The organism is Ferrovibrio sp. GW821-FHT12F09 (assembly GCF_058806775.1).
This window is the reverse complement of sequence record NZ_JBXAPZ010000001.1, coordinates 2,411,462-2,465,506: the sequence shown is the minus strand read 5'-3', so window position 1 is coordinate 2,465,506 and position 54,045 is coordinate 2,411,462. Positions and strand designations below refer to the sequence as shown.

The window sequence follows — 54,045 nt, the reverse complement described above, 5'->3', positions numbered from 1 at the left end:
TTGCTGGTGGCGCCGGCCGATATCGATTCAGAAAGCCATACGCCGCCGGAGACGCGTGGCTTCCGCCCGATGCCGCTGACGCGTTTCACCTGTCCCACCATCGTGGTGGCGAGCACGAACGATCCCTATGTCGATTTTACCCGCGCCCAGCATTTCGCCGCACGCTGGCATGCGCGGCTGGTCGATGCCGGCGCGCTCGGTCATATCAACGGCGCGTCCAATCTGGGCGACTGGCCGTTCGGGCAGGCATTGCTGGAAGAGTTGATCGACGCGGGCTGAGTAAAGGCGTCGGCTGATCAGAGCTGGCGGCGCAGTTCGGTCTGCCGCGACATGCGGGCCTGGTCCATCATGAACTGCTGCAGCTTTTCGATGGCCGGACGCGGCATCGGATCCTGACCGCTGAGCATCAGCGTCAGGTTGACACGGCTGACGCCGATGCGCAGCGCCAGCTGGTCGAGCGAGATCGCCGCCATCTTGCAGGCCTGCGATACCGCAACCACAGACCCCTTCTCGACGAAGAAGCGACCCCACTGTTCCTTGACATTGAGCTTGGCCGGCAGCGGCGGCAGGGCCGTACCGCTGCCGCGCGATGCCGCGATGGCATCCGGCGACACCAGTTGCGACGTCATGACAGCGGTGGACGGCGTGGCTGAGAGACGCGGCGGCGGCGGTGCGGGCTGGAATTCCTCCAGACGCGGCGCATTCTCGATGCTCTGTTCCAGCAGCTTGCGCACGGCCTCAATGAGTTCGTGGCTCAGCGGCGCCAGATCATGCTCTTCGCCGAAGCGATCATAATACTCGGCGATCTCGCCCAGGCGATTGAGGCGGCGCGACAGGAATTCGCGCGCGCCGATCGGCAGGCGCCGTCCCGCACGCGTGATGTTGATCAGATAAATCCGGGTGGTATCCAGCTCGAGGATGGTGATCTTCCAGCGGATCTTCGACAGATGCTTCTGCAGCGGCCGGCGTTTGGTCTCTTCGAATTCCGGGATGCGTCCATCGACCAGATCAACGAAGACGTAGAAGTGCTCCATCTTCTCGACGAAGCGCTTGTAGTCACCGAAGGTGCCGTTGAGATTCTTGTCGTCCTGACAAAAAGCGAGCAGCTCGCGGCTCTGGTTTTCCACCACGCCGACCAGCTTCAGGGTTTCCTGAACAACCGGTTTGATCGCCTGACTCACTGCGGGATTGCTCCGCCTTTATCAATCTTTGTCCGGGAAGCACATGCAACGCGGGTATTGGGGCCGATTTTTGCAGAAATACTGCTACGCAGCAATACCACTGCAACTGTAAGTCTGCCTATGAATTGTGACCAAACCATGAAGTGTCCTGCGCCGCTAAACGACTGAGATCGCAGGAGGTTCACGCGGGCAGGTCGTGCGGGGCGCAATACAGGCCGGCGCCACGCAGGCTGCGGCAGTAGGCCAGGGCTCCGGGCTGGTCGGCGAATCCACCCACCAACAGGCGCATCACCTTGCCCCGCTGGCCGCCCAGATCGATCTCGACATAGCGGCGGGCTGTATCTTTTAGCATCGGAAACCGTTCGGCCAGCCGGGGCCAAGCGGCTTCAGCTTCGGCCAGGGTTTTGTAGCTGGCCACGTGGCCGGCATAGCGCAGGACCATCGGGGCCGGCGGTGGCGAGGGTTCAGCGACCCGGACCACCGGCTCGGGCTCCACCGCCGCCGGAAGTTCAACCGGACCCATCGCCGGTTCGGTGGCGCAGGCGACCAGCAGAGCAGTCAGGAACAGGGCCGCAAGGCGGCCAGACAGCGACGGCAGAACCGTCAGGGTCATTTCTCGACCAGCTTGAACAGGCTGCGATCCAGCATGGCGCTGACCGAGACGGTCTTGGTGCTGCTGGCATCGCGCTCGTTGATCAGCTGGACGTGCTGGACATCCTCGCCAGGGAACTGGATCAGGCGTGCCACCCGCCAGATAAAGCCCTGTCGCTGCTCGAAACGCTGGCCGGGAACGATATCCGCGGCGGTAAACTTGGCCATCTGAAACACCTTGAATCGGTTGACCGCACGCTAGCGCATTTCGCTGCACTGCGCCAACGTCCCGCATAGAGCGCGTGGTTACGTCGGCTGGCGAATCTGGAACACAAAAACCCCGTTATTCTGCTCCGACGACAGCAGGGCAAACCCGGCCGCCTCACAGAGCGCGGCGATATCGGTCGGCGCCTGCGGATCGGTGGCTTCCACGGTCAGGATTTCACCCTTCGGCACGGCCTTCATCGCCTTCTTGGTGCGCAGCACCGGCAGAGGACAGTTCAGCCCTTTGACATCGAGAGTCTGGGTCATGGCAAACCGACTTAAATCCCACAAAACGGACGTGGGAAAACTTAATACTTCCCATGGCTTATGTAAATCCTATAATCCCGGCATCTTGGCATAAACACTGGCAAATTTGCCCTCGGAGACCCAGCGGCCATGACCGCCCTGCCCCTGCCTGTACTCGTCAACCTGGCCGGCCTGCTGCTGGGGATGGTGTTCGGCGCCACCGTGCAGCGGAGCAACTTCTGCACCATGGGCGCGATCAGCGACGCAGTGCTGATGGGGGATGCCAGCCGGCTGCGCAGCTGGGTACTGGCAATTGCCGTAGCCATGCTGGGCAGCCAGGGACTGCATCTGGCCGGCCTGATCGACCTGGGCAGTTCGATCTATGCGACCGCGACAATCGGCTGGTTCGGTGCCCTGCTCGGCGGCCTGCTGTTCGGCTTCGGCATGGTGCAGGCCGGCGGCTGCGGCAACCGCACGCTAGCCCGTCTGGGCGCCGGCAACCTGAAATCCCTGCTGGTGGTGCTGATGATCGGGCTCTCGGGTTACATCACCCTGCGCGGCCTGCTCGGTCCCGCCCGGGCCTGGCTCGAACGCTCGACGGCCATCGACCTCAAGCCGCGCGGCTTTGCCGGCCAGTCGCTGCCCGACCTTCTCGGCGGTCTGCTCGGACAGGATGTGCAGATGCTGCGCTGGTTCCTCGCGGCGGCCATTCCCGCTCTGCTGCTGCTCTGGGTGTTCAAAGACGCACGCTTCAGGACCAGGCCGGTGCTGATCGCGGCCGGCGCGATCGTGGGGCTGGTCATCACCGCCGGCTGGGCCGCGACCGGCATCCTTGGCGCCGACGATTTCGACCCGGTGCCGCTGGCTTCGATGACCTTCGTGGCGCCAATCGGTGCGGCGCTGCAATACCTGATGACCTTCACCGGCGCCAAGCTCGATTTCGGCATCAGCAGTGTCGGCGGCGTGATCCTCGGCGCCTTTCTGATGGCCAGAGCAACCGGCAGCTTCCACCTCGAAGGCTTTAGCAGCGCAACCGACATGCTGTCGCATCTGTTTGGCGGCGTGCTGATGGGCATCGGCGGTGTGCTGGCCATGGGCTGCACCGTCGGTCAGGGCCTGACCGGCCTGAGCACGCTGGCCCTGAGCAGCTTTGTCGCAGTCGCCGGCATCGTGATTGGCGGCATCCTGGGGGTCCGCTATCTTGAGGAAGGCAGCCTCACAGGCGCCGTGCGCGCACTGTTCGCGCGCGACTGAAACAGCCGGAGCAACAACGCCATCATGGGCGGCCTCGATATTTCCTATGCCGGCGCCGCCGGCGCCGGGCTGATCAGCTTTCTCAGCCCCTGCGTGCTGCCGCTGGTGCCAGCCTATCTGTGCTTCGTTGCCGGCACCACGCTGGACCGCGTGGTGGCCGCAGACGCCGTCGATCCGGCACTGACGCGCCGCGTCGTCGTCTCGGCGCTGGCCTTTGTCATCGGCTTCTCCACCGTGTTCATCATCATGGGGGCCTCAGCCTCGGCGCTGAACCGCCTGCTGGTACAGCATATCGACATCATCGCGAAAATCGCCGGCGCGGTGATCGTGCTGTTCGGCCTGCACACGATGGGCCTGCTGAAAATCCCGCTGCTGTACCGCGAAGCGCGCATCACCACCGAGGAGCGGCCGGTCAATCTGGTGGGCGCCTATGTTATCGGCCTGGCTTTCGCCTTCGGCTGGACGCCCTGCATCGGTCCGATCCTTGCCACCATCCTCACCGTGGCCGCCAGCCGCGAAGATCTCGGCTATGGCATCTCGCTGCTGGCAACCTATGCGCTGGGTCTGGGCATTCCCTTCCTGCTGGCGGCGCTGGCGATGAAGCCGTTCATGAGCTTCATGCGGAAATTCCGGCAGCACCTGCGCAAGGTGGATATCACCGCCGGGGTACTCCTGGTGGTCACTGGCCTGCTGATCTTCACTAACAGCCTGGGGCAGTTCAGCTATTACCTGCTGGAAATTTTTCCCTGGTTCGCCCTGATCGGCTGACACCGTCGCGTAGCGCCAAAAGATCACTAGACCCGCGCCTATTTTGGTCTGCACGGTACCGGCATGAACGCAGGCATAACAGAAAAGACGCGCGTGCTGAAAGCTCAGAGCCAGTTTCTGCTGGATGAACGCGACTTCCTGCTGCATCTGTTCGATACCTCGCCGGGATTGATGGGCGTGCTGCGTGGCCCGCAGCATATTTTCGAGTTCGTCAATCACCGCTGGTTTGATCTGTTCGGTTACGACGTCGTCGGGGTGCCCATGGGCATGCTGCTGCAGGGCGAGCAGGCGCAGAATCTCACACGCCGTCTCGACGACGCCTTCATTCATGGTCTTGCCTATACCGGCCGCGGCCTTCGCTTTGCGCCACCGCGCCACAACACGCTCCAGCCTGCCACATATTATCTCGACCTGACCTGTCAGCCGTTATTCGAAAACGATGGTACCATTTCAGGCGTTTTCGTCTCGGGCATCGACGTGACCGAGAGTGTCGCGGCACAAGAGCAGCAACAGTTTCTGATGGACGAGATGAATCACAGGATCGAAAATGTCCTGGCGACCGTCTCCGCCATCGCGACGAATACACTGCGCGGCTGCGTAAACCCGGGCGATTTCGTCGAAGCGTTCCAGTCTCGCCTGATGGCCCTGTCGCGCACCCATAATGCGCTGATCCAGAGTGCGTGGGAGGGCCCGGACCTGCAGGGTCTGCTGCAGGCAGAATTCGAGCCCTATGGCATCGAGACGCAGATTACGCTGGCAGGAGAACCGGTCTGCCTGCCGCCCCGAAGCGCGCTATCCCTGGGCATGGTATTTCACGAATTGGCGATCAATGCGTCGAAATATGGCGCGCTCTCCGTTCCGGAGGGTCGCCTCGCTATCCGCTGGCAGCGCCTTGCCGATCCCACAAGCCCCCTGGTTCTCAAATGGCAGGAAAGCAACGGCCCGCCCGCCACGATACCCCAGTCCCACGGCTTCGGTTCACGACTGATCGAGCGCAGTATCACCGGCGACCTGAACGGGGCCCTCACCATCGAGTACGAACCAGCCGGTCTGACCTGCCATATGGTGTTGCCATACCAGGCGCTTTCCGGATGAGCGCCCATCCGGACGTCGCCGGTGTCAGAATCATGCTTCTCGAGGATGAGCCTCTGGTTGCCATGGCGATAGAAGACATCCTGCTGCTCGATCTCGGTTGTGTGGTGCTCGGGCCCTTTATGCATCTGGAGGATGCCTTCCATTGCGTCCGGGACCATCGGGCTGACATCGATATCGCGATCCTGGACATCAATATCCGGGGCGAACGCAGCTTTGAACTGGCCGGCTGGCTGGATGACCTTGGCATCCCCTTCTTTTTTTCAACCGGTTATACCGAAGCTGGCCTCGACGGGCGCTGGCGGAACCGGCCCAGCATCGGCAAATGGTTCAGCGAAGCCAGGCTCGCGACAATGATCCGCCAGCTGGTGCCGGAGCAGCGCCCCGTATCGACCGCAAAGCCCGATTGGCAACAAATACTTTTGTAGCCAAAATCGGATTGAAAATAACGGTTTAATCTCTTTGCCTGCCGCCGTCGGTTTGCGCTAAGTCGATAGCGTGAACACGATTTCCGACGCCTTCCTGCTGTCCCTGCAGATGATGCTGCATCTCGATGCCGAGCTGCTGCGCATTGTCGGCCTGTCGCTCGGCGTCAGCCTGACCGCCGTGCTGATCGGCAGCGCCATCGGCCTGCCGCTCGGCGCCCTGCTGGCGCTGACCCGCTTCCCCGGCCGCAACATCTGTATTGTCGTCCTCAATGCCTGCATGGGCCTGCCGCCGGTGGTGGTCGGTCTGATCGTCTATTTGCTGCTGTCGCGTTCCGGTCCGCTCGGACCGCTCGGCTGGCTGTTCAGCCCGGCCGGCATGGTGATGGCCCAGGTGGTGCTCATCACTCCCATTGTCGCCGCGCTGTCGCGCCAGATCGTCGCCGATCTGTGGAGCGAATACGAAGAGCAACTGCGTTCGCTCGGCCTGACCCCGCTGAAAGCCATCGCCACCCTGCTGTGGGACGGCCGCTTCTCGCTCAGCACCGCCGTGCTGGCCGGCTTCGGCCGCGCGATTGCCGAAGTGGGCGCCATCATCATCGTCGGCGGCAACATCGCCGGCTATACCCGCACCATGACCACGGCGATTTCACTGGAGACCAGCCGCGGCGACCTGGCGCTGGCCATGGCACTGGGCATCGTTCTGCTCAGCATCGCCATCGGCATCAACGCCTCTGCCTCCACGCTCGGCAATGCCGCGCGCCGGCGGCAGGGCGCCTGACGCGGTGACCGCGATGCATGCCCGCGCCTCGCTGCTGCCGCTGCGTCTGGACGGTGTCGGCTACAGCGTGGCGGGCCGCAGCCTGATCCGGGACATCACCCTGGATTTCGACACCGGTGCCCCGACCCTGGTGCTCGGTCCCAACGGAGCGGGCAAAAGCCTGCTGCTGCGGCTGTGCCACGGTCTGCTGACGCCGACAGCCGGCCGCGTCTCCTGGCAGGGCAGCGCCGCACAGAATCCGGAAAGCCTGCGCTTCGGCCAGGCCATGGTGTTCCAGAAGCCGGTGCTGTTGCGCCGTTCGGTGCTGGGCAATGTGGTGTTTCCACTCAAACTGCGCGGCCTCGATCATACCGCACGCACCGCCAAGGCGATGGCGGCGTTGGATCGCGTCGGTCTTGCCGCTTTTGCCGACCGGCCGGCCCGCGTGCTGTCGGGCGGCGAGCAGCAGCGCCTGGCCCTGGCCCGCGCCTGGGCGCTGGAGCCGCAGATCCTGTTCCTCGACGAACCCGCCGCGGCACTGGATCCCAATGCCGCCCGTCAGGTGGAAGGCATCATCGACAGCATCGGCCGTACCGGCACCAAGATTGTGATGACCACCCATGATCTGGGACAGGCCCGCCGCCTGGCCGGCGACGTGATTTTCCTGCATGGCGGCAACATGGCCGAACGCACACCGGCCAACCGCTTTTTCGACAATCCCCAGAGCGAGGCAGCCGCCGCGTTCCTGAAGGGCGATCTCACCTGGTAATGCTTCAACGGAGGAAACCATAATGAACCGCAGACATCTTCTTGGCCTTGTTGCCGGCGCTGCTCTCGCACTGGTCGCGCTACCCACTCTGGCGCAGGAAAAGTTCATTGTCGTCGCCAGCACCACCTCGACCGAACAGTCGGGCCTGTTCGGCCATATCCTGCCGGCCTTCACCAAGAAAACCGGCATTCAGGTGCGCGTGGTGGCCCAGGGCACCGGCCAGGCGCTGAAGACCGCGGAGAAGGGCGACGCCGATGTGGTCTTCGTGCACGATCCGGTGGCCGAGCAGAAATTCGTCGCCGATGGCTGGGGCGTCGACCGCCGTCTGGTGATGTACAACGATTTCGTCATTGTCGGCCCGAAGGCCGACCCAGCCAAGATCGCCGGCAGCAGGGATGTGATCGCAGCCTACAAGAAGATCGCCGCCGCCAAGGTGCCGTTTGCCTCGCGTGGCGACAGCTCGGGCACCCACGCGGCCGAACTGCGCATCTGGAAGGAAGCCGATATCGACGTGAAGACCGCCGGTACCGGCTGGTATCGCGAAACCGGTTCCGGCATGGGGCCGACGCTGAACACTGCCAGCGCCATGAATGCCTATGCCTTCACCGACCGCGGTACCTGGCTGAGCTTCAAGAATCGCGGCGACCTGACGATTGCCGTGCAGGGCGATGTGAAACTGTTCAACCAGTATGGCGTCATGCTGGTCAATCCGGCCAAGCATCCGCATGTGAAGGTCGCGGAAGGCAAGGCCTTTGCCGACTGGGTTGTCTCCAAGGAAGGCCAGGACGCCATCGCTGCCTATAAGATCGAGGGCGAGCAGCTGTTCTTCCCGAACTACAAGCCCGGCGCAAACAGCTGATGCGCCGCATTGCTCTTGTCCTGATCGCAATACTGGGCATGAGCAACACCGTTGCCGTGGCGCAGGAACCGGTCCGCCTCTATGCGGCTGGCTCCCTGCGCGCGGCAATGACCGAGATCGCCGCTGCGTTCAAGGCCGACACCGGCCTGAGCGTTGCCGGCACCTACGGCGCTTCGGGCCTGCTGCGCGAGCGCATCGAAAAAGGCGAGCCGGCCGAGGTTTTCGCCTCCGCCAACATGGAGCATCCCCAGATGCTGGCGCAGAGCGGCAGGCTGGGCGCCGTGGCACTGTTCACCCGCAACGAAATGTGCGCGCTGGTGCATCCGGCGCTGGCCGTAACACCCGAGACATTGCTGGCCCGGATGCTGGATGCCACGGTGCGGCTCGGCACCTCGACGCCGAAGGCCGATCCTTCGGGCGACTATGCCTGGGAGGTTTTTCGCAAGGCCGATACCGTGCAGAGGGGCAGCTACACAAAGCTTGATGCCAAGGCGATGCAACTGACCGGCGGCCCCGCTTCGCCACCCCCGCCACAGGGGCGCAATGTCTACGGCATGCTGGTGGACCAGGGGCAGGCTGACATCTTCCTGACTTATTGCACCAACGCCGTGCTGGCCCGGCAGGAAACCCCGGCCCTGCGGCAGCTTGCCCTGCCCCAGGCTTTGCGCGTCGGTGCCGATTATGGCATGGGCGTTGCCGTGAATGGACGGCCGGAAGCAAAACGCTTCGCCGATTTCGTGCTTTCGCCCAGGGGACAGGCTATCCTGACGGCGCAGGGCTTTTCGCCCATCCGCTAACCGGGAGTCCCCCCATGAAGCTGAGCGCGCGCAACATCCTCAAGGGCAAGGTCAAGCAGATCACCAAGGGCAAAACCACGGCGACGGTCAAGATCGCCGTTGGTGACGCTATGGTGACCGCCTCCATCACCATGGAAGCGCTGGACGAACTGAAGCTGAAAAAAGGCGAGACGGCCTACGCCGTCATCAAGGCTTCGGACGTCATCGTCGGCAAGTGATGCGGCTCAGCCGGCGCGCCTTTCTCGGAACGGCGCTTGCCGTCCCCTTCGCGGCCGGCGCGCAAACGGCGCGCGAGATCGTCGACGATGGCGGCCGCCGCGTCAGCCTGCCGGCGCAGGTCGGCCGTGTCTATGCAGCCGGCCCGCCGGCCTCGCTGCTGCTGTTCGCGCTGGCGCCCGAGAAACTGCTGGGCTGGACCACATCATGGCGCGATCATGAGCGGCCCTTCGTGGCACCGGCCTATGCCGACCTGCCGGTGCTCGGCCGCCTGACCGGACGTGGCAACACGGCCAATGTCGAAACCCTGCTGGCGGCAAAACCCGACCTGATCTTCGATTACGGTACGGTGAATGCCACCTTCGTCTCGCTGGCCGACCGCGTGCAGGAGCAGACCCGCCTGCCCTATATCCTGCTCGATGGCCGCTTTGATGGCATGGCGACAGGCATCGAAAAACTCGGCGTCGCCGTCAACGAGCCGCAGCGCGCCGCCGAGTTGGCCGGCTGGGTGCGTGCGCAACTCGATCTGGTGACGACGAGGCTGAGCCAGGTGCCGCAGGGCCGCCGGCCACGCGTCTATTACGGTCGCGGTCCGCGCGGTCTGGATACTGGCCTCGCCGGTTCGATCAATACCGAGATCATCGAGCGCGCCGGCGCGGTGAATGTCGCCGCCGAACTGGGCCAGGGCGGGCTGGTGCAGGTATCGCTGGAACAGGTTCTGGCCTGGAATCCGGATGTGATCGTCACCATCGACCCGACCTTCCATGCCAGCCTGCGCGACCAGCCGCTGTGGCGCGGCATCCGGGCGGTGCGCGACGGCCGCGTCTATCTGGCGCCGAACGCGCCGTTTGGCTGGATCGACTTTCCGCCGGCGCTCAACCGCCTGCTCGGTCTGCGCTGGCTCTGTGCGATCCTCTATCCGGCACAGTTCCCGGAAGACCTCCGCACCTTCGTCACCGATGCCTATACCCGTCTCTACCATCAGGCGCCCGACAAGACGCAGCTCGACGCCATGCTGCGCTCGATGAACGGCCTTAGCCTGTGAACCGCACGGCTTGGGCCTTTCTGGCGGCCACAGGCCTGCTGGCACTGCTGGCGCTGGTCGCCCTCACCGCCGGACGCTTTCCGCTGCCGGTCGGCGATGCGCTGGCGGGTATCCTGCACCGCCTTGTCAGGCAACCGAGTGGCCTGAATGCCGGCGCTGACAGCGTGCTGTTCGGCATCCGCCTGCCGCGCGTGCTCGCCGCCGTCACGGTCGGCGCGGCGCTATCGGCGGCCGGTGCCGCCTATCAGCAGCTGTTCCGCAACCCGCTGGTGTCGCCCGATATCCTCGGCGTGTCGTCCGGCGCCGCCCTGGGCGCCGTCTTCGGCATCTTCCTCGGCCTCGATGTCTTCAGCATTCAGATGCTGGCCTTCGCCATCGGACTGGGCACCGTCGCTATCGTCTATGCCATCGCCGCCGCCGTCCGTGGACACGATCCGATCCTGACGCTGGTGCTGTCCGGTGTGCTGATCGGTGCCCTGGGGGGCGCCGGCGTCGGCCTGATGAAATATCTGGCCGATCCCTACAACCAGCTGCCGGCCATCACCTTCTGGCTGCTCGGCAGCCTCGCCGCCATCGCGCCCGCCGATATTCACGGCACCATCCCGGTGGTTCTGGCCGGGTTGGTGCCGCTCTGGCTGCTGCGCTGGCAACTTGACGTGCTGTCGCTCGGCGACGAGGAAGCGCGCAGCCTGGGCGTCAATCCCACCCGCGTGCGGCTGGCGGTGGTCGCCGGCGCCACGCTGATCACCGCGGCCGTAGTGGCGATCAGCGGCGTAATCGGCTGGGTCGGCCTGCTGGTGCCGCATCTGGCGCGCCTGCTGGTCGGGCCGCGCTTCGCGCTGCTGCTGCCGGCTTCGCTGCTGCTCGGCGCCGGTTACATGCTGGCGATCGATACCCTGGCCCGCGTGGCGGCGCGCATCGAGATTCCGCTCGGCATTCTCACTGCCGTGATCGGCACGCCGGTCTTCCTGTGGATCCTGCTGCGCACGCGCCGGAGTTGGCAATAATGGGTTGGCAATGACGCTGGACGCGCGCGATCTCGCCATCGGCTTTCCCGGCCGCATGCTGGCACAGGGCCTGTCCTTCAGCCTGCAGCCGGGCGAAGTGCTCTGCTTGCTCGGCCCCAATGGCGTCGGCAAGACCACCCTGTTCCGCAGCTTGCTCGGCTTGCAGAAGCCGCTGGGCGGACAGGTGTGGCTCGATGGCGCGGATATGGCGACGCTCTCTCCAAGCGAAACAGCGCGCCGCATCGCCTATGTGCCGCAGGCGCAGACCGGTTATTTCCCCTTCACCGTCTTCGATGTCGTGCTGATGGGACGCAACGCCCATCTGAAACCGTTTGCCGCGCCCACGGCAAAGGATCGTGCGGCCGCCATGGCCGCTCTGCAGCGTCTGGACATCGCGCATCTCTCCGACAGCATCTACACACGGATTTCCGGCGGCGAGCGACAATTGACCCTGATCGCCCGGGCATTGGCCGCCGAGACACGATTGCTGGTGCTGGACGAGCCAACCGCCAGCCTGGATTTCGGCAACCAGTTGCGCGTGCTGGACCAGATCGCCGGTCTGGCGCGGGACGGCATTGGCGTGCTGCTCTCCACCCACGATCCCGATCAGGCCTTTCTCTGCGGAAACCGGGTCGCCCTGCTGCAGCGCGACGGGCATCTCGATCTGGGCCGGCCGGAGAATATCGTCACCCCCGCTGCATTGCAGCAGCTCTATGGCATCGCGGTAGAGATCGTGACGGTCACGCTCAGCGACGGACGCCGCCGTCCTGTCTGCTTGCCGCAGCAGGGATCGACGCGCTAGCATCCGGCAAAAGACCGGAGGAACCATGGACACGCAGACCCTGCTGCGCCGCTTTGCCGAAGCCGTACAGAACCGCGATGGCAAGGGCTTTGCTGCGCTGTTCACCGAAGATGCGGTCTACCACGATGTTTTCTATGGCGCCTTCCACGGCCGGCAGAAAATCGCCGAGCTGGTGGATGACTGGTTCTATCGCACAGCCGAAGACTTCCGCTGGCATCTGCATGACCCGGTTGGCAATGGCACCACGCTCTATGCCCGTTACACCTTCTCCTACAGGTCGCTGCTGCCCGAAGCCGGCGGCCGGCGCGTGATGTTCGAGGGCGTGGCGATTTTCACCCTGCGCGATGGCCTGATCGCCGATTACCGCGAGGTGGCCAATGCCGGTCCGGCCCTGGTCGATCTCGGCTTCGCGCCCGAACGGGTGGCCAAGATCCTCACCCGTGCCGGCGCCGAGCTGAAAAGCCGCGAAGAAGCCCGTCCGCATCTGGCGTAACAGGCTAGCCCGAATCGGCTGCGATCCGCTATGCAGATGGCATGTGCGGACGCTTCAGCCAGACCAAGACGCTCGACGACCTCGCGGCTTTTTTCGAGCTGTATGAGCTGTTCCAGCGCCCCAATCTGGCGCCGCGCTGGAATATCGCACCGACGCAGACGACCGCCGTGGTGCGGAACGCTGCCGGCAAACGCGATCTGGCTATGCTGCGCTGGGGCTTCGCCGGCCCGAACAATGCGCCGCTGATCAATGCCCGCAGCGAGACGGCCGCCGAGAAGCCCAGCTTTGCCGAAGCCTTCGTCCAGCGCCGCTGCCTGGTGCCGGCCGACAGCTTCTATGAATGGCAGGTGATCGAGGGCCAGAAGACAAAACAGCCCTGGCGCATCGGCCTCAAGGGCGGCAGCGTTTTCGCCTTCGCCGCCCTGTGGCAGCCCGAAGCCGCCTTTGGCAATGCCGAATGCTTCACCATCCTCACCACCGCAGCGAATGACTATCTAGTGCCGCTGCATGAACGGATGCCGGTGATCCTGCCGGTGGAGCAGTTCGGTCTCTGGCTCGATCCCGCCACGCCGCGCGGCATCCTGCAGCGCCTGATGCGCAGCTATCCCGCCGAAGCCATGGCGCGCTATCGCGTCACCCCGGTGGTCAACGGCGTGAAGGCCGACGGGCCGGAATGTTTCGCGCCGCTCAACGCGGCGCTGAAAGCCGTCGCCTAGCCAAAGCGCTGGCCGCCATCCACGGTGACGGTTTCGCCGGTGATCCAGCTGGCCGCATCCGAGCACAGGAACAGCGCCAGATTGGCCACCTCTTCCGCCGTGCCCATGCGCCCGAAGGGAATCCCGGCGAGGATGCCGTTGTAGAGTTTGGGATTGCCGGTCTTCGCCTGGTCCCACACGCCGCCGGGAAATTCGATCGAACCCGGCGCCACGCAGTTGACACGGATTTTGCTTTTCGCCAGCGCCGTCGCCTGGGTCATGGTGATCTGGATCAGCGCGGCCTTGACCGCGCCATAGGCCGGCGTGCGCACGCTGGGCATCAGGCCGGAGACCGAGGAAATATGCAGGATGCAGCCGCCGCCGGCCTTTTCCAGATGCGGGATCGCCGTCTGACTGGCGCGCACCGTGCCCATCAGATCGACATTCACCGAGGCGGCCCAGCCGGCTTCATCGTCGGTGCGGCCAAAGCCTGACGCGTTATTGACCAGAATATCGATGCCGCCGAGCGCCACGGCCGCCGCCTCGACATAACCACGCACCGCCGGACCGTCGCCCAGATCGCAGGCAGCCGCATGCACCTTGCCGCCGGCCTGTTTCAGCGCCGTTTCCGCTTCACGCAGACCACTCTCGCCCCGCGCGCAGATCGACACAGCGGCACCTTCTTTTGCAAAGCCCAGTGCAATGGCCCGGCCGATGCCGCGGCTGCCGCCAGCCACTACCACCCGTTTGCCCCTGATCCCGAGGTCCATGACATTTTCTCCCGTCTGATTGGCTTCAGCTTTGCCCAGGCAAAAGCGTCATGCAACGTCCCCAAGCCTCTGGTATGCTTCTTGCTGCCAATAACGGACAGATCGAGGTCCGGATGCCGCAATACACCGCCAGCCTGAATGGGACCCGCCATATCTTCGCCGACCTGAAGGCGCTGCTGGCCTGCGCTTCGCCGCGACGCTCGGGCGACGAACTGGCCGGCATCGCCGCCGTCAGCGACGAACAGCGCGTGGCGGCAAAGATGGCGCTGGCCGATCTGCCGTTGCGCGTCTTCCTCGACGAGGCGTTGATCTCCTACGAGCAGGATGAAGTGACGCGACTGATCGTGGACAGCCACGATGCTGCAGCCTTTGCGCCGGTCGCCTCGATGACAGTGGGCGAGTTCCGCGACTGGCTGCTGGGATATCAGGCCGATGGCGCGGCGCTGGCCCGGCTCGCCCCCGGCCTGACACCGGAAATGGTGGCCGCCGTTTCCAAGCTGATGCGCAACCAGGACCTGATCGCGGTCGCGGCGAAATGCCGGGTGATTACCGGCTTCCGCACCACGCTGGGCCTGCCCGGCCGCCTGGGCAGCCGGCTGCAGCCCAACCATCCGACCGACGATGCCGAAGGCATTGCCGCCGCGCTGCTGGATGGCCTGCTCTTCGGCATCGGCGATGCGGTGATCGGCATCAATCCCGCCACCGACAGCGTGCCCGATGGCATCCGCCTGCTGGAGATGCTGGACACCATCCGCCAGCGTTTCGAGATTCCGACACAAAGCTGCGTGCTGGCCCATGTCACGACGACATTGCAGATGATGCAGCGCGGCGCCCCGGTCGATCTGGTCTTTCAATCCATCGCTGGCACAGAGGCTGCGAACAAGGGTTTCGGTGTCGATCTCGCCATCCTGAAGGAAGCACAGGATGCAGCACTCGGCCTGAAGCGCGGCACGGTGGGCAGCAACGTGATGTATTTCGAGACCGGCCAGGGCAGCGCACTGTCGGCCGACGCGCATCACGGCGTCGACCAGCAGACGCTGGAAGTCCGCGCCTATGCGGTCGCCCGCACTTTCAGGCCATTGCTGGTCAACACCGTGGTCGGTTTTATCGGTCCGGAATACCTGTTCGATGCCAAGCAGATCATCCGCGCCGGACTGGAAGATCATTGCTGCGGCAAGCTGCTCGGCCTGCCGATGGGCGTCGATGTCTGCTACACCAACCATGCCGAAGCCGACCAGGACGACATGGACAGCCTGATGACCTTGCTGGGCACCGCCGGCGTGAACTTCCTGATCGCCGTGCCCGGCGCCGACGACGTGATGCTGAATTACCAGAGCCTGTCTTTCCACGATGTGCTGGGCCTGCGTCATCTGCTGAAGCTGCGGCCGGCACCGGAATTCGAAGCCTGGCTCGGCCGCATGGGCATGCTGAGCGATGACGGCCGCCTGCCGCCGCCAGCACCCGACAGCGCCGCCCTGCGACGCCTGACCGGCATGACGACATGAACGATGTGACCCGGGATATCTGGGCGCGCTGGCGCAGCACCACGCAGGCCCGCATCGGCTTGGGCCGCAGCGGCGACGCGATGCCCACGGCGCCGCTGCTGGAATTCCAAGCCGCCCACAGCCGTGCCCGCGATGCCGTGCACGGCACCGCCGAGTTCGTCGCGATCGCCGCGCAGCTCGCGCCCCATCCAACCCTCCACCTGCACAGCCGGGCGGCCGACCGCGCCACCTATCTGCGCCGCCCGGATCTCGGCCGTCGCCTTGATCCCGCCTGTCTCGATACGCTCGCGGCCGCAGCCGGCGACTGGGATGTGGCTTTTGTGCTGGCTGATGGCTTATCGGCGCGTGCCGTGACGGCACAGGCCGTGCCGCTGCTGCAGCGCTGCTTTGCCAGGATGGCTGGCTGGCGGATTGCACCCGTCGCCCTGGTGAACCAGGGCCGCGTTGCCATCGGCGACGAGATCGGCGCGGTGCTGAAGGCCGATGTGGTGGCGGTGCTGATCGGGGAGCGGCCGGGCCTGTCGGTCGCCGACAGTCTCGGCGTTTATCTCACCTGGGCGCCGCGGCTCGGCCGCGTCGATTCCGAGCGCAACTGCATCTCGAATATCCATGGCAACGGCCTGCAGTCCGAACCGGCGGCCGAGCTGCTGGTCTGGCTGCTGACCGAAGCGCGGCAGCGAAAGCTGAGCGGCATCGCCCTCAAGGTCGATCCCGCCGCGGTCCTGCCACCTACATGATGATGTCGCCGCCGTTGACGCGGACATGCTGGCCCTTGAGGTCACGCACCGACTTGCAGCCGCAGGCATGGGCGATGGCTTCCACGTCATGCTGCACCGCCTTGGCGTAATTGGCGACGCGCACCGCCTTGCGGGCAGGATCCAGCCCGCGCATGAAGCGCGGATCGTTCGAGGTCACACCGGTGGGGCAATGGCCGGTATTGCACTTCATCGCCTGGATGCAGCCGAGCGAGAACATGAAGCCGCGTGCCGACACCACATAGTCGGCACCCATGCAGATCGCCCAGGCCACCTTGTCCGGCGTCAGCAGCTTGCCTGAAGCGACCAGGCGGATGCGCTGCCGCAGGTTATACTCGCGCAATCTCTGAGCGACGAGAGGCAGGGATTGGACGATCGACTGGCCGACATAATCGGCCAGCGGCGCCGGGGCTGCGCCGGTGCCGCCCTCGGCGCCATCAATCTGGATGAAGTCCGGCGCATCTTCAGGGCGCGACTGCAGATAGCCGAAGAAATCGTCGATGAAGTCGAAGCTGCCGACGGCCATCTTGATGCCGACCGGCTTGTCAGTGACCTTGCGCACGCGGTTGATCAGCGCGACCAGCGTCGGGATATCGGTGATGTCGCGATGGCGGCTGGGCGAGATCGAGGACTTGCCGGCCTCGATGCCACGGATACCGGCGATCTCCGTCGTCACCTTGGAGCCCGGCAGGATGCCGCCGCGGCCCGGCTTGGCGCCCTGGCTCAGCTTGATGCAGAACATCTTCACCTGTTCGAGATCGGCGATCTTGCGCAGCTTGGCTTCATCGAGATTTCCGTCCTGGTCGCGCACGCCGTATTTCGCCGTGCCGATCTGGAACGAGATATCGCAGCCACCCTGCAGGTGATAGGGCGAAAGGCCGCCCTCGCCCGTATCCATCCAGATGCCGGCCATCGCCGCGCCTTCCGACAGTGCCGTGACCGCTGCGGACGAAAGCGCGCCGTAGGACATGCCCGAGATATTGAAAAAGCTCTTCGGCTTGTACGGGTTGCCGACAATACCCTTGCCGATCCACTTGCCGGTGAAGTCCTCGACCTCGTCGTCGTTGATCGGGAAAGCCGAGTGCAGGAAGTAGATATGCCCGGGCTGCTGCGCATCGACCTCGGAGCCGAAGGCGACATAGTTCGACACGCCCTTGGCCGAGCGATAGACCCAGGCGCGGGTCAGGCGATTGAACGGGCGTTCCTCCCAGTCGGCGGTGAACCAGTACTGGCGGAAATACTCGCCCATGTTCTCCATGACATAGCGAAAACGGCCATAGATCGGGAAATTGCGACGGATCGCATGGTCACGCTGGATCCAGCGGTCGTAGATGTAATACCAGGACATGGTTCCGAAGCCGAGCAGCGCCAGCGCGGCCAGGATATACAACGCCACCACCATGATCGTCTCCCCACCCTTCGACCGCCGTCACTGCGGACGGTCGGACGAGCTTAGCACAATCAGTAATAGCGCCCCTGGATTAACATTCGATAACAGGATGTTGACAGATCATCGTGCTGCACTGCACAGCATCAGGAGCACCTGTTCAGGAGCGGGGGCCGAGCATGCTGCGCGGATCGGCCAGCCGGTCGTACTCGGCCTCGCTTAAATATCCCAGCGCCACCGCGGCCTGCTTCGGACTGATCCCTTCCGCGAAGGCCTTGTTGACGATCTGCGCCACCTTGTCATAGCCCAGATGCGGATTGAGCGCGGTGGCCAGCATGATCGAATGCTCGACATTGCGCTTCAGCGTCGCCTCATTGGGCTCGATGCCTGCGACCAGGCCGGTGCCGAAGACCTGCGCCGCATCCGCCAGCAATTGGATCGACGTCAGGATATTGAACACGATCACCGGCTTGGCGACGTTGAGCTCGAAATGACCGGCGGCAGCAGCATGGGTGACAGTGACATTGTTGCCCATCACCTGGTAGCAGACCTGCAGCAATGCCTCGGCCAGGGTGGGATTGCGCTTGCCCGGCATGATCGACGAGGTCAACCCGTCATGCGGCAGCACCAGTTCAGCCAGGCCGGCCCGCGGCCCGGCGCCCAGAAAGCGAATGTCATTGGCGATCTTGGCCAGCGACACAGCGACGGTGTTCAGCATGCCACTGGTCTCGACCAAGGCGTCATGGGCGCCCATGCCCTCGAACTTGTTCGGATTGGTGACGAAGGGCAGTCCGGTCAGGTCCGAAAGCTCGAAGGCAAAGGCCGTATCGAAGCCCACCTTGGCATTCAGTCCGGTGCCCACCGCCGTGCCGCCCTGGGCCAGCGGATAGAGGCGCGCCAGCGCTTCGCCGGCGCGCACGATCCCCAGCTCAACCTGGCGCGCCATGGCGCCGAATTCCTGGCCCAGCGTCATCGGCGTCGCATCCTGCAGATGCGTGCGCGCAATCTTGATCACATCGGCCCAGGCCACAGCCTTGGCGGCGAGTTCCTTATGCAGGCTCTGCAGCGCCGGAATCAGGCGGGCCTTCAATTCCAGCACGGTGACGATATGCATCACGGTGGGGAAGCTGTCATTCGACGACTGGCCGCGATTGACATGATCGTTGGGATGCACCGGCTTCTTGGTGCCAAGCGGCTGGCCCAGCAATTCGTTGGCGCGGTTGGCGATCACCTCGTTGGCATTCATGTTGGTCGCCGTGCCCGAACCGATCTGCCAGACCGGCAGCGGGAAGTGATCGTCGAATTTCCCGTCCGCGACTTCACGGGCCGCCTGCTGCAGCGCATCGACGATCTCGTTCGGCAATTCGTCGAGTTTGGCATTGGCGCGCGCGGCGGCCAGCTTCTGCAGGCCGATCGCCCGCGTCAGCGCCGGCGGCAGTTTCTCGCGGCCGATCTGGAACAGCGTCAGCGCCCGCTGGGTCTGCGCCCCCCAGTAGCGGTCGGCCGGCACCTCGACGGTTCCGAAAGCATCGCGTTCCTGACGGGTAGACATGGCAGGGTCCTTTCTCCTGGCCCAGAAGGATAAGGCATCGGCGTAACGGTTATAAGTATGCCTATGTATTATCCAGCCGAGCTGTGCAAATTGCACAATATTGCAGCAAACCCTTTGTTCCATCGGCCAACTGGCGGCGACCGCAAGCGGGGCCAGTCTGAAATCCGAATACAATCTTGGCCTTCACAGCGAGTCGACGCCCGGTGGCTATACCGATGGACGAGATGTCGCAGGGCCACCGAACAGGCCGCATATCCGGCATGTATCGTGCATTGTGGGACCCGTCTCGCCATACAAACAGAGTTATAAAAACAATGACTGCACAGGCTCACCATCTGCAGGTCCATCAGCTTATCGACGGCATCGAACGCGACGTCCAGGAGTTCGGTACCAAGAACGAAGAGATCGCCTTCCAAACCACCCTGCTGTCGCTCAATGCCTCGATCGAGGCGGCGCGCGCCGGCGAAGTGGGCCGCAGCTTCGCCGTCGTCGCGCAGGAAGTCAAAGCGCTGGCCAACCAGGCCTCCGACAACTCGAAACGCTTCCGCGAAGTGGTGCTGAAGCGCGTCGCCGATTCAAAACGCGCGGCGGAAGAAATCGTCGACCAGATCGTGAAGGACCTGGAAGGGCCGCGCCTGACCGACATGGCGCAGACCATGGTGCAGCTGATCGTGCGCAACCTGTATGAACGCACCTGCGACTGCCGCTGGTGGGCCACCGACGACGCCATGTGGCAGGCGCTGGCCGAACCCTCGGATGAACTCTTCGCCCGCGCCAGCGAACGCCTGGGCATGATCAACCGCTTCTACACCGTCTATCTCAACCTGGTGCTGGCCAACGAGAAAGGCCAGATCGTCGCCTCCTCCAACCCCAAGCAGTTTCCGCGCGCCGCCAAAGCCACAGTGGCGCAGACGCGCTGGTTCCGCGAAGCCATCCAATCCTCCAGCGGCGACGACTACGTGGTCGACGATATCAGCCAGAGCGGCAGCCACGACAACAAGGCCGTCGCCATCTATGCCGCCGCCGTGCGCAGCGGTGGCCAGATCCATGGCGCGCCGCTCGGCGTGCTGGGCGTCATCTTCGACTGGGACAAGCAGGGCAAGAGCATCGTCAAGGACGAGCCGAGCCTGACCCCGGAAGAATGGCAGCGTACCCGCGTGCTGCTGCTGGATGCCAAGAACCGCATCATCGCCTCGTCCGACAACCAGAATGTCTACCAGACCTTCGCGCTGGAGACCGGCGACAAGCAGCGCGGCTACTACTACCAGCCCGACGGCACGCTGATCGCCTTCGCCAAAACCATCGGCTACGAAACCTATGACGGCCTGGGCTGGTACGGCGTCATCAGCCAGAAGCCGCGCTGACCTTCGTCCTTTTTCGTCACCCCGGGCTTGACCCGGGGTCCCATTTATTACGCCCCCAGAAATGGGATCCCGGCTCGCGCGACGCAACGGCGTCGCTTGGCCGGGATGGCAAGTTCGTTGTCACGCATTCGGCTGTCGCCACAGCCAGGTCAGCTCGTGCTTGTTGTGATGCAGATGCAGGACGTGGCTGCCCGGAATGGCCGCAAAGGCCCGTGCGGTCTCGTGATCGGTCTCGCCCTGGAATTTCAGCGTGCAGACCGCATTGCGCACATGGCCTGACGCCAGCCAGCGTTCGGCCAGTTTCAGCAGCCGGGCCGGATAGCAGATCACATCGGAACAGAGCCAGTCGACGCGGTCGAAGCGCGCCGGCTCCAGCGCAAAGGCGCTGCCCTGTTGCCACGAGACCGTGGGCATCTTCGCAACAGTCGGCGCCAGCGGCGCCTTGTCGATGGCGGTAACATTTGCGCCGAGCGATCCCAGCACCCAGGTCCAGCCGCCCGGCGACGACCCGAGATCGAGACAGATATCGCCCGCTTTCGGCAACCCGCCGCCGAAGAAGGCGGCATGCCGCGTCAGCCCTTCCCAGAGTTTCAGGTAGGCACGGCTGGGCGGGCCTTCACGGTCCTCGTTGAAATCGAACACGCCATTGGGCCGCGAACTCGAACATTGTGCCGCGAACAGCATGCGGTCGGGCGCCAGCAGGGTGAAGCTGCCCAAGGGTGCTGCGTGCAGCGGCTGGCCGAAGTTGAGCGGTTTGGCCGAGACATGCGGCAGCTTCTCGACAATCAGCTTGGCGCGGCCGTGATGCAGCGGCGCATAGGCCGCCCAGTTGCGCTGGATGCTCTTGAGTTGCGACGCCGCATCGCCGATGGAGGCAATGCCGACATCCTGCACGTCGTGCCAGATATTGGCGGCCCATGCAGCGTGAAGATTGGCGGCATGGCCTTCGCCTTCGGTCAGGAACAGCCGCTCATATTCAGCCGTGATCCGGCCGCCCAGCTCCTCGCGGAGCTGCGCCTCGAACCCTTCGGCGGCCATATATCCGGTGACGGTCATGACGATGGTGAGTGCCGGATCGGCGGCCCGAGATCAAGCGCCGTCCCTAGGTCGATCAGTGGCTTGGACAGCTCGGCCCGCAGAATCGCCCGCAATTCCTCCTCCATCGACCGGCAGTTCAGGGCCGCCCGCAGCCGCAGTCTCACCTTCAGGTCGTTATCCAGGTTCCGGATCGTCACGCTGGCCATGGCCGTCGCCTCCTGTGCAATCACTGCAATCACTGTCATCACTGCTGCAAAACCGGGGTGTTTCAGCTTCGTTTGGGTTCGTTTCGGTTCGTTGGAGCTTCGTTTGGCTTCGCTGCGGTTCATTCGGCGTTCAGTCGGGTTCATTCCGGTTCGTTGGCGTTCGCGGCCATTGCCGGATCGATTAATACTGGAAATCCGCCAAATACACCCAATGAGAACATATAGTGAATATAGCAGCGTTTTCAAGCCCGGGAACGATGTTGCCAGCCTGTGGAAAATCGCTATAGTCCGCGCCCTTACATAGCTCCTTGCTGAACCCGGGTCGGGTTCGGCTAAAGGCCTGATCCGCCGGCACATGGTGTGCCGTCGCCGGGCCGCTAACCCAGAAGGAGAGCTGCCGATGGCGTTCTACGAGAACGTTTTCATCGCGCGTCAGGACCTTTCGACCACCCAGGTCGAGGCCATGGCCGCGCAATTCACCGACATCATCAAGGCCCAGGGCGGCGAGGTCTCCAAGACCGAGCAGTGGGGCGTTCGCAACCTCTCCTATCGCATCAAGAAGAACAAGAAGGGCCACTATGTCCTTCTGAACATCTCTGCGTCGGGTGCGGCGGTTGCCGAACTGGAGCGCAACATGCGCATCCACGAAGACATCCTGCGTTATCTGACTGTGCGCGTCGAAAAGCTGGAAGAAGGCCCGTCGGCCGTCCTGCAGAACAAGGATCGCGGCGAGCGTGGCGACCGTCCGGAGCGTGGCTTCGGCGATCGTGGCTTCGGCGGCGGTGGTCGTGGCTTCGGTGGCGACCGCGAGCGCGGTGGTGACCGCGGCGAACGTCGTCCGCGTTTCGAGCGTGAAGAATCGGCTCCGGCCGCTGCTCCTGGGGAGAATGCCTAATGTCGAGCACTGGTACCTCTTCTGAGCGCGGCGGCAAGCCCGCCGCCGGTGGCCGTGGCGGCCCCGCCCGTCGTCCTTTCTTCCGTCGTCGCAAGACCTGCCCGTTCTCGGGCGCGAACGCACCGAAGATCGACTACAAGGACGTGAAGCTGCTGTCGCGCTTCATTTCCGAGCGCGGCAAGATCGTGCCGTCGCGCATCACCGCAGTGTCTGCCAAGAAGCAGCGCGAACTGGCCCAGGCCATCAAGCGCGCCCGCAACCTGGCTCTGCTGCCGTTCGTCATCAAGTAAGGACCCAGCTGGTTTTCGCATAGAAAACCGGAACGACCTGCAACCATGACCATGACACGCAGCCTGATCATCGGCAGCCTCGCCGGCGTAGCGAGCGCAGTGCTTGTTCTGACCGCCACCAGCGGTCCGTTCGGCTTCCTGCTCTCCTATCTGGTGCCGCTGCCGCTGTTCTTCGCCGGTCTGACCCATGGCCTTCCGGCCATCGGGATCGCCGGCGCGTTTGGCGCACTGATCAGTGCGATGAACGGGCTGCAGGCCGGCGCTTCCTATCTCGTCATCTTCGCGGTTCCGGCCGCGCTGCTGACACGACAGGCTCTGCTGGCCCGGCCGGCGGCGGAAGCCGCTGCCGGTGCCGAGGTCAACGACGGGCTGGAATGGTATCCGGCCGGCGGCCTGGTTGTCTGGCTGACCCTGTGGGTGCTGGGGCTGTTTGCCCTCGCGCTGCTGCTGACCGCGGGCCGCGAAGGCGGCCTGCCGGCCATGCTGCAGCCGAAGGTCGAGCAGGTCCTGCGCCTGATCACGACCGAAATGCCGCAGCGCGATGGCAAGGCCATCGACTATGTGGCTGCCGCCGGGAGCCTGGCTCGCGCCCTGCCCTCGGCTCTCGGTCTGGGCTGGCTCACCATGATGGCCGTCAATGGCACCATGGCCCAGGGCCTGGCGATGCTGGTCCGGCAGAACCGCCGGCCCACGCCGCATTACAGCGCCCTGACGCTGCCGCGTTATCTGGCAGCTGCCTTCGGTGTTGCCGTCATCGCCGGGTTCGTTCTGCCCGACGACATCGCTTACGTCGGCGCCACGGCGGCGACGGTTCTCGCCTTCCCCTTCTTCCTGCAGGGGCTGGCGGTGGTGCACGGGCTGGCGGCCAAGGTCGCCCTGCCGGGTCTCGTTCTGGCCGTCTTCTATGCGGCATTGGTTTTGGTTAGCGCGCTGGTCGGTGTACTGGTCGTTATCCTGGGTTTCATCGAACAATGGGCGGGTTTCCGCCGGCGTTTCGCCGGGGCCGGAGCCAGCCAGGAGAAGAACTAATGGAAGTCATTCTGCTCGAACGCGTCGAAAAGCTCGGCCAGATGGGCGAAGTGGTGAAGGTGAAGGACGGCTACGCCCGTAACTTCCTGCTGCCTCGCAAGAAGGCCATGCGTGCCACCAGCGCCAACAAGGCGGTCTTCGAAAACCAGCGCGCCCAGCTGGAAGCGCAGAACCTGGCCAAGAAGGGCGAGGCCGAGAAGGTCGCCGTCAAGATGGCCGGTCTCAGCGTTGCCCTGCTGCGCCAGGCTGGCGACAGCGGCCAGCTGTTCGGCTCGGTCAGCGCCCGCGACATCGCGGAAGCTGTCACCGCCGCCGGTTTCACGCTGAACCGCAACCAGGTCAACCTGATCGCTCCGATCAAGACCGTGGGCGTCACCGGCGTCACCGTGGTCCTGCATCCGGAAGTCACAGTCGAAGTGAAGGTGAACGTTGCCCGCTCCGAGGCTGAAGCCGAGAAGCAGGTCAGCGTCGAGGCCCTGCTCGACGAAGGCGTCTCGATCGAGGACGAAGAGGCCGAGGGCGAAGCCGAGGCGGAAGCCCAGAACGCCTGATCCTCCGGACTGCAATCGGTCTGAAACGAATCGGCCCGGCAAAAATGCCGGGCCGTTTTGTTTTCGCACGAAAGAACGATGCCTGTGGATTACTTGGTTTTGCGCCAAGAATTGTGTGTGGAAATATCGACTTAGGAAGATCGGTTACCCACAGCTAAAATGCGGTGGATAATAAGCTGTCAATCGTATTTCGAAGTAGAACTGCGCAGGCCATTCGCCGTTAATGCGCCCCTCGCCAGCATGGCGACGCAGAACCGTCACAGTCCCTACCGCGGGAAATATCCCAGGATGGACAGAATGCGGTCGATGAACTGAACGGCAGAACTCAGGCGTGGGAAGAAGTCCGTAATGGCAGTTGTTACCCCCTTCACCGTCCCGATGCCCGGCAGCGACCAGGCCGGCACCGAACCGGCCTTCCGCACCCAGCCACATAACCTGGATGCCGAGCAGGAGCTGCTGGGCGCCATCCTGGTGAATAACGAAGCGGCCATGAAGGTGTCGGGCTTCCTGGCGCCGGACCATTTCTTCCACGAAGCCCATCGCCGGATCTATGAATCGACCCTGACGCTGATCGAGCGCGGCGAGATCGCCAATCCGGTGACGCTGAAAGCCTATTTCGAGCGCGACGACGTGCTGGCCAAAGCCGGCGGCACGGCCTATCTGGCCCGCCTCGCCGCCGCCGCCACCACCGTCATCAATGCCGAGGATTACGCCAAGGTGATCCATGACCTGGCGCTGCGCCGCCAGCTGATCACCATCGGCGAGGATATGGTCAACCGCGCCTATGACCCCAAGGTCGATGAGGCGGCGACGCACCAGATCGAGGAAACCGAACAGCGCCTGTTCAAGCTGGCCGATGAAGGCAGCTCGGAAGGCGGCTTCGTCTCGTTCAAGGAATCCATCGGGGAATCGATCAAGTCGATCGACGCCGCCTGGAAGAAGGGCGGCCTGTCGGGCGTCACCACCGGCCTGCGCGATATGGACAAGATGCTCGGCGGCATGCATCCGTCGGATCTGGTCATCCTGGCCGGCCGTCCGTCGATGGGCAAAACCTCGCTGGCCACCAACATGGCCTTCAATGCGGCTCGCGCCGGCATCCCGGTGGCCTTCTTCAGCCTCGAAATGGCGTCCGAACAGCTCGCCACCCGTATCCTGGCGGAAGAAACCGAAATCCCGTCGGAAAAGCTGCGCCGCGGCGATATCACCGACGACGAGTTCACCCGCAAGATCGTGCCGGCCTCCAAGGAGTTGGCGCAGCTGCCCTTCTATATCGACGATACCGGCGCGATCTCGATCTCGCTGTTGCGGAGCCGCGCCCGTCGCCTGAAGCGCACCAACAATATCGGCATGATCATCGTCGACTACCTGCAACTGGTGCGCGGCAGCAATTCGCGCCGCAACGATAACCGCGTGCAGGAAATCTCCGAAGTGACCCAGGCGCTGAAGGCGCTGGCCAAGGACCTGAACGTGCCGGTCATCGCCCTCTCCCAGCTGAGCCGCGCCGTGGAAAGCCGCGACGACAAGCGGCCGCAGCTGTCGGATCTGCGTGAATCAGGCGCCATCGAGCAGGACGCCGACGTGGTGATGTTCGTGTACCGCGAGGAATACTACGAGATGCGCAAGCAGCCCAACGAGGGCACGCCCGAGCATGTCGAATGGCAGGAGAAGATGGGCCGCATCGCCAACCTGGCGGAAGTGATCATCGGCAAGCAGCGTCACGGCCCGATCGGCCGCGTGGTGCTGCATTTCGAGAGCGCCTTCACCAAATTCAGCGACCATATCCAGAGCGACCATCTGCCCGAGGCTTATTGATCCTTGGCCGGAACCCGGTTTCGCTGCACGCGCATATCCACGTATACGCTCTAACCGGAAAATAACTTTCTCATAAACTCGCCCGCAGCGAGTATCCCTCCGTCTATTCAGGCCGCCGACGCGGCCCAGGCTGACGTCACAGTGACGACCGGCCGCCATCCGGAGGGAAATCATGCAGCTTGTCAGCAATTTAAAGATCGGCACACGGATCATTGCCATCCTGATCCTGTTCGCCTGCGGCCTGGTCGGCGTCACGCTGATCGGCCTGAACGGCCTGCGCACCTATGACGACAGTGTCAACGAGATGCAGAGCATGGCCGATCGCGCCCTCTATGCCCTGAAGGCCAGCCGCGCCATGAGCGACACGGCAGCGGAATCACGCGGCCTCTACACCGCCACTACGCCGGCCGAAGTCACCACGCAGGTGGAACGCCTGAACCGCGCCACCAAGGAATTCGAAGACACCATCGCGCCCTATGAAGCGTCGCAGCCGGCCGACCGGCGCGCCGCCTTCCAGGCTCGCAAGCAGCAGATGGTGGAATTCATCAAATACCGCCGTGAAGTCGCCCGCATCGGGCAGACCAGTGGCGCGGCCGCCGCCCGCGAGTTCGGCAACCAGCCGCAATATGTCACCCTGCGCGAGACCCTGGATAAAGACCTCGATGCGGCAATCGACCGCAATGACCAGGGAATCCGGGATATCTCTGCCAAGTTGGATGCCTTCATTGTCACCGAAACCCAGCTGCTGATCGGCCTGTCCGCCGCCATTATCATCGGCTCGCTGCTGCTCGGCTTCGGCCTGTCGTCCCTGACGATCACCCGGCCGATCAATCGCCTTGCCGCCGGCATGCGCACGCTGGCCGATGGCAACACCAAGACCGAAGTGTTCGGCGCCGGTCGCGGCGACGAGATCGGTGTGATGGCCAAGACCGTGCAGGTGTTCAAGGACAACATGATCGCCCGCGAAAAGGCCGAAGCCGATATCGCCGAACAGCGCCGCATCGCCGAGGAGCAGCGCGCCGCCCGCGAGACCCGCGAGCGCAAGGCCATCGAGGAAATCTCCGGCCTCTGCGACAAGGTGGTAGACGGCAACCTGGATACCCGCCTGAACGAAACCGACAAGGAGGGCTTCCTGCTCACCATCAGCCAGCGCCTGAACGGCCTGACCGGCATGCTGCAGCAGATGAGCAATGAAATGGCCAAGGTGACCGGCAGCATGGCCCAGGGCAACCTGACCCATGACGTGACCGGCAGCTATCGCGGCGTCTTCGGCATGCTGAAGGACAGCGTCAACACCATGGCGGCCAAGCTGCGCGAGATCGCCGGCGAACTGAACCAGAGTGCAGCGGCCGTGAAGGAAGCCTCGGCCGAGATTTCGACCGGCAGCCAGGACCTGGCCAGCCGCACGGAATCACAGGCCGCCTCGATCGAGGAGACCGCCGCCTCGATGCATGAGATCACCGCCACGGTGAAGCAGAATGCCGACAATGCGGCGGCGGCCAACCAGCTCGCCACTGTGGCGCGCGATGCCGCCGACAAGGGCGGCGCCGTGATGGAGAATGTCGTCACGGCGATGGGGCAGATCGAGGGCAGCGCCCAGAAGATCAGCGACATCGTCTCGCTGATCGACGAGATCGCCTTCCAGACCAACCTGCTGGCCTTGAACGCCAGTGTCGAAGCCGCACGCGCCGGTGAAGCCGGCAAGGGTTTTGCCGTGGTGGCGCAGGAGGTCCGTTCGCTGGCCCAGCGTGCCGCCAATGCCTCGAAGGACATCAAGGGGCTGATCAATGCTTCGAACAGCCAGGTCCGCGAAGGCGGCAAGCTGGTCGGCCAGGCCGGTGAAAGCCTAACCGAGATCGTCGGCGCCGTGAAGAAGGTCAGCGATATCGTCGCCGAGATCGCATCCGCGTCGCGCGAACAGGCCACCGGCCTGGAACAGGTCAACACTGCCGTCGGCAGCATGGACGAGATGACCCAGCGCAACGGTGCTCTGGTGGAAGAAACCTCGGCCGCCGCCCAGTCGCTGTCCCTGCAGGCCAGCCAGCTCGCCCAGCTGGTCAGCTTCTTCCGCACCGAGGGCCGCACCGGTATGCTGCCGAAAGCCGCCTGACCGAAAGGACCGTGACAATGGATCGCCTCGATGCCCTGCTCGTCAATATCGGTGACCAGACCTATGCCTTGCCGCTGCTGCAGATCCAGGAAATCCGCGGCTGGTCGCCGGTCTCGCCGCTGCCCGATACCGATATTTCCTGCCTGGGCGTTATCAATCTGCGTGGCAATGTGCTGCCGGTCTTCGATGCGCGCATGATACTGGGCAAGACGGCCACGCCGCCGCGCCCGCAGGATGTGATCGTGGTCGCGGTGCTGAATGCGAAACCGCTCGGCCTGCTGGTCGACAGTGTGTCCGACATCGTCGAGATCGATGCCGCGAATATCAGCCATGCCGAATCCGGCGAGGCCTGGTCGTCGGGCCTGCTGGATGGCATCGCCACCGTGGGCGAAAAGCTGGTGCCGCTGCTGGCGATCCACAAGCTGGCCGGTTCGCGCCTGCCAACCCAGCTGCCAGCCCAGTTGCCGGCGGTGGACGAAGCCGCTTAACCGCGAAAAAACCAGACGCGCAGGATTTCCTGCGACGGCCCGTGTTGTTGGGGGACGGTGGCGAAAAGGCTGCCGTCCCCTTTCGCAACCCAGGAGTCCGTCATGTCGATCCGCAATGCCCTCCTCGCCGCCAGTGTGATTGCCGCCGGGTTCAGCGGCGGCCTCGCCTTCGCCCAGCCGGCCCAGCAGCCCGGTGCATCGCCGGCCGCGCCGCATACGCAACGCGTCGAACGCCCCGCGCCCGGCCGCTTCATCGAAGGCCGCATCGCCTTCCTCAAGGCCGAACTGAAGCCGACCGCGGCGCAGCAGCCGCTGTTCGACAAGCTGGCCGATGAACTGCGTGTCAGCGCCAAGGCGATGGAAGCGCGCCACGAGGCCCGCAAGCAGCAGGCCAGCATCCGCCCGACCTCGGCCCTGGAAAAGCTGGAGCAGCGCCAGGGTGCGATGAAGGACGCCATCGCCGCGCAGGATCGCTACCTGGCTGCCTTCCGCCCGCTGTACCAGTCGCTGTCGGATGAGCAGAAGAAGACGGCCGACCAGCTGTTCGCCGGCCCCATGGCCGGCCCGATGCCGGGCAAGCCGGGCCCGCGCCATCACTGACAAGAGCCTGTGACTGCGGTCACCGGAACGGGGCCCTCACGGGCCCCGTTTCGCGTCACAGGCCGGCCTGCAGGTCCGTCTATGCTCCCGTAAGAAGGAGAAAGCCCATGACCCAGCGCCTCGACTACCGTCAGCACAGTCCCGAAGCCATCAAGGGACTGTTCGCAGTCCAGCCCCATCTGACCACCGCCCTGCCCCGCCCCTTGCTGGATATCGTCTGGATCCGCGTGTCGCAGATCAACGGCTGCGCCTATTGCGTCGACCAGCATACCAAGGACGCGTTCAGGCACGGCGCCACCGACCGCAAGCTGCATCATATTGCCATCTGGTGGGAGTCGCCGCTGTTCGACGACCAGGAACGCGCCGCCCTGGCCTATGCCGAGGCCGTCACCCGGCTGGAACACCAGCGTGTCGCCGATGATGTCTATGAGGCCGTGAACGCCGTGTTCGATGAGCGCACGGTGGTCGACCTGACCATCGCCATTGCATCGATGAATGCCTGGAACCGGCTGGCCATTGCCTTCCGCAAGGGCGCGCCGGCCTGAGGCCTGCCGACGGGATACTGTCGTTTCGAGCGCGGTCTATGCTACATCTGTGGCATGGACGTCGCGACGGCAACCTCCCCCTTCTCTCCGTTCCTGCTCGGTGTACTGGCCAGTGTGGTAGCCGGTTTCGGCGCCACCGCTGTCGGCGCCCTGCCGGTCTTCGTGCTGCGCACGATCAAGGACACCACCCAGAACCTGATGCTGGCCTTTGCCGCCGGCGTGATGCTGGCTGCGACCTTCTTTTCCCTGCTGCTGCCGGCACTCGAGCAGGCCGAGCAAAGCCTGGCGCGCAGCCCGGCGGCGCTGAGCGTCATCGGCGCGCTGCTGGTTGGCGCCATGACCATGCATCTGGCCCACCGTTTCGCACCGCATGAGCATTTCGGCGAAAAGGGCCGCGAAGGCGCCGACAATTCGCGGCTTGCCCGGGTCTGGCTGTTTGTCATCGCCATCGCCCTGCATAACTTCCCCGAAGGCCTGGCAGTCGGCGTCGGTGCCGCCAGCGGCGACCTGACCAGCGGCATGGGCGTCACGCTGGGTATCGGCCTGCAGAATCTGCCCGAAGGGCTCGCCGTCGCCGTGGCCCTGCGCGGCGAAGGCTATACGCGCCAGCGCGCCTTTCTGATCGCCGCCCTGACCGGCCTGCTGGAACCCCTGGGCGGCATCGTGGGTGCAGGCGCCGTGACGCTCTCGGCCGGGCTGCTGCCCTGGGCGCTTGCCTTTGCCGCCGGCGCCATGCTGTTCATCATTTCATCCGAAGTGATCCCGGAAACCCATCGCCATGGGGCCGAGCGCGGCGCCACGACAGCCCTGTTCGGCGGCTTTGTCGTGATGCTGTATCTGGATGTCGCCCTGGGCTAGGCCCGCGCCGTCCCTGACCCGTCTTACAAGCCCCGTTCCCCGTTCGCTCCGGACGCGATAGAATATATATCGTTGGAATACTAACGATAATGGTGGCTGTCCTGACGCAGCGCCAAACGGGAGGCAGAATGGCGACCCAGTCCCTTAACAACCTGAGCATCGGCGGCCGGATCAATCTCGGCTTCGGCATTGTCATCCTGCTGCTTCTGGTGGTGGCCGGCGCCGGCATCCTGGGGTCCAACAATGCCCGCTCCCTGTTCAATGAATATGACGTCACTTCCGATGCCACGCGCGCCGTGCTGCGTGCCGAGCGCGACATTATCGACCTGAGTCGCAATGTGCTGCTCTACATGGACCGCGACAGCACCGCCGGCCTGGATAACGCACGCGGCCTGGTGAAATCCATCCCGGCGACGCTGAAAGAGGCCGACGTCGATGCCGACCCGAATGAAAAACGGGTGATGGGCGAGATCAACGATCTGACCCAGAAATACGGGGCGGCGCTCGAAGCGGCCGTTGCCGCCCGCGCCGAATACAACGGCATTTTCCAGAAAGATGTTGTTCCTGCCAGCACGCTGATCCGCCAGATCCTGCCACAGACCATGGGCCAGGCCGTCGATGTGAAGGATTTCGAGACGGCCTATCTGTCGGCCCGCGTACAGGAAGTGCTCAACGCCATCGGTGCCGCCGCCTACCAGTATCTCTACCGCCCACGTCCCGAGCTGCTGACCCGCACGCAACAGCTGACCGCCGAACTCAGCACCGTCAGCGCCGCCCTGGCGGAGCGCCTGATCAGCAAGGGGCAGATGACGGCCGGCGAGGAACTGAAGGAAGCAACCGCCACCTATGCCACCGGACTGGTCAAGGTGATGAGCATCATCGGCCGCATCAGCACCGAAATCCTTGGCGCCATGCAGCAGAATGCAGTCGGTTCGCTGGAGCGCGTGGAAAAGCTGGCCGACAGCCGCAGCGCCGAACTGGACCGCGACGAAACCGCCATGCATGCCAGCCTGGGCCGGACATTGCTGGTCATCGCAATCCTGGCGCCCATCGCCCTGGTGGTGGCATTGATCTTTGCCGTGCTGATCGGTCGCTCGATCCGCAACCCCATCGTCGGCCTGACCGATACGATGGCCGTCCTGGCCAAGGGCGACTACAGCGCCGCCGTGAACGGGCTGGGTCGCGGCGACGAGATCGGCCGCATGGCCGAAGCCGTACAGGTGTTCAAGCAGAATGGCGAGGAGAACGAGCGCCTGCGTGGCCAGGTGGAAGTCGAGCGCCAGCAGCGCGAACGCGACCGCGCCGAACAGGAAGCCGAACTCGACCGTTCCGTGGGCATGGTGGTGGAGGCTGCCGTCAATGGCGATCTCAGCCGCCGCATCGACACCGCCAGTCTGCAGGGCGTCATGCACAAGCTGGGCAGCGGCATCAACAACCTGGTGTCCAGCGTCAACACCGCCATCAACGAAGTCGGCGGCGTGCTGGCCTCGATGGCGGGTGGCGACCTGACCAAGCGGGTCAGCGGCCAGTATTACGGCGTGTTCGGCGAGCTGAAGGACAACACCAACAGCACCAACGAAAAACTGGCCACGACTGTGCGCGGCATCGCCGAAGCCGCAACAGCGGTGAATGAAGCAAGTTCAGAAATCTCCACCGGCAGCCAGGACCTGGCCAGCCGCACGGAATCGCAGGCCGCCAGCATTGAAGAGACGGCCGCCTCGATGCACGAGATCACGGCCACCGTGAAGCAGAATGCCGACAATGCCGAAGCGGCCAACCAACTGGCCGTCTCGGCCCGCGATGCCGCCGACAAGGGCGGCAAGGTGATGCATGATGTCGTCGGCGCCATGACCGGCATCGAAGGCAGCGCCCAGAAGATTGTCGAGATCGTCGGCCTGATCGACGAGATCGCCTTCCAGACCAACCTGCTGGCGCTCAACGCCTCGGTGGAAGCGGCCCGCGCCGGCGAGGCCGGCAAGGGCTTTGCCGTGGTGGCGCAGGAGGTGCGCACATTGGCCCAGCGTTCGGCCGATGCCAGCAAGCAGATCAAGGGCCTGATCTCGGAGTCCAACACCCAGGTAAAGACCGGCGCCGCCCTGGTCAACCAGGCCGGCACGGCGCTGGGCGATATCGTCGCCTCGGTGAAAAAGGTGTCGGACATCGTGGCCGAGATCGCTGCCGCGTCGCGCGAACAGGCGACCGGCCTCGACCAGATCAATACGGCGGTCGCCAGCATGGACGAGATGACCCAGCGCAATGGCGCCCTGGTGGAAGAAACCAGCGCCTCGGCCCAGGCGCTGTCGGGCCAGTCGCGCGAACTGGCCGCGCTGGTCGGCTTCTTCCGGGCGACGTGACCAGGCCTGCGGATCAGGCGGCGGGGTTGCCCCGCCGCCATTCCGCCAGCAGGATGCCACCGAGTACCAGTACCAGCGCGACCACGTGGTAAAGCGACAGCACCTCGCCCAGGAACAGCATGGCGAAGCTGGCGCCGAACAGCGGCATCAGGTTGGTGAACAGGCCAGCGCGGCCTGAGCCGATCAGTTCGACGGCGCGGATGTAGAAGACCTGCGACAGCAGCGACGGGAAGAGCGCCACATAGAGCAGCGCCACCCAGCCTTTCCAGCTCGGCCAGAAGAATTCGCCGGCCGCGATCTCCACACCAAGCAGAACGATCGAAGACAGCATGGCGGCCGGCGCCAGGGCCGCGAAGAAGACCATGCCGGGCACCAGGGGCCGGTTGCGCAGGAAGACCGTGTAGCCGGCATAAAGGGCCGTGGCGATCAGGATCAGGATATCGCCACGATTGACGGAGAGATGCAGCAGGACGGCCAGGTCGCCTTTCGCCGCCGTCACCAGGACGCCGATGATCGATACGGCGAGACCGATCCATTGCAGCAGGCGCACCGGCTGTCCGAAGACCAGCAGCGCGCCCAGGAAGATCAGCGCCGGCATGGCCGCATTGATGATGCTGATGTTGATGGCGGTCGTGTAATGCGCCGACCAGTAGAGCAGTATGTTGTAAGCCGTGTAGCCGAGCGTGCCCATGGCGGCCAGATACCAGATGCGCGGCCGCAGCAGCGGCCAGTGCTCGCGCAGGCCCCGGCCGCTCACCGCCAGCATGATGCCGGCGACGATGAACCAGCGCAGGAAGGTGAGCGAGGCCGGCGAGATTTCATCCACGGCCAGACGGCTGACCACGGCATGGCCGCCCCACATGGCCGTGGTCAGGACCAGCAGCAGATAGGGATTGCCATACAGCCAGCCCCAGAAACCCGGACGGGCGGCGGCGGTATCGGACGCGGAAGACGGGGTCGACATACTGGCCTCGGGTACAGACAAATGGCTGGATCACGGTTGTTGTGACAGCCCTCTTGCGTGGCCGGCCCCCATGGCAGTGTCACCTGCCCGGCTGGCGGCGGCAAGACCTTCGGCACACACCGCATTTCGGGCGATTTAAGCCTGTCGCTTTCCGCCCGGCTGGGCTAAACACCGGCCATGACGCTCTCCGCAAGACCGCCCTCTGGCGACCAGGCGATTCTCACCATCGATCTCGATGCGCTGGTCAGCAACTGGCGCCGGGTGAAGGCCATGGCGCCAGCCGCGGAATGCGCCGGCATCCTGAAGGCCGATGCCTATGGTACGGGCGCAGCCCAGGTTGGGCCCGCCCTGTATCGCGCCGGCTGCCGCCGGTTTTTCGTGGCGCATTCCGAGGAAGCCCAGGAACTGCGCGCCCTGCTGCCGGACGCCGCGACCATCCACATCCTGCACGGCCCCTCGCCCGGCCTGGAAGACGAACTGGCCGCCGCCAATCTGAGCCCGACCCTGTCCACGCCGGGGCAGATCGCCGCCTGGTCGGCCGCCGCGAGGCGGCTCGGCCGCCGCCTGCCTGCCGCGCTGCATATCGACACCGGCATGAACCGGCTGGGGCTCACGGATGCGGAAGCCGAAATCGTGGCGGCCGATCCAGCAATGCTGGACGGCATCGCCCTCGACTTCGTGATGACGCATCTGGCCTGCGCCGATGAACCGGATCACCCGGAGAATGCCCGGCAGCGCGACCGTTTCGCCCTGTGGCGCCGGCGCTTCCCGGCGCTCAAGGGCAGCCTGGCCAACTCGGCCGGCCTCTTCCTGGGTCCGGATTACCACCACGACATCCTGCGACCGGGAATCGCGCTTTACGGCGCCAATCCGCTGGGCTCGGGCGACAGCCCGCGACATACCGCCGCCCGCATGACGGAAGTGGTTCATCTGCAAGGTAAAATCCTTCAGGTCCGTTCCGTTGACAGGGGCCAGAGCGTTGGCTACGGTGCCGGCTATGTCGTTGAAAAACCGGGCCGAATTGCCACCGTGGCGGTCGGTTACGCCGACGGGTTCTCACGCGGGCTGTCCGGTCGGGGCACCGCTGTCATAAAGGGTCGCCAAGGCCATGTCCGAGTGCCAATCGCAGGCCGGGTCTCGATGGATCTGATCACACTCGACGTCTCCATGCTCGGCGATGAGGACTGCGCACCTGGCACGGCCGTCAGTCTGCTCGGCGGCGGCATCGACATCGACGAACAGGCGGATGCTGCCCGCACCAACGCCTATGAACTGCTGACCCAGCTCGGCGCGCGCTATCACCGGGTCTACAAGGGCGGCACTGCATGAACCCACTTGCGATTGTCGGCCGCGTCTTCATCGACTTCCTGAGCGCCCTTGGCCGTGTTGCCGTCTTCGCCTTCAACGGCCTGCGCCATATCGTCCTGCCGCCCTTCTACCTGCGCCTGCTGGTGCGGCAGATGATGACGATCGGCTATTTCTCGCTGCCCGTCGTGGGCCTGACCGCGCTGTTCACCGGCATGGTGCTGGCGCTGCAGATTTTCATCGGCGCCGGCCGCTTCAATGCCGAAAGCGCTGTGGCCAGCATCGTGGTGCTGGGCATCACCCGCGAACTGGGCCCGGTGCTGGGCGGCCTGATGGTTGCCGGCCGCGTGGCATCTGCTATGGCCGCTGAAATCGGAACGATGCGGGTGACCGAGCAGATCGACGCGCTGACCACGCTGTCGACCAACCCGTATAAATACCTGGTGGCGCCGCGCCTGCTGGCCGCCACGCTGTCGCTGCCGGTGCTGGTGCTGGTGGCCGATATCATCGGCGTGATGGGCGGCTACCTGATCGCCACCCACAAGCTGGGCTTCAATGCCGGCACCTACCTGAAGAACACCATCGACTTCCTGCAGACGCTGGATGTCGTTTCCGGCCTGGTCAAGGCGGCGGTGTTCGGCTTCGTCATTGCCCTGATGGGCTGCTATCACGGCTTCCATTCCAAGGGCGGCGCCCAGGGCGTCGGCAAGGCCACCACGGATGCAGTGGTCTCGGCCTCGATCCTGATCCTGGTCGCGAACTATTTCGTCACCGAACTGTTCTTTGCCGGCAAATGAACGAGCAGCCCAAAATCCTCCTGCGCGACGTGCACAAGAAGTTCGGCCGCAAGGTCGTGCTGGACGGCCTGTCGTTGGAAGTGCCGCGCGGCAAGTCGCTGGTGGTGATCGGCGGCTCGGGCACCGGCAAATCGGTGATGCTGAAATGCGTGCTGGGCCTGATCCGCCCCGACAGCGGCCAGATCCTGATCGACGGCCAGGATTCGATGAAGTTCGACAATGGCGAGCGTGAGGACGCACTGCGCAAATTCGGCATGCTGTTCCAGGGCTCGGCGCTGTTCGACTCCCTCAAGGTCTGGGAGAACGTCGCCTTTGGCCTGATCCAGGGCCGCCGCATGGCGCGCAACGAAGCCAAGGATATCGCGCTGGAAAAGCTCGGCCAGGTCGGCCTGAGCCCGGAAGTGGCCGAGCTTTCGCCCTCCGAACTGTCAGGCGGCATGCAGAAGCGCGTCGCCTTGGCCCGCGCCATCGCCGCCGAACCGGAAATCATCTTTTTCGACGAACCGACAACCGGCCTCGATCCGATCATGGCCGATGTGATCAACGACCTGATCGTGTCCTGCGTGCGCAAGCTGGGCGCCACCACCCTCAGCATCACCCATGACATGGCCAGCGCCCGCAAGATCGCCGACTACATTGCGATGATCTACAAAGGCAAGATCATCTGGCATGGCCCGGTCGAGCAGGTCGACCATTCGGGCAATGCCTATGTCGACCAGTTCATCCATGGCCGGGCCGAAGGTCCGATCCAGATGGAAATCCTGAAACCCTGATGGCGAAAGTCGTCGACTCCTTCGTCTGCCAGTCCTGCGGCGCCGCCTACCGCAAATGGCAGGGCCGCTGCGACGCCTGCGACGAATGGAACACGATTGTCCAGGAAGCCCCGAAAGTTGCAGTTCCGAAAGGCCTGTCGACTGGCAAGGGCAAGGCCATCGGCTTTGCCTCTTTAAGCGCACAGCCCGACAAGGTGGTGCGCACGATCAGCGGCATCAACGAATTCGACCGTGTTCTGGGCGGCGGCCTGGTGCCCGGCTCGGCTATCCTGATCGGCGGCGATCCCGGCATCGGCAAATCCACCATTCTGTTGCAGGCTGTCGCGCAACTTGCGCGCCGAGGCACGACTGCGCTGTATGTCTCGGGCGAAGAAGCCGTGGCGCAGATCGGCCTGCGCGCGCAGCGCTTAGGGCTCGCCGATGCACCGGTGCTGCTGTCCTCGGCGAACAGCCTGCGCGATATCCTCGCCGGCATCGACGCGGCGATGGCGCAGGCCAAGGGCGCACCGGCGGTGATCGTGATCGACTCGATCCAGACCATCTTCGCTGACAATATTGAAAGCGCGCCGGGCACCGTGAACCAGGTGCGCGCCTGCGCCCATGAACTGGTGCGCGTGGCCAAGCAATCGAATGCCTCGGTCTTCCTGGTCGGCCATGTCACCAAGGATGGCCAGATCGCCGGCCCCCGCGTGGTCGAGCATATGGTCGATACGGTGCTGTATTTCGAAGGCGAGCGCGGCCACCAGTTCCGTATCCTGCGCGCTGTGAAGAACCGCTTCGGCGCCACCGACGAGATCGGCGTGTTCAGCATGACCGATGCCGGCCTGTCCGAAGTGGCCAACCCCTCGGCCCTGTTCCTCGGCCGCTCGGACGCTGGCAAGGGCGACCCGGTGGCGGGATCGGCGATTTTCGCCGGCATGGAAGGCACGCGGCCGTTATTGGTGGAAATCCAGGCCCTGGTCGCACCCTCGCCGCTTGCGACACCACGCCGCACCGTAGTCGGCTGGGATTCGGGCCGTCTGTCCATGGTTCTGGCCGTGCTGGACGCCAGATGCGGCTTGCGTTACTCCGGCTGCGACGTCTATCTCAACGTCGCTGGCGGGCTGCGCGTGGTCGAGCCGGCCGCCGATCTGGCCGTGGCCGCCGCCCTGCTGTCCGCACTGGCCGACAGTCCGGCGCCGGACCGCACGGTGTTCTTCGGCGAGGTCAGCCTGGCCGGCGAGGTGCGTCCGGTCAGCCAGTCCGAGTCGCGGCTGAAGGAAGCCGCCAAGCTCGGCTTCGAGCATGCGGTGATGCCGGCCGGCGGCAAAAGTAAGGTAAAGGCGATCGGAACGAGCGAACTGATGCGGCTGACCGAACTGGTAGAACTCTTCCCCGGCGCCCGTGCGGCCGCCAAACGGGCCAATGCCGGACGCAACGACCGCGCCGCCTGGACCGGCGAGGAGGAATAGCCGCATGTCGTCGCTGCCGGTCAATATCGTCGACCTGATCGTCATCGCCATCCTGCTGCTTTCGGCGACGCTGGCGCTGTTCCGCGGCTTCGTGAAGGAAGTCCTGTCCATCCTCGGCTGGGTGGCGGCCCTGGCGGCCACCTACTTCTTCTTCCCCCTTGCCCGCGACCTGGCCCGCTCCTATATCGAGTCACGGATTTTCGCCGATATTGCGGCCGGCATCGCCCTGTTTCTGCCGACCCTGATTCTGTGTTCGATCCTCACGCACTGGATTTCCGAACAGGTTCGACGGGCTGCAGCGGTTTCTGCCGTGGACCGCAGCCTAGGCTTTCTGTTCGGTCTGGCGCGCGGCGCGGTGATTGTGGTGGTCGCCTGGTGGGTTGTGGACCGGCTGGTACCGGAAAACACCCGGCCGGCCTGGCTGCAGGATGCCAAAACCCGTCCTCTGGCCGAGGCGGGCTACAACTGGGCGGCGGAACTGGTCCTGCGGCAACTGGACCCGGGCCGGGCGCCGGCCAAAAAAGACTCGGGCAGACCGGTTTCAACCCCGGTTCCGACCCATACAACACCGGGCGGCGGCGCTGACTCGCGCAGCCAAACCGGCTATAAGACCGAGGAACGCCAGGGCATCGAAAGTCTGATCCGCACGCAGGACAAGCCCTGAGCGGCCGGAAGCCGGTTTTGCTTGCCCAGCATGCGTCGTGACGATGGAGCCGTTAGGAATGCAAACGAACCCCTTCGACGACGACAAACTGCACGAGGAGTGCGGCATTTTCGGCATGTTCGGCACGCCCGACGCCGCCGCCAATACCGTCCTCGGACTACATGCCCTGCAGCATCGCGGCCAGGAGGCCGCCGGCATCGTCGCCTATAACGAAGGCCGCTTTAACAGCCATCGTGCGCTGGGTCATGTGGCGCCGAATTTCTCGTCCGAGAAGGTGATCCGCGAACTGCCGGGCGACAGCGCCATCGGCCATGTGCGCTACTCCACCTCGGGCGGCACGCTGCTGCGCAACGTGCAACCGATCTACGCCGATCTGGAACTGGGCGGCATCGCGCTCGCCCATAACGGCAACCTGACCAATGCCCGTCATATCCGCGACGATCTGGTGGCCAAGGGCAGCATCTTCCAGTCCACCATGGACACCGAAGTCATTACCCATCTGGTGGCGCTGAGCCGCAAAACCACGGTGGTCGACCGGGTCGTCGACGCGCTGAAGCAGGTCGAAGGCGCCTATGCGCTGGTGGCGCTGACGCCGAAGAAGCTGATCGGCGTGCGCGACCCCTGGGGCGTGCGGCCGCTGGTGCTGGGCACCCTGAAGGGCGCGCCGATCCTGGCGTCGGAAACCTGCGCACTCGATATCCTGGGTGCCGATTTCGTGCGCGACGTCGAACCAGGTGAACTGATCGTCATCGATGCCGAGGGTATCCACAGCCACCATCCCTTCCCTCCGGTCCAGCGCCGCTTCTGCATCTTCGAATACATCTACTTCGCGCGCCCGGACTCGCAGGTCGAAGGCCTCAGCGTCTATGAATCGCGCAAGCGTATCGGCGCCGAACTCGCCCGCGAGAACCATGTGGATGCCGATGTGGTCATCCCGGTGCCGGATTCCGGTGTCCCGGCCGCCATCGGTTATGCCGCCGAGAGTGGCATCCCGTTCGAGCTGGGCATCATCCGCAATCATTATGTCGGCCGCACCTTCATCGAACCGACCGACCAGATCCGCCATCTGGGCGTCAAGCTGAAGCACAACGCCAACCGCGCCTATATCCAGGGCAAGCGGGTCATTCTGGTGGACGACTCCATCGTACGCGGCACCACCTCGACCAAGATCGTCGAGATGGTGCGCGACGCCGGCGCCAAGGAGGTGCATATGCGCATCGCCTCACCGCCGACCACGCATAGCTGCTTCTACGGTGTCGACACGCCGGAACGCAGCAAGCTGCTGGCCGCTACCCACACGGTTGAAGAAATGGCCAAGTTCATCAAAGCCGACAGCCTGGCCTTCCTGACCATGGAAGGCCTCTATCGCGCCATGGGCCGCCCGTCGCGGGATGCCGCCAAGCCGGCCTTCTGCGATGCCTGCTTCTCGGGCGACTATCCGATCGGCCTGACCGACGAGGTCAACCGCACCACCCGCGGTCCGCGCCAGCTCACCCTGCTCGCCGAGACCGGCTGACCACTCACCAAGACAGAAGAGAAGAGTTATGCGTCTTAAGGACCGCATCGCGCTGATCACCGGCGCCAGCCGCGGCATCGGTGCCGCGATTGCCAAACGCTATGCCGCCGAGGGCGCCCATGTGATCTGCGTCGCCCGCACCACCGGCGCGCTGGAAGAGCTGGACGACGAGATCAAGGCCATCGGCGGCAGCGCCACCCTGATACCGCTCGATCTGGAAAAGACCGAGATGATCGATGGCCTGGCGGCACCGCTGCTGGAGCGTTTCGGCCGCATCGATATCCTGGTCGGCAATGCCGGCATCTTTGGCCGGATGACGCCGCTGCATCAGTATCCGCCGAACCTGTGGGAACAGGTGTTCAGGCTGAATGTGCATGCCAACCAGCGCCTGATCCGCGCCGTGCATCCGCTGCTGTTCGCCGCGCCGGCCGGGCGCGCCATCTTTGTCACCTCCAGCGTCGGGCACACCGTGCGCGCCTACTGGGGCGCCTACGCGGCCTCGAAAGCCGCGCTCGAGAACCTGGTGCTGGCTTATGCCAAGGAAAACGAGAAAAGCAACATTCGCGCCAATCTGGTAGATCCCGGCGGCACGCGCACCAAGATGCGTGCGGAGGCTTATCCGGGCGAGGACGTGAACAGCGTGCCGCTGCCCGAGGAAATCACGGAAGTATTCGTTGCGCTGGGCGAAGACTCCTGCGCACGCAACGGCGAAACCCTCGCCGCCCGCGACTTCCGCAAATAGTCCGACAGATCATGTCCGAGGCCACGCCACGCCATGCCGATGTGATTGACCGTCTGCTGGCGGCGCGGCGCGGGGGGCCACTGGTCGAGGCGACCGATGCGGCAGCGCCGCTCAGCATCGCCGATGCCTATGTCATCCAGTCCGGCGTGATGCACGGACTGGGTGCGAAAGTCGGTGGCTGGAAAGTCGGACGTGCCGGTGCCGACCAGCCGCTGATCTGTTCGCCGATCCGCGCCGACCTGATCCGCGCAGCACCCGATATGCGGCAACCGGCCGAGACGCGCTTGCGTGGCCTGGAACTCGAAGTCGGCTTCCGCATCGACGGAGTCCTACCGGCCATCGACGCGCCGGACTTCATGCAGAACCTGGCTGCCGTCGTGACGCCATTGCCGGTCTTTGAAGTGGTCGACAGCCGGCTCGCCGACCCGCAGGGGGCAAGCAAGCTCTGGCAACTCGCTGATTTCCAGCTCAACGCCGGCTTGATCTATGGCCCGCCGCTGAACAAGACCTGGCGCGCGGAAGACTTCGACAGGCCGGATGTTCAGCTTGTGGCTGATGGCACGGATGTCTGCAATGGTCCCGCAACACTGAATACCAGCACGCCCTTTGGCATGCTGGCCGATCTGGTGCGCGAATGCGGTGACCGCTGCGGCGGTGTGCAACCAGGTCAGATCGTCACCACCGGCTCCTTCACCGGCCTGCGTTTCTTCAAGGCGGGTACGACACTGACCGGATCGATCCGCGGTCTGTCGCCGATCACGATGACCTTCGCGACCTGAACCGTCGACGGCATGCCCCCGTCTCGCTCCCCCGCAACCGGTATGGCGCTGGTTGCCTTTGGCGCCATCGGCTTCGGCCTGATGCCGCTCTTTGCCCGCACTGCCTATGCCGACGGCCTGCCGCCGCTGTCGCTCTTGAGCTGGCGTTTCGGCATCGCCTTCCTCTGCCTGCTGCCGTTCCTGCCCCGCCTGCTGGCCGCACGCCGCGATACGCTGGTCGCGATTCTCACCGGTGCCGGCTATATGGGCATCAACCTGTTTTACTTCCTGGCGCTGCAGCATCTCACCGTCGCACTGACGGTGTTGATCCTGTTCACCTACCCCCTGTTTGTCATCCTGATCGGCTGGCTGTTCTTCCATGAACGGCTGACCTGGCCCACGGCAAGCGCCGCAGCGCTGGTGCTGGTGGCGGCGATCCTCATTCTTGCCCCGGCAGGCCTCGGCAGCGATCTCAATCTTCTGGCGGTCGGCATGGCTTTCATTCCGCCTTTTGGCTACGCCATCTTCGTGCATGTTGCGGCGAAACGACTGAGCCGTGTGGCAATCCCGGTGCGGCTCGGCGGCGTCTTCCTCGGTGGCCTGCTCGCCATGCTGGCGCTCGGACTGATCCTGGATGGGCATATTGCCATGCCGGTCTCGGCCGGTGGCTGGGGCGCGACCGTCGGCCTTGCCATCGTCAGCACCGTAGGCGCATTGGGGTTGCTGCTGTACGGCGCCCCGATCGCCGGCGCCGAACGCACCGCGATTGCCGGCGCCAGCGAACTGGTGACAGCACTGATCGTCGGTGTGGTGGCCTATGGCGAAAAGCTGGATACCACCATGATTGCCGGCGCCGCGATGATTGTGGGGGCCATCCTCCTGGCCAGCCGCACATCCAGCGAATAAATTACGACAAAAATTTGTATAAAAACGACATTAACATTTTGATTTGATATAATAATGCCAGCCGCTTAGTCTCGCCTCCGCAGGTAATCCAGGGAGGAAGTCCATGCGTGCCCCGACATTCATTCTGGCGGTTGTCACCGTCATTGCCGCCAGTAGCGCGGCCTCCGCGCAGCAGCGCACCGCAGCCATCAGCGATACGGCCCTTGCCGTCCAAACCTGCAACGTGTGCCACGGCAGCGCATCGTATATCTCGCCCACCATGCCGCCTATTCGTGGCGCGGATGCCAATGCGATCTATACCTCGCTGATCGAATTCAAGACCGACAAACGCCCTTACACGATCATGGGCCGCATCGCGCGCGGCTATTCCGACGAGCAGCTGAAAGCGCTTGCCGATTATCTGTCGAAGAACTGAGCGGGAGACCAGCCATGACCACTTTCTCTCGTCGTCAGATTCTCGCCGCCGGCGCCGCGTCTGCAGCAGCTTTCGGTCTGCCCCATATCGCCAGTGCGCAAAGCGCAGCGGGCCGCGTCGTCGTTATCGGCGGCGGCTTTGGCGGCGCCACGGCAGCGCGTTACATCAAGCTGTTTGCCCCAGAGACCGATGTGGTTCTGGTGGAGCGCGATGCCACCTACATCACCTGCCCGTTCTCGAACTACGTTCTGGCCGGCATCCGTGACATCAACAGCATCACCCATCGCCGCGATCCGCTGCGCCAGCGCTATGGTGTGCGACTGGTCCGCGGCGAAGCCAACGCCGTGGATACCAACGCCCGTCAGGTGCGTCTGAAGGATGGCAGCGTGCTGCCTTATGACAGGCTGGTTGTCGCGCCAGGCATCGAGCTGAATTACGCTGGCGTCGCCGGCTACAGCGAGCAGGCTGCCAACAGCACCATGCCGCATGCCTGGAAGGCCGGTACGCAGACCCTGCTGTTGCGCAAGCAGCTGGAAGCCATGCCCGATGGCGGCACCGTGATCGTCGCGCCACCCGCCAACCCGTTCCGTTGCCCACCCGGGCCGTATGAGCGCGTCAGCATGATCGCCTGGTATCTGAAGGCGAAGAAGCCGAAGTCGAAGATCCTGGTGCTGGATGCCAAGGATGCATTCTCCAAGCAGGGCCTGTTCATGGCCGGCTGGGAAAGCCAGTATCCCGGCATGATCACCTGGGTCGCCGGCAAGGATGGCGGCAAGGTGGAGAGCGTCGATCCCAAGGGCATGACGGTGACGGCCGGCTTCGGCAAGGAGAAAGGCGCAGTCATCAACGTCATCCCGCCGCAGACGGCGGGCAAGATCGCACTAGACGCCGGTCTGGCCGAAAGCAATGGCTGGTGCGCCGTCGATCCGGCGACCTTCGCCTCGCGCAAGGCAGCCAATGTTTATGTGCTGGGCGATGCCTCGATTGCCGGCGCCATGCCGAAATCCGGCACGGCGGCAAACAGCCAGGCCAAGGTGGTGGCCGCGAATATCGTGTCGTCCCTGCACGGCACCACGCCGCCAGCCACGGTCTTCCACAACACCTGCTACAGCCTGGTGACACCGGATTACGGCATCTCGGTCACCGGCACCTATCGGCCGGGTCCGCAGGGCGTGGCGGAGGTGCCGAATTCCGGTGGCGTTTCCCCGGGCAACGCCAATGCGGCCCAGCGCAAGTCGGAAGCCGATTTCACGCTGGGCTGGTATGCCGGCATCATCGCCGACAGCTTCGGCTGAAATCCCTGCTGTCGCTGAAAAAGAAAAACCCCGGGGCCAAGAAGGCTCCGGGGTCTCAGTTGGGAACTACGAGGGTCATCCCTCGACGCTGACCCGCAAACTATTCCATAGCCGGCCGGAGCTTTACTGTGACCATGGTCACAGGCCAGGTCCACGCTAGTTCAGCTCGCTTCTGCAAGCTGCGCGAGCAATGTGTCACCATGGCGCCGGACCAGGGTCAGGCGGAATCCTTCAGCTTCCGGCAGATGCCGCTCCAGCTGACGCTTGGCCGCCGCCTGTGTGGCGGCCTGCACCTGATAAAGGCGTCCGTTCAGCCAGTGCCGTGCATGATGGTCCGGATCGGTTTCGCCATGGGATTCGGTGTCGTGCTGCACCAGGAATTCCCATACCGCGCCGCCGGGATCGAAATTCTCGGTCGGGGTGACGCAATAAACGAAAGGCAGCGGTTCGGTATCATGACGATGCCGCACGGCAGCCAGTTCCTTCTCCGTATCGGCCAGCTTGCGCTGCGCCTCCTCGATCTTCTGCGTGGCTTCCGATGTCTTGATGCTGGCAGCCTCGGTGGAATCCTTCAGGTGTTCGATCTGCGTCTGCGCCATCCGTGCGCGACTGGCGACGACGGCCCAGGCCTCGCGGGCCCGCTCCATGGCCAGATTACCGACCAGCAGGATCAGCGCCAGGTTTGCGGCCAGCACCAGAAGATAGGTCAGCGTCATGAAGTCGAGATCAAACATCGGCGCGCTTCACCCGTCCCTTGAAGGGTTGAATCGATAACACCGAGGCATCCTTGCTGAAACGCTGGCGGCAGAGTTGCTGCGCCGTCTCGGCATTGACACCCCACATCACCATGCGGCCGGTGCGATAGCCCTCTGCATTGGTCGGGACCGTGCCCATGCCATTGAACATGGCGTGCTTGCGATGCAGCAGCAGTTTGACATACCAGCCGGGGCTGCCGGCGAGCGGCTTACCCACTTCAAAGAGGGTGTTGTTGTGCGGATCCTGCAGCGCGGCCTCGGCATAACGCAGGCTCTGCAGCTCCCGGGCGATACCGAGATACTGGCTCTCGACCGCCATCAGTTCCTTGTTTTTTTCTTCCAGCCGGCCGGCCTGTTCCTGGTAGCTGCGCCGCGCCAGATCGCCCAGGGTGCTCAGGCGCCCCAGATCGAAGCGGCTCATAGCGATATTGCGCACCAGCGCCGAAAGGGCATCTCCGCCGATGCCTACGGCAAGCAGCAGGATCATCCCCGGGATCGTGGCTATAGCGATATCGATAACGGCCATGGGAAATCTATTAAGGTGTTTGTCCGATCTGTTACCAGTTTAATACTAGTAACAGTTGTTTACTCCTTAAGGTGAAATTGAATTCTCATCAATTCTCTCTTCGATTGCTTATTAACAAAAATACTTATTAATATCATATAGTTATGAAAATGCTGCAGCCGCTTGCCTTTCACCGGGTCTGCGCTTTTTCTAATGCACTTCCTGCTTCCTGCCCTCCTTCTCCACGGACACCTCCCCCATGACATCGCTGTTCGATTCGTACCGCCTCGGCAAGCTCCAGCTTTCCAACCGCATTGCCATGGCGCCGCTGACGCGCAACCGCGCCATACCCGGCAGCAATGTGCCGACAGACCTGATGGCCGAGTATTACGCCCAGCGCGCCACGGCCGGACTGATCATCGCCGAAGCGACCCAGGTGGTTCCTGAAGGCCAGGGCTACCAGGATACGCCCGGCATCCACTCCGCAGAGCAGGTTGCCGGCTGGAAGCGGGTCACAGATGCCGTGCATGCCAAAGGCGGCCACATCTTCCTGCAGCTCTGGCATGTCGGCCGCATCAGCCATGTGTCGCTGCAGCCCAATGGCCAGGCCCCAGTCGCCCCTTCAGCCATCCGCGCGAAGACCAAGACCTTCGTCGGCGGCACCTTCACGGATGTTTCCGAGCCGCGCGCCCTGCAGCTGGAGGAACTTCCGGGCATCGTAGCCGGTTATCGCCAGGGTGCCGCCAATGCCATCGCTGCCGGCTTTGACGGTGTCGAGCTGCATGGCGCCAATGGCTATCTGCTGGACCAGTTCCTGCGCAATGGCATCAACCAGCGCACGGATGCCTATGGCGGCAGCATCGAGAACCGTGCCCGCCTGCTGCTGGAATCCGCCGCTGCCGTGGTCGAGGAGATCGGTGCCGAGCGTACGGGCATCCGCATCTCACCGGTGACTCCGGCCAATGATGCCAGCGACAGCGATCCGCAACCGCTGTTCAATCATGTGGTGGAACAGCTCGACCGCCTCAATCTGGTCTATGTGCATGTGATCGAAGGCTCGACCGGAGCCGACCGCGATTTCGGCGCCGGTTTCGATTACGGCGCGCTGCGCAGCCGCTTCCGCAACACCTGGATTACCAATAACGGCTATACACCCGACATGGCTGCCGAGGCCGTGACCAGCGGCCGGGCCGACATGGTGGCCTTTGGCCGGCCCTTCATCAGCAATCCCGATCTGGTCGAGCGCCTGCGCCTCAAAGCACCACTGGCGCCGCTCAATCGCGCCACGCTCTATGGCGGCGGCGCCGAAGGCTATACGGACTACCCTGCGTTGGGTGTAGCTGCGGAGTAAACTGCACGCTTACCTCGATCACCGAAGCTTGAGACCGGGTGTGGCTGCGCGGGGCTGGACGTTCACGATACTGTAGCGTCCAACCACGGAGGCTTCATGACCAGCGCGTTCCGGCTGCCCGTCCCGCGTCTGCTGTCGCTGGCAACCGCAGTCCCGGATTTCGACCTGCCGCAAGCGGAAGTGGCGCGCCGCGCTGGCGAGATTTTCGCGCCGATGGTCAGCGACTTCCAGCGCCTCGCACCGGTCTACCGCAATGCCGAGATCGAACATCGGCATTCCTGCGTGCCGATCGACTGGTACACGGCACCACACAGCTTCGCAGAGCGCAACGCCCTGTTCCTCGACAATGCCGTCGCGTTGCTGGCGACGGCCGCGCAGGATGCGATTGAAACCGCCGGCCTGCAAGCCAGCGAGATCGATATGCTGGTGACCGTCTGCTCGTCAGGCATCGCCACGCCCAGCCTGGATGCCCGCCTGATGCAGCGGCTGGCCTTCCGCAGCGATGTGCAGCGCCTGCCGATCTTCGGTCTGGGCTGCGCCGGTGGCGTGCTGGGCCTGTCACGGGCGGCCGCCATGGCCAGGGCACAGCCGCAGGCCCGCATTTTGTTCCTGGCTGTCGAACTCTGCGGCCTCACCTTCCGCCATCAGGACCGGTCGAAAAGTAACATCGTGGCCACGGCGCTGTTCGGCGATGGCGCTGCGGCCGCGGTGATCTGCACCAGCCAGCATGCCGACCGGCCATCGATCGGTGCCGGTGCCGAACATACATGGCCCGATACCCTGGATGTGATGGGCTGGGATGTGCTGGACGATGGCCTGAAAGTCGTCTTCTCCGGCAACATCCCGGATCTGGTTCGCCATGACCTGCGCCCGGTGATTGATCGCTTCCTCGATGCACAGGGCATCGCCGCCGATGAAATCGCCGGCTATCTCTGCCACCCTGGCGGTGCAAAGGTACTGGATGCACTGGAAGCCTGCCTCGATCTGCCGGCGGGCAGCATGCGATATGCGCGCGATACCCTGCGCCACCATGGCAACATGTCATCCGTCACCGTGCTGTTTGTACTGCAGGCGGCGATGACCGGCGGCGCGCGCGGTCGTCACCTGATGACAGCCCTGGGGCCCGGCTTCACTGCGGCCTTGCAGATGATTGACCTGCCATGACCGTATTACAGGCCGTGCTGACCTTCGTGGTCATTCAGCGTCTGGCCGAGCTGGCCTGGTCGGCACGCAACACACGACGCCTGCTGGCCCGCGGCGCGCAGGAGATCGCGCCGGCACATTACCCGCTATTCGTGGTCCTGCATGCATCATGGCTGATCGCCCTCGCCACAACCGTACCCGCGGAAACACCGCCGTCATGGCCGCTGCTTGGCCTCTTTGCCCTGCTGCAGGGTTTGCGGATCTGGGTGGTTGCAACACTGGGGACGTACTGGACCACGCGGATCATCACCCTGCCCGATGCACCGCTGGTGCGGCATGGCCCCTTCCGCTTTCTCAGGCATCCGAATTACGCGGTGGTGGTTGCCGAGATCGCCGTACTGCCGCTGGCCTTCGGTGCCTGGCAGATCGCACTGCTATGGTCGATATTGAACGGCCTGCTGCTGCGTCATCGCATCCGCATCGAAGAATCCGCGCTGCAGCGTCGCCGCGACCTGGCATAAACACCGCATAAACTCGAGCTCGATATGCATGCCAACCATGCAGAAGCTGCATGGTTGGTGCCTGGATTCTGTGACCGTCGACACCGATCCGGCAACGGTCTGCGCTCAGACTTGGCAGCGCGGTTTTCTGCGGCCTATACCGCAACTTCCCGTTTGCAGCGGCGTTATCACGCCGCGCCGAGCACGCATCCAATCCGCAGGGAGTCGTCATGACCACCACCGCTTTTGCCGATCAGCCGGCAACCACCCATGATACCCGTCGCCGCGTCATGGCTATCGTCGCCGGATCATCGGGCAACCTGGTCGAATGGTTCGACTTCTACGTCTATTCCTTCTGCGCCCTGTATTTTGCGCCGGCCTTTTTCCCCAAGGGCGACACCACCACGCAGCTGCTGAACGCTGCCGGTGTCTTTGCTGCCGGCTTCCTGATGCGTCCGATCGGCGGCTGGTTCTTCGGCCGCTTCGCTGACCGTCAGGGTCGCCGCGCCGCCATGGTGCTGTCGGTGCTGATGATGTGCGGTGGCTCGCTGATCATCGCCATTCTGCCGACCTATGAACATATCGGCCCGGCCGCCGCCGTGCTTCTGGTGCTGGCGCGCCTGCTGCAGGGCCTGTCGGTCGGTGGCGAGTATGGCACCAGCGCCACCTATATGAGCGAAGTGGCCGTGGCGAAGCATCGCGGCTTCTTCTCGTCGTTCCAGTATGTGACCCTGATCGGTGGCCAGCTGATGGCCGTTCTGGTCCTCGTCATCATGCAGCAATTCCTGAGCCACGAAGAGCTGATGGCCTGGGGCTGGCGCATTCCCTTCTTCCTCGGCGCCGTACTGGCCATCGTCGCGCTGATGCTGCGTCGTTCGCTGCCTGAGACGATCTCGGCTGCAAAGCGCCAGCAGAAAGAAGCCGGCACGATTGCCGGCCTGAAAAAACACTACAAAGCCTTTCTGCAGGTGCTTGGCCTGACGGCCGGTGGTTCACTGGCCTTCTACACCTACACGACCTACATGCAGAAATACCTGGTCAACACCGCCGGCATGGATGCCAAAACCGCCAGCCTGGTGATGACCGCCGTACTGTTCGTCTACATGCTGCTGCAACCGCTGTTCGGCACACTGGCCGATCGCATCGGTCGCAAACCGGCACTGCTCGCTTTTGCCGGACTAACTGCAATCGCCACGGTACCGCTGCTCACAGCCATCGGCAGCGTGACCAGTCCCTACGCCGCCTTCGGCCTGATCCTCACCGCGCTGGCGATCAACAGCTTCTATACTTCGATCAGCGGCCTGGTGAAGGCCGAACTGTTCCCCACCGAGGTGCGAGCCCTCGGCGTTGGCCTGTCCTATGCCCTGGGCAATGCGGCCTTCGGCGGCTCGGCCGAGTATGTCGCCCTGTGGTTCAAGTCGCAGGGCGCGGAAGAGGTCTTCTATTATTATGTAAGCGGCATGGCCCTGCTGGCTCTGCTGGCCGTGCTGTGGATGCCGGACAGCCGCCGCCATAACCATCTTGGCCATACCGATCATCCGGTCGAATAAAACCTGGGAAATTACCTGGCCGTAAAACTGGCCTACCCCCGGCTGTTCTGCTAGAAAGCCCGCGTCCGGACATCGGATGCGGGCGGTTAGCTCAGCGGTAGAGCGCCTCGTTTACACCGAGGTGGCCGGCGGTTCGATCCCGTCACCGCCCACCATTTCCCACATATCCGGATGATTTATTCGGGCAATCTGGCCTCGGGCGAGACTACACGTTCTTCCGGGAACAGGCCCTGCGGCCGGTACAGCAGCATGCCGACCAGAATCAGGCCAACCAGCACCACGCGGGCAGACGCCACCTGATTTTTCAGTCCAGCCGGTAGAAGCGCACCCAACAGGCTCTCGGTCAATGTCCACAGGGCCCAGATCACAAAAGTGCCGACAATGGCGCCCTTGTTGTTGCCATTCCCGCCGACGGTCAGCATCACGAAAACCTGGAACGTGAAAATCGGCAACATGTCCTGCGGGCTGACAAAACCGGTGAAACTGGCGTAGAGCGCACCAGACAGACCCATCAGCATGGAGCCGATCACGAAGGATTGCAGCCGGAAGGCAAAGGCATTCTTGCCGAGTGCCCCGGCCGCTTCTTCATCCTCCCGGATCGCGCGCAGCACGCGTCCCCAAGGCGAACGCAGCATCCGTTCGAGCGCCCAGTAGATCAGGCCGACAATGCACAGCACCAGTGCGAGATAAACCAGGTTGTTACCCAGCGGCGTCCCCGGCCAGCCAGCGAAGGGCTTCGGTATGCCATAGAGTCCATCGAAACCGCGCGTGACCGATTTCCAGTTCATCGCCAGAAGCTGGATGCAGATCGCGATGCCGAATGTGCCGATGGCCAGGAAATCGTGGCGTAACCGGATGGTAGGCACACCGACGATCAATGCAAAAAGACCAGAGACGATCATTGCACCGATCCAGCCCAGCGGCACAGGCAGGCCAAAGCCCCCAAAGGCATCCGCATAGGCCGGACCGGTGAGAAAAGCGGCGGTGTAGGCGCCAACGCCGAAATAACCGACGATGCCGACGCTCATCAGGCCGGTGAAACCCCATTGCAGATTGAGGCCGAGCGTACTGAGAGAATAAATGCTGGCAACAATCAGGAAGAAGATCAGATAGGAGAAGACATCCATCATTCCTTCTCCCCGAACAGGCCCTGCGGGCGCAGCATCAGCACCATGATGACGGCAATGAAGGAGACCGCCTGACGATACTCCGCAGCGAAATACCGGACCGTCAGACTTTCCGCCACACCGATCAGCACAGCCCCCAGGATCGCGCCATAGACATTGGTCATGCCGCCGACAATCAGGGCCGCGAACATGGGCAGCAGCAATTCGAAGCCGAAATAGGGCTGCAGGCCCACGGCAATGCCGAACAGAACACCGCCGATGGCCGCCAGTCCAGCGCCGATGAACCAGGTCCAGCGGATCACGCCGTCAACGTCGATGCCATTCACCCGCGCAAGAGCAGGGTTTTCGGCCACCGCACGCATGGCCTTTCCGAGCCTGGTCCGGGTGAGGAAGAGATGCAGGCCAACCACCAGAACGACCGTCACGGCAAGGACCACAAGCTCATTCGGCGTGATGCGGATGCCCCAGAGGCGGAGCGCCGGCTGGATGGCAAAGCTGTAATAGACCGGCTCGGGCCCGAAGAACATCGACACCAGGTGCCGCAGCATGAGCGCCACGCCAAACGAAGCGATGATCAGGGTGATGCGCGACGATCCCTGTCGGCGCAGGCGGCCATAAACCGCCCGGTCGAGCAACTGCGCCACCAGCCCGGTGAGAATAGCCGCACCGAAAGCGGCGAGAATAACCGGCCAGCCAAAGGTCAGGGACCCGATGGCGCCGGCTGTACCCGCAAGCAACACCATGACCACCGCAAAATAGGCACCGATGGTGAGATGATCCCCATGCGCGAAGCTCGGGAAATTCAGAACGTTATAAATCAACGAGAGCCCGATCACGCCCAGTGCAATGAAGGAAGCGGAAACCAGACCATCGACCAGAACCTGCATCATGAGGCGTGCCTCGTCCCGGCGCCGAGATAGAGCGCGCCAACTTCCGGGCTGTCCAGCAGCGTTCTGGCCGTGCCGGCGAAATGCTCTCGCCCCTCTGCCAGCACATAACCGCGATCTGAAATGGTCAATGCGGCCTTTGCATTCTGTTCGACCATCAGGATCGCGATGCCGCTCTTACGAATGTCGATGAGTTTGGCGAAGAGAGTCTCGGTCATCTTGGGCGACAGACCTGCGGAAGGCTCATCCAGCATCAGCACTGTGGGACCAGCCATCAGGGCTCGGCCGACAGCAACCATCTGGCGCTGGCCGCCGGAAAGCTTACCGGCCGCCAGGCGGCGGAAGCGATGCAGATCCGGAAACAGGCTCAGCACCTGCTCCAGCCGGTCTCCAGCCTTGTCGCGGGCCGCGAAGGTGCCAATCTCCAGATTCTCCGCCACCGAAAGCCGGACAAAGATATTGCCGACCTGCGGCACATAGGCCAGGCCCTGACGAACCAGCATATGCGTCTTGTGGCCGGTGATATCCTGGCCATGCAGCAGCGCCTGTCCGGACTGGACCGGCACCAGGCCGGCAATCGCCTTGAGCATCGTGGACTTGCCGGCGCCGTTCGGCCCCAGCACGGTCACGATCTCGCCGGGCTCCACATGCAGCGAGACGCCACGCAGAATGGGGACGCCGGGAACATAGCCGGCGACCAGCCCGCGGATTGCCAGCGGCAAAGGTGCACTCATGCCGGTGCTCCGCCCAGATAGGCATCCAGCACACGCGGATCGCGCTGCACGTCGCGCGGCTCGCCCTGCATCAGCAGCTTGCCAGCCGCCAGAACCACCACCGGCCGGCAGAGATTCATCACCAGATCCATATTGTGTTCGATAATCAGGAAGGTGATGCCGCGGCGCTGGAGTTCCGCAATGCGGTCGATAATCTCACCCAACAGGGTCGGGTTCACGCCGGCACCGGGTTCATCCAGCAGCAGCATCTTGGGTTCCGACATCAGGGCGCGGCCGATCTCGAGCAGCTTCAGCTGTCCGCCCGAAAGGGTCCGTGCCGGCTGGTTGGCCAGCCGGAGCAATCCGATGAAGTCGAGAATATCGCGGGCCTTGTCCCGGTTGCGGCGTTCCTCGGCCCGCACGGCAGCGCCGCGGATCCAGGTATTCCAGAAGCGCTCGCCGACCTGCCCCATCGGCACCAGCATCATGTTTTCCAGTACCGACATTTCACCAAAGGGGCGGGGAATCTGGAAGGTACGCACCAGCCCGCGCTTG

General features: G+C 64.0%; 60 protein-coding genes and 1 tRNA gene (2 of these 61 only partly in view). 45 read left to right on the top strand and 16 right to left on the bottom strand.

Translation table 11 applies throughout. From position 1 onward, the window contains the following. Window positions 1–279 carry the 3' portion of an RBBP9/YdeN family alpha/beta hydrolase gene (locus AC1ROB_RS12280; protein WP_492970882.1) on the top strand. Its footprint begins 270 nt before the window's first position, so the window shows 279 of its 549 coding nt (coding positions 271–549); the start codon falls outside the window, past its left edge; it ends in the stop codon at window positions 277–279. A 17-nt stretch (window positions 280–296) separates the two neighbouring features. On the opposite strand, the gene AC1ROB_RS12275 is transcribed toward AC1ROB_RS12280, so the two are convergent. From AC1ROB_RS12275 to AC1ROB_RS12260, 4 genes are all read right to left on the bottom strand, one after another. After that, window positions 297–1,181 carry a hypothetical protein gene (locus tag AC1ROB_RS12275; RefSeq protein ID WP_492970883.1) on the bottom strand — a complete coding sequence of 295 codons (885 nt, stop codon included), beginning with the start codon at window positions 1,179–1,181 and terminating at the stop codon, window positions 297–299. Between the two features lie 181 nt (window positions 1,182–1,362). Then, on the bottom strand, window positions 1,363–1,794 hold the full coding sequence (locus tag AC1ROB_RS12270; RefSeq protein WP_492970884.1) for an SPOR domain-containing protein: 432 nt from the start codon (window positions 1,792–1,794) through the stop codon (window positions 1,363–1,365). Then, window positions 1,791–2,000, bottom strand: coding sequence for a hypothetical protein (locus tag AC1ROB_RS12265; protein ID WP_492970885.1), 210 nt, complete (start codon window positions 1,998–2,000; stop codon window positions 1,791–1,793). The genes AC1ROB_RS12270 and AC1ROB_RS12265 overlap by 4 nt, the downstream gene beginning before the upstream one ends. 78 nt (window positions 2,001–2,078) lie before the next feature. Next, window positions 2,079–2,303, bottom strand: a complete 225-nt coding sequence (locus tag AC1ROB_RS12260) for a sulfurtransferase TusA family protein (protein WP_492970886.1) — start codon at window positions 2,301–2,303, stop codon at window positions 2,079–2,081. 129 nt (window positions 2,304–2,432) lie between these two features. Here AC1ROB_RS12260 and AC1ROB_RS12255 point away from each other — a divergent pair, with 129 nt between their 5' ends. From AC1ROB_RS12255 to AC1ROB_RS12190, 14 genes are all read left to right on the top strand, one after another. After that, a complete protein-coding gene (locus tag AC1ROB_RS12255) occupies window positions 2,433–3,536 on the top strand; it encodes a YeeE/YedE family protein (RefSeq protein WP_492970887.1) in 1,104 nt (367 codons plus the stop codon). A 24-nt stretch (window positions 3,537–3,560) separates the two neighbouring features. Beyond that, window positions 3,561–4,304 carry a cytochrome c biogenesis CcdA family protein gene (locus tag AC1ROB_RS12250; protein WP_492970888.1) on the top strand — a complete coding sequence of 248 codons (744 nt, stop codon included), beginning with the start codon at window positions 3,561–3,563 and terminating at the stop codon, window positions 4,302–4,304. Window positions 4,305–4,367: 63 nt separating this feature from the next. Beyond that, window positions 4,368–5,399, top strand: a complete 1,032-nt coding sequence (locus AC1ROB_RS12245; protein WP_492970889.1) for a sensor histidine kinase — start codon at window positions 4,368–4,370, stop codon at window positions 5,397–5,399. Then, on the top strand, window positions 5,396–5,824 hold the full coding sequence (locus AC1ROB_RS12240) for a response regulator (RefSeq protein WP_492970890.1): 429 nt from the start codon (window positions 5,396–5,398) through the stop codon (window positions 5,822–5,824). The genes AC1ROB_RS12245 and AC1ROB_RS12240 overlap by 4 nt, the downstream gene beginning before the upstream one ends. Window positions 5,825–5,894: 70 nt before the next feature. Further along, window positions 5,895–6,602 carry an ABC transporter permease gene (locus tag AC1ROB_RS12235; RefSeq protein WP_492970891.1) on the top strand — a complete coding sequence of 236 codons (708 nt, stop codon included), beginning with the start codon at window positions 5,895–5,897 and terminating at the stop codon, window positions 6,600–6,602. Between the two features lie 13 nt (window positions 6,603–6,615). Next, window positions 6,616–7,350: an ATP-binding cassette domain-containing protein gene (locus AC1ROB_RS12230; protein WP_492972196.1), complete on the top strand. Its 735-nt coding sequence runs from the start codon at window positions 6,616–6,618 to the stop codon at window positions 7,348–7,350. 19 nt (window positions 7,351–7,369) lie between these two features. Then, complete coding sequence (locus AC1ROB_RS12225; RefSeq protein WP_492972197.1) at window positions 7,370–8,209, top strand: ABC transporter substrate-binding protein; 840 nt, start codon at window positions 7,370–7,372, stop codon at window positions 8,207–8,209. Then, window positions 8,209–9,006: a molybdate ABC transporter substrate-binding protein gene (locus AC1ROB_RS12220; protein ID WP_492970892.1), complete on the top strand. Its 798-nt coding sequence runs from the start codon at window positions 8,209–8,211 to the stop codon at window positions 9,004–9,006. Before AC1ROB_RS12225 ends, AC1ROB_RS12220 begins: the two co-directional genes overlap by 1 nt. A 14-nt stretch (window positions 9,007–9,020) precedes the next feature. Further along, window positions 9,021–9,224 (top strand): TOBE domain-containing protein, encoded by a 204-nt coding sequence (locus AC1ROB_RS12215; protein ID WP_492970893.1) that lies wholly within the window; start codon window positions 9,021–9,023, stop codon window positions 9,222–9,224. Beyond that, window positions 9,224–10,267, top strand: coding sequence for an iron ABC transporter substrate-binding protein (locus AC1ROB_RS12210; RefSeq protein ID WP_492970894.1), 1,044 nt, complete (start codon window positions 9,224–9,226; stop codon window positions 10,265–10,267). The genes AC1ROB_RS12215 and AC1ROB_RS12210 overlap by 1 nt, the downstream gene beginning before the upstream one ends. Next, the gene (locus AC1ROB_RS12205; protein ID WP_492970895.1) at window positions 10,264–11,274 is read left to right on the top strand and encodes a FecCD family ABC transporter permease; all 1,011 of its coding nucleotides are present in this window, start codon (window positions 10,264–10,266) and stop codon (window positions 11,272–11,274) included. Before AC1ROB_RS12210 ends, AC1ROB_RS12205 begins: the two co-directional genes overlap by 4 nt. Before the next feature lie 10 nt (window positions 11,275–11,284). Continuing rightward, a complete protein-coding gene (locus AC1ROB_RS12200) occupies window positions 11,285–12,076 on the top strand; it encodes an ABC transporter ATP-binding protein (protein WP_492970896.1) in 792 nt (263 codons plus the stop codon). Between the two features lie 25 nt (window positions 12,077–12,101). Next, window positions 12,102–12,569, top strand: a complete 468-nt coding sequence (locus tag AC1ROB_RS12195) for a nuclear transport factor 2 family protein (protein ID WP_492970897.1) — start codon at window positions 12,102–12,104, stop codon at window positions 12,567–12,569. Window positions 12,570–12,610: 41 nt separating this feature from the next. After that, a complete protein-coding gene (locus tag AC1ROB_RS12190) occupies window positions 12,611–13,285 on the top strand; it encodes an SOS response-associated peptidase (protein ID WP_492970898.1) in 675 nt (224 codons plus the stop codon). Here the strand turns inward: AC1ROB_RS12190 and AC1ROB_RS12185 are convergent. Next, entirely contained in the window at window positions 13,282–14,034 is a 753-nt protein-coding gene (locus tag AC1ROB_RS12185; RefSeq protein ID WP_492970899.1) for an SDR family NAD(P)-dependent oxidoreductase, read from the bottom strand. The genes AC1ROB_RS12190 and AC1ROB_RS12185 overlap by 4 nt on opposite strands. Window positions 14,035–14,147: 113 nt before the next feature. Between AC1ROB_RS12185 and AC1ROB_RS12180 the strand changes: the two genes are divergently transcribed. Both AC1ROB_RS12180 and eutC read left to right on the top strand, forming a co-directional pair. Beyond that, window positions 14,148–15,539 (top strand): ethanolamine ammonia-lyase subunit EutB, encoded by a 1,392-nt coding sequence (locus AC1ROB_RS12180; protein WP_492972198.1) that lies wholly within the window; start codon window positions 14,148–14,150, stop codon window positions 15,537–15,539. Beyond that, window positions 15,536–16,276, top strand: a complete 741-nt coding sequence (eutC, locus tag AC1ROB_RS12175) for an ethanolamine ammonia-lyase subunit EutC (RefSeq protein ID WP_492970901.1) — start codon at window positions 15,536–15,538, stop codon at window positions 16,274–16,276. Before AC1ROB_RS12180 ends, eutC begins: the two co-directional genes overlap by 4 nt. Here the strand turns inward: eutC and AC1ROB_RS12170 are convergent. Then, on the bottom strand, window positions 16,269–17,696 hold the full coding sequence (locus AC1ROB_RS12170; protein WP_492970902.1) for an FMN-binding glutamate synthase family protein: 1,428 nt from the start codon (window positions 17,694–17,696) through the stop codon (window positions 16,269–16,271). The two genes, eutC and AC1ROB_RS12170, sit on opposite strands and share 8 nt — an antisense overlap. Window positions 17,697–17,841: 145 nt before the next feature. Further along, entirely contained in the window at window positions 17,842–19,233 is a 1,392-nt protein-coding gene (locus tag AC1ROB_RS12165) for a class II fumarate hydratase (protein WP_492970903.1), read from the bottom strand. Window positions 19,234–19,547: 314 nt separating this feature from the next. Between AC1ROB_RS12165 and AC1ROB_RS12160 the strand changes: the two genes are divergently transcribed. Continuing rightward, window positions 19,548–20,597, top strand: a complete 1,050-nt coding sequence (locus tag AC1ROB_RS12160) for a methyl-accepting chemotaxis protein (RefSeq protein WP_492970904.1) — start codon at window positions 19,548–19,550, stop codon at window positions 20,595–20,597. Window positions 20,598–20,717: 120 nt separating this feature from the next. On the opposite strand, the gene AC1ROB_RS12155 is transcribed toward AC1ROB_RS12160, so the two are convergent. Together AC1ROB_RS12155 and AC1ROB_RS12150 are read right to left on the bottom strand one after the other, a co-directional pair. After that, window positions 20,718–21,653 (bottom strand): SAM-dependent methyltransferase, encoded by a 936-nt coding sequence (locus AC1ROB_RS12155; RefSeq protein ID WP_492970905.1) that lies wholly within the window; start codon window positions 21,651–21,653, stop codon window positions 20,718–20,720. After that, window positions 21,650–21,964 (bottom strand): FitA-like ribbon-helix-helix domain-containing protein, encoded by a 315-nt coding sequence (locus AC1ROB_RS12150; protein WP_492970906.1) that lies wholly within the window; start codon window positions 21,962–21,964, stop codon window positions 21,650–21,652. The genes AC1ROB_RS12155 and AC1ROB_RS12150 overlap by 4 nt, the downstream gene beginning before the upstream one ends. A gap of 277 nt (window positions 21,965–22,241) precedes the next feature. Between AC1ROB_RS12150 and rpsF the strand changes: the two genes are divergently transcribed. From rpsF to AC1ROB_RS12095, 11 genes are all read left to right on the top strand, one after another. Next, complete coding sequence (gene rpsF, locus AC1ROB_RS12145) at window positions 22,242–22,736, top strand: 30S ribosomal protein S6 (protein WP_492970907.1); 495 nt, start codon at window positions 22,242–22,244, stop codon at window positions 22,734–22,736. Further along, on the top strand, window positions 22,736–23,026 hold the full coding sequence (rpsR, locus tag AC1ROB_RS12140; RefSeq protein WP_492970908.1) for a 30S ribosomal protein S18: 291 nt from the start codon (window positions 22,736–22,738) through the stop codon (window positions 23,024–23,026). The genes rpsF and rpsR overlap by 1 nt, the downstream gene beginning before the upstream one ends. Window positions 23,027–23,071: 45 nt before the next feature. Further along, window positions 23,072–24,055, top strand: coding sequence for a DUF2232 domain-containing protein (locus tag AC1ROB_RS12135; RefSeq protein WP_492970909.1), 984 nt, complete (start codon window positions 23,072–23,074; stop codon window positions 24,053–24,055). After that, entirely contained in the window at window positions 24,055–24,606 is a 552-nt protein-coding gene (rplI, locus tag AC1ROB_RS12130) for a 50S ribosomal protein L9 (RefSeq protein WP_492970910.1), read from the top strand. The genes AC1ROB_RS12135 and rplI overlap by 1 nt, the downstream gene beginning before the upstream one ends. A 348-nt stretch (window positions 24,607–24,954) precedes the next feature. Further along, window positions 24,955–26,418: a replicative DNA helicase gene (locus tag AC1ROB_RS12125; RefSeq protein WP_492970911.1), complete on the top strand. Its 1,464-nt coding sequence runs from the start codon at window positions 24,955–24,957 to the stop codon at window positions 26,416–26,418. A gap of 172 nt (window positions 26,419–26,590) precedes the next feature. After that, complete coding sequence (locus tag AC1ROB_RS12120) at window positions 26,591–28,528, top strand: methyl-accepting chemotaxis protein (RefSeq protein ID WP_492970912.1); 1,938 nt, start codon at window positions 26,591–26,593, stop codon at window positions 28,526–28,528. Window positions 28,529–28,545: 17 nt separating this feature from the next. Next, entirely contained in the window at window positions 28,546–29,016 is a 471-nt protein-coding gene (locus AC1ROB_RS12115) for a chemotaxis protein CheW (RefSeq protein ID WP_492970913.1), read from the top strand. A gap of 102 nt (window positions 29,017–29,118) precedes the next feature. Then, window positions 29,119–29,616 (top strand): Spy/CpxP family protein refolding chaperone, encoded by a 498-nt coding sequence (locus tag AC1ROB_RS12110; RefSeq protein ID WP_492970914.1) that lies wholly within the window; start codon window positions 29,119–29,121, stop codon window positions 29,614–29,616. A gap of 107 nt (window positions 29,617–29,723) precedes the next feature. Continuing rightward, window positions 29,724–30,161 (top strand): carboxymuconolactone decarboxylase family protein, encoded by a 438-nt coding sequence (locus tag AC1ROB_RS12105; RefSeq protein WP_492970915.1) that lies wholly within the window; start codon window positions 29,724–29,726, stop codon window positions 30,159–30,161. A 54-nt stretch (window positions 30,162–30,215) separates the two neighbouring features. Further along, window positions 30,216–31,019, top strand: a complete 804-nt coding sequence (locus tag AC1ROB_RS12100; RefSeq protein ID WP_492970916.1) for a ZIP family metal transporter — start codon at window positions 30,216–30,218, stop codon at window positions 31,017–31,019. Window positions 31,020–31,147: 128 nt separating this feature from the next. Continuing rightward, entirely contained in the window at window positions 31,148–33,373 is a 2,226-nt protein-coding gene (locus AC1ROB_RS12095; protein WP_492970917.1) for a methyl-accepting chemotaxis protein, read from the top strand. A gap of 13 nt (window positions 33,374–33,386) precedes the next feature. On the opposite strand, the gene AC1ROB_RS12090 is transcribed toward AC1ROB_RS12095, so the two are convergent. After that, window positions 33,387–34,337, bottom strand: coding sequence for a DMT family transporter (locus tag AC1ROB_RS12090; protein WP_492970918.1), 951 nt, complete (start codon window positions 34,335–34,337; stop codon window positions 33,387–33,389). Between the two features lie 177 nt (window positions 34,338–34,514). Between AC1ROB_RS12090 and alr the strand changes: the two genes are divergently transcribed. The 11 genes from alr to AC1ROB_RS12035 all read left to right on the top strand — a co-directional run bounded on the left by alr (window position 34,515) and on the right by AC1ROB_RS12035 (window position 44,959). Further along, on the top strand, window positions 34,515–35,666 hold the full coding sequence (gene alr / locus AC1ROB_RS12085) for an alanine racemase (RefSeq protein WP_492970919.1): 1,152 nt from the start codon (window positions 34,515–34,517) through the stop codon (window positions 35,664–35,666). Next, the gene (locus AC1ROB_RS12080; RefSeq protein ID WP_492970920.1) at window positions 35,663–36,439 is read left to right on the top strand and encodes an MlaE family ABC transporter permease; all 777 of its coding nucleotides are present in this window, start codon (window positions 35,663–35,665) and stop codon (window positions 36,437–36,439) included. Before alr ends, AC1ROB_RS12080 begins: the two co-directional genes overlap by 4 nt. Next, window positions 36,436–37,212: an ABC transporter ATP-binding protein gene (locus AC1ROB_RS12075; RefSeq protein WP_492970921.1), complete on the top strand. Its 777-nt coding sequence runs from the start codon at window positions 36,436–36,438 to the stop codon at window positions 37,210–37,212. The genes AC1ROB_RS12080 and AC1ROB_RS12075 overlap by 4 nt, the downstream gene beginning before the upstream one ends. Next, complete coding sequence (gene radA / locus AC1ROB_RS12070; RefSeq protein WP_492970922.1) at window positions 37,212–38,663, top strand: DNA repair protein RadA; 1,452 nt, start codon at window positions 37,212–37,214, stop codon at window positions 38,661–38,663. Before AC1ROB_RS12075 ends, radA begins: the two co-directional genes overlap by 1 nt. A gap of 4 nt (window positions 38,664–38,667) precedes the next feature. Then, window positions 38,668–39,327, top strand: coding sequence for a CvpA family protein (locus AC1ROB_RS12065; protein WP_492970923.1), 660 nt, complete (start codon window positions 38,668–38,670; stop codon window positions 39,325–39,327). A gap of 58 nt (window positions 39,328–39,385) precedes the next feature. Continuing rightward, window positions 39,386–40,843: an amidophosphoribosyltransferase gene (purF, locus tag AC1ROB_RS12060; protein ID WP_492970924.1), complete on the top strand. Its 1,458-nt coding sequence runs from the start codon at window positions 39,386–39,388 to the stop codon at window positions 40,841–40,843. 28 nt (window positions 40,844–40,871) lie between these two features. Continuing rightward, on the top strand, window positions 40,872–41,585 hold the full coding sequence (locus AC1ROB_RS12055) for an SDR family NAD(P)-dependent oxidoreductase (RefSeq protein WP_492970925.1): 714 nt from the start codon (window positions 40,872–40,874) through the stop codon (window positions 41,583–41,585). A gap of 11 nt (window positions 41,586–41,596) precedes the next feature. Further along, window positions 41,597–42,364 carry a hypothetical protein gene (locus tag AC1ROB_RS12050; RefSeq protein WP_492970926.1) on the top strand — a complete coding sequence of 256 codons (768 nt, stop codon included), beginning with the start codon at window positions 41,597–41,599 and terminating at the stop codon, window positions 42,362–42,364. 42 nt (window positions 42,365–42,406) lie between these two features. Further along, window positions 42,407–43,249 carry a DMT family transporter gene (locus AC1ROB_RS12045; protein WP_492970927.1) on the top strand — a complete coding sequence of 281 codons (843 nt, stop codon included), beginning with the start codon at window positions 42,407–42,409 and terminating at the stop codon, window positions 43,247–43,249. A 103-nt stretch (window positions 43,250–43,352) separates the two neighbouring features. Further along, complete coding sequence (locus tag AC1ROB_RS12040; protein ID WP_492970928.1) at window positions 43,353–43,664, top strand: c-type cytochrome; 312 nt, start codon at window positions 43,353–43,355, stop codon at window positions 43,662–43,664. 14 nt (window positions 43,665–43,678) lie between these two features. After that, a complete protein-coding gene (locus AC1ROB_RS12035) occupies window positions 43,679–44,959 on the top strand; it encodes an FCSD flavin-binding domain-containing protein (RefSeq protein ID WP_492970929.1) in 1,281 nt (426 codons plus the stop codon). A 161-nt stretch (window positions 44,960–45,120) separates the two neighbouring features. Here AC1ROB_RS12035 and AC1ROB_RS12030 read toward each other — a convergent pair whose 3' ends face one another. Continuing rightward, window positions 45,121–45,693: a hypothetical protein gene (locus tag AC1ROB_RS12030; RefSeq protein ID WP_492970930.1), complete on the bottom strand. Its 573-nt coding sequence runs from the start codon at window positions 45,691–45,693 to the stop codon at window positions 45,121–45,123. Next, a complete protein-coding gene (locus AC1ROB_RS12025) occupies window positions 45,686–46,240 on the bottom strand; it encodes a hypothetical protein (protein ID WP_492970931.1) in 555 nt (184 codons plus the stop codon). The genes AC1ROB_RS12030 and AC1ROB_RS12025 overlap by 8 nt, the downstream gene beginning before the upstream one ends. A 238-nt stretch (window positions 46,241–46,478) precedes the next feature. Between AC1ROB_RS12025 and AC1ROB_RS12020 the strand changes: the two genes are divergently transcribed. From AC1ROB_RS12020 to AC1ROB_RS12000, 5 genes are all read left to right on the top strand, one after another. Continuing rightward, window positions 46,479–47,570 (top strand): alkene reductase, encoded by a 1,092-nt coding sequence (locus AC1ROB_RS12020; RefSeq protein WP_492970932.1) that lies wholly within the window; start codon window positions 46,479–46,481, stop codon window positions 47,568–47,570. A gap of 96 nt (window positions 47,571–47,666) precedes the next feature. Then, on the top strand, window positions 47,667–48,734 hold the full coding sequence (locus tag AC1ROB_RS12015) for a type III polyketide synthase (protein ID WP_492970933.1): 1,068 nt from the start codon (window positions 47,667–47,669) through the stop codon (window positions 48,732–48,734). Continuing rightward, window positions 48,731–49,234, top strand: a complete 504-nt coding sequence (locus tag AC1ROB_RS12010; protein ID WP_492970934.1) for an isoprenylcysteine carboxyl methyltransferase family protein — start codon at window positions 48,731–48,733, stop codon at window positions 49,232–49,234. The genes AC1ROB_RS12015 and AC1ROB_RS12010 overlap by 4 nt, the downstream gene beginning before the upstream one ends. 209 nt (window positions 49,235–49,443) lie before the next feature. Next, complete coding sequence (locus AC1ROB_RS12005) at window positions 49,444–50,763, top strand: MFS family transporter (protein ID WP_492970935.1); 1,320 nt, start codon at window positions 49,444–49,446, stop codon at window positions 50,761–50,763. 80 nt (window positions 50,764–50,843) lie between these two features. Further along, window positions 50,844–50,918: transfer RNA gene (locus tag AC1ROB_RS12000), tRNA-Val, on the top strand. A 21-nt stretch (window positions 50,919–50,939) separates the two neighbouring features. On the opposite strand, the gene AC1ROB_RS11995 is transcribed toward AC1ROB_RS12000, so the two are convergent. The 4 genes in view from AC1ROB_RS11995 to AC1ROB_RS11980 are tightly spaced (each overlapping or abutting the next) and all read right to left on the bottom strand, a layout consistent with a single transcriptional unit that may run on beyond the window. Continuing rightward, window positions 50,940–51,893, bottom strand: a complete 954-nt coding sequence (locus tag AC1ROB_RS11995) for a branched-chain amino acid ABC transporter permease (protein ID WP_492970936.1) — start codon at window positions 51,891–51,893, stop codon at window positions 50,940–50,942. Next, window positions 51,890–52,780: a branched-chain amino acid ABC transporter permease gene (locus AC1ROB_RS11990; protein WP_492970937.1), complete on the bottom strand. Its 891-nt coding sequence runs from the start codon at window positions 52,778–52,780 to the stop codon at window positions 51,890–51,892. The genes AC1ROB_RS11995 and AC1ROB_RS11990 overlap by 4 nt, the downstream gene beginning before the upstream one ends. Next, the gene (locus AC1ROB_RS11985) at window positions 52,777–53,511 is read right to left on the bottom strand and encodes an ABC transporter ATP-binding protein (RefSeq protein WP_492970938.1); all 735 of its coding nucleotides are present in this window, start codon (window positions 53,509–53,511) and stop codon (window positions 52,777–52,779) included. Before AC1ROB_RS11985 ends, AC1ROB_RS11990 begins: the two co-directional genes overlap by 4 nt. Beyond that, a protein-coding gene (locus tag AC1ROB_RS11980; RefSeq protein ID WP_492970939.1) for an ABC transporter ATP-binding protein crosses the window boundary here: on the bottom strand, window positions 53,508–54,045 show its 3' portion. The gene runs 221 nt beyond the window's last position; the window shows 538 of its 759 coding nt (coding positions 222–759); its start codon lies beyond the right edge, outside the window; the stop codon is at window positions 53,508–53,510. Before AC1ROB_RS11980 ends, AC1ROB_RS11985 begins: the two co-directional genes overlap by 4 nt.

Excerpts from the sequence above, each read along its gene's own strand:
- AC1ROB_RS12270 (WP_492970884.1), bottom strand. The coding sequence starts at position 1,794 with ATGACCCTGACGGTTCTGCCGTCGCTGTCTGGCCGCCTTGCGGCCCTG.
- AC1ROB_RS12265 (WP_492970885.1), bottom strand. The coding sequence starts at position 2,000 with ATGGCCAAGTTTACCGCCGCGGATATCGTTCCCGGCCAGCGTTTCGAG.
- AC1ROB_RS12260 (WP_492970886.1), bottom strand. The coding sequence starts at position 2,303 with ATGACCCAGACTCTCGATGTCAAAGGGCTGAACTGTCCTCTGCCGGTG.
- AC1ROB_RS12255 (WP_492970887.1), top strand. The coding sequence starts at position 2,433 with ATGACCGCCCTGCCCCTGCCTGTACTCGTCAACCTGGCCGGCCTGCTG.
- AC1ROB_RS12250 (WP_492970888.1), top strand. The coding sequence starts at position 3,561 with ATGGGCGGCCTCGATATTTCCTATGCCGGCGCCGCCGGCGCCGGGCTG.
- AC1ROB_RS12245 (WP_492970889.1), top strand. The coding sequence starts at position 4,368 with ATGAACGCAGGCATAACAGAAAAGACGCGCGTGCTGAAAGCTCAGAGC.
- AC1ROB_RS12240 (WP_492970890.1), top strand. The coding sequence starts at position 5,396 with ATGAGCGCCCATCCGGACGTCGCCGGTGTCAGAATCATGCTTCTCGAG.
- AC1ROB_RS12230 (WP_492972196.1), top strand. The coding sequence starts at position 6,616 with ATGCATGCCCGCGCCTCGCTGCTGCCGCTGCGTCTGGACGGTGTCGGC.
- AC1ROB_RS12220 (WP_492970892.1), top strand. The coding sequence starts at position 8,209 with ATGCGCCGCATTGCTCTTGTCCTGATCGCAATACTGGGCATGAGCAAC.
- AC1ROB_RS12215 (WP_492970893.1), top strand. The coding sequence starts at position 9,021 with ATGAAGCTGAGCGCGCGCAACATCCTCAAGGGCAAGGTCAAGCAGATC.
- AC1ROB_RS12210 (WP_492970894.1), top strand. The coding sequence starts at position 9,224 with ATGCGGCTCAGCCGGCGCGCCTTTCTCGGAACGGCGCTTGCCGTCCCC.
- AC1ROB_RS12200 (WP_492970896.1), top strand. The coding sequence starts at position 11,285 with ATGACGCTGGACGCGCGCGATCTCGCCATCGGCTTTCCCGGCCGCATG.
- AC1ROB_RS12195 (WP_492970897.1), top strand. The coding sequence starts at position 12,102 with ATGGACACGCAGACCCTGCTGCGCCGCTTTGCCGAAGCCGTACAGAAC.
- AC1ROB_RS12190 (WP_492970898.1), top strand. The coding sequence starts at position 12,611 with ATGTGCGGACGCTTCAGCCAGACCAAGACGCTCGACGACCTCGCGGCT.
- AC1ROB_RS12185 (WP_492970899.1), bottom strand. The coding sequence starts at position 14,034 with ATGGACCTCGGGATCAGGGGCAAACGGGTGGTAGTGGCTGGCGGCAGC.
- AC1ROB_RS12180 (WP_492972198.1), top strand. The coding sequence starts at position 14,148 with ATGCCGCAATACACCGCCAGCCTGAATGGGACCCGCCATATCTTCGCC.
- eutC (WP_492970901.1), top strand. The coding sequence starts at position 15,536 with ATGAACGATGTGACCCGGGATATCTGGGCGCGCTGGCGCAGCACCACG.
- AC1ROB_RS12170 (WP_492970902.1), bottom strand. The coding sequence starts at position 17,696 with ATGGTGGTGGCGTTGTATATCCTGGCCGCGCTGGCGCTGCTCGGCTTC.
- AC1ROB_RS12165 (WP_492970903.1), bottom strand. The coding sequence starts at position 19,233 with ATGTCTACCCGTCAGGAACGCGATGCTTTCGGAACCGTCGAGGTGCCG.
- AC1ROB_RS12160 (WP_492970904.1), top strand. The coding sequence starts at position 19,548 with ATGACTGCACAGGCTCACCATCTGCAGGTCCATCAGCTTATCGACGGC.
- AC1ROB_RS12155 (WP_492970905.1), bottom strand. The coding sequence starts at position 21,653 with ATGACCGTCACCGGATATATGGCCGCCGAAGGGTTCGAGGCGCAGCTC.
- AC1ROB_RS12150 (WP_492970906.1), bottom strand. The coding sequence starts at position 21,964 with ATGAACCGCAGCGAAGCCAAACGAAGCTCCAACGAACCGAAACGAACC.
- rpsF (WP_492970907.1), top strand. The coding sequence starts at position 22,242 with ATGGCGTTCTACGAGAACGTTTTCATCGCGCGTCAGGACCTTTCGACC.
- rpsR (WP_492970908.1), top strand. The coding sequence starts at position 22,736 with ATGTCGAGCACTGGTACCTCTTCTGAGCGCGGCGGCAAGCCCGCCGCC.
- AC1ROB_RS12135 (WP_492970909.1), top strand. The coding sequence starts at position 23,072 with ATGACCATGACACGCAGCCTGATCATCGGCAGCCTCGCCGGCGTAGCG.
- rplI (WP_492970910.1), top strand. The coding sequence starts at position 24,055 with ATGGAAGTCATTCTGCTCGAACGCGTCGAAAAGCTCGGCCAGATGGGC.
- AC1ROB_RS12125 (WP_492970911.1), top strand. The coding sequence starts at position 24,955 with ATGGCAGTTGTTACCCCCTTCACCGTCCCGATGCCCGGCAGCGACCAG.
- AC1ROB_RS12120 (WP_492970912.1), top strand. The coding sequence starts at position 26,591 with ATGCAGCTTGTCAGCAATTTAAAGATCGGCACACGGATCATTGCCATC.
- AC1ROB_RS12115 (WP_492970913.1), top strand. The coding sequence starts at position 28,546 with ATGGATCGCCTCGATGCCCTGCTCGTCAATATCGGTGACCAGACCTAT.
- AC1ROB_RS12110 (WP_492970914.1), top strand. The coding sequence starts at position 29,119 with ATGTCGATCCGCAATGCCCTCCTCGCCGCCAGTGTGATTGCCGCCGGG.
- AC1ROB_RS12105 (WP_492970915.1), top strand. The coding sequence starts at position 29,724 with ATGACCCAGCGCCTCGACTACCGTCAGCACAGTCCCGAAGCCATCAAG.
- AC1ROB_RS12100 (WP_492970916.1), top strand. The coding sequence starts at position 30,216 with ATGGACGTCGCGACGGCAACCTCCCCCTTCTCTCCGTTCCTGCTCGGT.
- AC1ROB_RS12095 (WP_492970917.1), top strand. The coding sequence starts at position 31,148 with ATGGCGACCCAGTCCCTTAACAACCTGAGCATCGGCGGCCGGATCAAT.
- AC1ROB_RS12090 (WP_492970918.1), bottom strand. The coding sequence starts at position 34,337 with ATGTCGACCCCGTCTTCCGCGTCCGATACCGCCGCCGCCCGTCCGGGT.
- alr (WP_492970919.1), top strand. The coding sequence starts at position 34,515 with ATGACGCTCTCCGCAAGACCGCCCTCTGGCGACCAGGCGATTCTCACC.
- AC1ROB_RS12080 (WP_492970920.1), top strand. The coding sequence starts at position 35,663 with ATGAACCCACTTGCGATTGTCGGCCGCGTCTTCATCGACTTCCTGAGC.
- AC1ROB_RS12075 (WP_492970921.1), top strand. The coding sequence starts at position 36,436 with ATGAACGAGCAGCCCAAAATCCTCCTGCGCGACGTGCACAAGAAGTTC.
- radA (WP_492970922.1), top strand. The coding sequence starts at position 37,212 with ATGGCGAAAGTCGTCGACTCCTTCGTCTGCCAGTCCTGCGGCGCCGCC.
- AC1ROB_RS12065 (WP_492970923.1), top strand. The coding sequence starts at position 38,668 with ATGTCGTCGCTGCCGGTCAATATCGTCGACCTGATCGTCATCGCCATC.
- purF (WP_492970924.1), top strand. The coding sequence starts at position 39,386 with ATGCAAACGAACCCCTTCGACGACGACAAACTGCACGAGGAGTGCGGC.
- AC1ROB_RS12055 (WP_492970925.1), top strand. The coding sequence starts at position 40,872 with ATGCGTCTTAAGGACCGCATCGCGCTGATCACCGGCGCCAGCCGCGGC.
- AC1ROB_RS12050 (WP_492970926.1), top strand. The coding sequence starts at position 41,597 with ATGTCCGAGGCCACGCCACGCCATGCCGATGTGATTGACCGTCTGCTG.
- AC1ROB_RS12045 (WP_492970927.1), top strand. The coding sequence starts at position 42,407 with ATGGCGCTGGTTGCCTTTGGCGCCATCGGCTTCGGCCTGATGCCGCTC.
- AC1ROB_RS12040 (WP_492970928.1), top strand. The coding sequence starts at position 43,353 with ATGCGTGCCCCGACATTCATTCTGGCGGTTGTCACCGTCATTGCCGCC.
- AC1ROB_RS12035 (WP_492970929.1), top strand. The coding sequence starts at position 43,679 with ATGACCACTTTCTCTCGTCGTCAGATTCTCGCCGCCGGCGCCGCGTCT.
- AC1ROB_RS12030 (WP_492970930.1), bottom strand. The coding sequence starts at position 45,693 with ATGTTTGATCTCGACTTCATGACGCTGACCTATCTTCTGGTGCTGGCC.
- AC1ROB_RS12025 (WP_492970931.1), bottom strand. The coding sequence starts at position 46,240 with ATGGCCGTTATCGATATCGCTATAGCCACGATCCCGGGGATGATCCTG.
- AC1ROB_RS12020 (WP_492970932.1), top strand. The coding sequence starts at position 46,479 with ATGACATCGCTGTTCGATTCGTACCGCCTCGGCAAGCTCCAGCTTTCC.
- AC1ROB_RS12015 (WP_492970933.1), top strand. The coding sequence starts at position 47,667 with ATGACCAGCGCGTTCCGGCTGCCCGTCCCGCGTCTGCTGTCGCTGGCA.
- AC1ROB_RS12010 (WP_492970934.1), top strand. The coding sequence starts at position 48,731 with ATGACCGTATTACAGGCCGTGCTGACCTTCGTGGTCATTCAGCGTCTG.
- AC1ROB_RS12005 (WP_492970935.1), top strand. The coding sequence starts at position 49,444 with ATGACCACCACCGCTTTTGCCGATCAGCCGGCAACCACCCATGATACC.
- AC1ROB_RS11995 (WP_492970936.1), bottom strand. The coding sequence starts at position 51,893 with ATGATGGATGTCTTCTCCTATCTGATCTTCTTCCTGATTGTTGCCAGC.
- AC1ROB_RS11990 (WP_492970937.1), bottom strand. The coding sequence starts at position 52,780 with ATGATGCAGGTTCTGGTCGATGGTCTGGTTTCCGCTTCCTTCATTGCA.
- AC1ROB_RS11985 (WP_492970938.1), bottom strand. The coding sequence starts at position 53,511 with ATGAGTGCACCTTTGCCGCTGGCAATCCGCGGGCTGGTCGCCGGCTAT.